Source organism: Erythrobacter sp. K21-9 (genome assembly GCF_055808355.1).
Window position 1 is genome coordinate 681,023 of sequence record NZ_CM147866.1, and the last position, 57,671, is coordinate 738,693.

43 protein-coding genes, 3 tRNA genes, 3 rRNA genes and 4 pseudogenes (2 of these 53 running past the window's edge) are annotated in these 57,671 nt (G+C 60.7%); 21 read left to right on the forward strand and 32 right to left on the reverse strand.

Going from position 1 to position 57,671, the window contains the following annotated elements:
* On the forward strand, positions 1-2,254 hold the 3' portion of the coding sequence (locus tag AC0L39_RS03445) for a M16 family metallopeptidase (RefSeq protein WP_473260769.1). The gene continues 617 nt to the left of window position 1, outside the view; only the last 2,254 of its 2,871 coding nucleotides appear in the window; the start codon falls outside the window, past its left edge; it ends in the stop codon at positions 2,252-2,254.
* A gap of 26 nt (positions 2,255-2,280) precedes the next feature.
* Here the strand turns inward: AC0L39_RS03445 and AC0L39_RS03450 are convergent, their stop codons facing one another.
* From AC0L39_RS03450 to AC0L39_RS03465, 4 genes are all read right to left on the reverse strand, one after another.
* Positions 2,281-4,116: an ABCB family ABC transporter ATP-binding protein/permease gene (locus tag AC0L39_RS03450; RefSeq protein ID WP_473260771.1), complete on the reverse strand. Its 1,836-nt coding sequence runs from the start codon at positions 4,114-4,116 to the stop codon at positions 2,281-2,283.
* Positions 4,117-4,174: 58 nt separating this feature from the next.
* Positions 4,175-5,164: an aspartyl protease family protein gene (locus tag AC0L39_RS03455; protein WP_473260773.1), complete on the reverse strand. Its 990-nt coding sequence runs from the start codon at positions 5,162-5,164 to the stop codon at positions 4,175-4,177.
* A gap of 85 nt (positions 5,165-5,249) precedes the next feature.
* Complete coding sequence (locus AC0L39_RS03460; protein ID WP_473262477.1) at positions 5,250-5,969, reverse strand: oligosaccharide flippase family protein; 720 nt, start codon at positions 5,967-5,969, stop codon at positions 5,250-5,252.
* Positions 5,903-6,868 carry an oligosaccharide flippase family protein gene (locus AC0L39_RS03465; protein ID WP_473260775.1) on the reverse strand — a complete coding sequence of 322 codons (966 nt, stop codon included), beginning with the start codon at positions 6,866-6,868 and terminating at the stop codon, positions 5,903-5,905. Before AC0L39_RS03465 ends, AC0L39_RS03460 begins: the two co-directional genes overlap by 67 nt.
* Before the next feature lie 606 nt (positions 6,869-7,474).
* Between AC0L39_RS03465 and AC0L39_RS03470 the strand changes: the two genes are divergently transcribed.
* The 6 genes from AC0L39_RS03470 to AC0L39_RS03495 all read left to right on the forward strand — a co-directional run bounded on the left by AC0L39_RS03470 (position 7,475) and on the right by AC0L39_RS03495 (position 12,880).
* A 16S ribosomal RNA gene (locus tag AC0L39_RS03470) occupies positions 7,475-8,960 on the forward strand.
* A gap of 203 nt (positions 8,961-9,163) precedes the next feature.
* Positions 9,164-9,240: transfer RNA gene (locus tag AC0L39_RS03475), tRNA-Ile, on the forward strand.
* A 30-nt stretch (positions 9,241-9,270) separates the two neighbouring features.
* Positions 9,271-9,346: transfer RNA gene (locus AC0L39_RS03480), tRNA-Ala, on the forward strand.
* 301 nt (positions 9,347-9,647) lie between these two features.
* Positions 9,648-12,438, forward strand: a 23S ribosomal RNA gene (locus tag AC0L39_RS03485).
* 134 nt (positions 12,439-12,572) lie between these two features.
* Positions 12,573-12,688 (forward strand): 5S ribosomal RNA (rrf, locus tag AC0L39_RS03490).
* Together the 16S, 23S and 5S rRNA genes with 3 tRNA genes alongside form the textbook arrangement of a ribosomal RNA operon.
* 115 nt (positions 12,689-12,803) lie before the next feature.
* Positions 12,804-12,880, forward strand: a tRNA-Met gene (locus tag AC0L39_RS03495).
* A 492-nt stretch (positions 12,881-13,372) separates the two neighbouring features.
* Here AC0L39_RS03495 and AC0L39_RS03500 read toward each other — a convergent pair.
* Positions 13,373-13,669 carry a hypothetical protein gene (locus AC0L39_RS03500; RefSeq protein WP_473260776.1) on the reverse strand — a complete coding sequence of 99 codons (297 nt, stop codon included), beginning with the start codon at positions 13,667-13,669 and terminating at the stop codon, positions 13,373-13,375.
* Positions 13,670-13,978: 309 nt separating this feature from the next.
* Positions 13,979-16,156 (reverse strand): hypothetical protein, encoded by a 2,178-nt coding sequence (locus AC0L39_RS03505; protein WP_473260777.1) that lies wholly within the window; start codon positions 16,154-16,156, stop codon positions 13,979-13,981.
* 494 nt (positions 16,157-16,650) lie between these two features.
* Here AC0L39_RS03505 and AC0L39_RS03510 point away from each other — a divergent pair, with 494 nt between their 5' ends.
* Positions 16,651-17,202, forward strand: coding sequence for a pseudouridine synthase (locus AC0L39_RS03510; protein ID WP_473260779.1), 552 nt, complete (start codon positions 16,651-16,653; stop codon positions 17,200-17,202).
* Here AC0L39_RS03510 and AC0L39_RS03515 read toward each other — a convergent pair whose 3' ends face one another.
* Both AC0L39_RS03515 and AC0L39_RS03520 read right to left on the reverse strand, forming a co-directional pair.
* Entirely contained in the window at positions 17,203-18,357 is a 1,155-nt protein-coding gene (locus AC0L39_RS03515; RefSeq protein WP_473260780.1) for a JmjC domain-containing protein, read from the reverse strand.
* Between the two features lie 11 nt (positions 18,358-18,368).
* The gene (locus AC0L39_RS03520) at positions 18,369-18,629 is read right to left on the reverse strand and encodes a hypothetical protein (protein WP_473260782.1); all 261 of its coding nucleotides are present in this window, start codon (positions 18,627-18,629) and stop codon (positions 18,369-18,371) included.
* Between the two features lie 107 nt (positions 18,630-18,736).
* Here AC0L39_RS03520 and AC0L39_RS03525 point away from each other — a divergent pair, with 107 nt between their 5' ends.
* Positions 18,737-20,608: an ABC-F family ATP-binding cassette domain-containing protein gene (locus tag AC0L39_RS03525; RefSeq protein WP_473260784.1), complete on the forward strand. Its 1,872-nt coding sequence runs from the start codon at positions 18,737-18,739 to the stop codon at positions 20,606-20,608.
* Here AC0L39_RS03525 and rtcA read toward each other — a convergent pair.
* Both rtcA and AC0L39_RS03535 read right to left on the reverse strand, forming a co-directional pair.
* Entirely contained in the window at positions 20,605-21,627 is a 1,023-nt protein-coding gene (gene rtcA, locus AC0L39_RS03530) for an RNA 3'-terminal phosphate cyclase (protein WP_473260785.1), read from the reverse strand. The genes AC0L39_RS03525 and rtcA overlap by 4 nt on opposite strands.
* Before the next feature lie 35 nt (positions 21,628-21,662).
* Positions 21,663-22,898 (reverse strand): RtcB family protein, encoded by a 1,236-nt coding sequence (locus AC0L39_RS03535; RefSeq protein WP_473260787.1) that lies wholly within the window; start codon positions 22,896-22,898, stop codon positions 21,663-21,665.
* 289 nt (positions 22,899-23,187) lie between these two features.
* Here AC0L39_RS03535 and rtcR point away from each other — a divergent pair.
* Positions 23,188-24,717, forward strand: a pseudogene (rtcR, locus tag AC0L39_RS03540) (RNA repair transcriptional activator RtcR); the annotation flags it as partial.
* 93 nt (positions 24,718-24,810) lie between these two features.
* On the opposite strand, the gene AC0L39_RS03545 reads toward rtcR, so the two are convergent.
* From AC0L39_RS03545 to AC0L39_RS03595, 11 genes and pseudogenes are all read right to left on the reverse strand, one after another.
* Complete coding sequence (locus tag AC0L39_RS03545; RefSeq protein WP_473262260.1) at positions 24,811-25,377, reverse strand: methyl-accepting chemotaxis protein; 567 nt, start codon at positions 25,375-25,377, stop codon at positions 24,811-24,813.
* 460 nt (positions 25,378-25,837) lie between these two features.
* A pseudogene (locus tag AC0L39_RS03550) lies at positions 25,838-26,671 on the reverse strand (hypothetical protein); the annotation flags it as partial.
* Positions 26,672-26,770: 99 nt separating this feature from the next.
* A complete protein-coding gene (locus AC0L39_RS03555) occupies positions 26,771-28,225 on the reverse strand; it encodes a methyl-accepting chemotaxis protein (RefSeq protein WP_473260789.1) in 1,455 nt (484 codons plus the stop codon).
* Positions 28,222-29,766: a putative bifunctional diguanylate cyclase/phosphodiesterase gene (locus tag AC0L39_RS03560; protein ID WP_473260791.1), complete on the reverse strand. Its 1,545-nt coding sequence runs from the start codon at positions 29,764-29,766 to the stop codon at positions 28,222-28,224. Before AC0L39_RS03560 ends, AC0L39_RS03555 begins: the two co-directional genes overlap by 4 nt.
* Before the next feature lie 141 nt (positions 29,767-29,907).
* Positions 29,908-30,792, reverse strand: a complete 885-nt coding sequence (locus AC0L39_RS03565; RefSeq protein ID WP_473260793.1) for a CheR family methyltransferase — start codon at positions 30,790-30,792, stop codon at positions 29,908-29,910.
* A gap of 1 nt (position 30,793) precedes the next feature.
* Positions 30,794-31,765, reverse strand: coding sequence for a chemotaxis protein CheB (locus AC0L39_RS03570; RefSeq protein WP_473260795.1), 972 nt, complete (start codon positions 31,763-31,765; stop codon positions 30,794-30,796).
* A 165-nt stretch (positions 31,766-31,930) separates the two neighbouring features.
* Entirely contained in the window at positions 31,931-32,296 is a 366-nt protein-coding gene (locus AC0L39_RS03575) for a response regulator (protein WP_473260797.1), read from the reverse strand.
* 53 nt (positions 32,297-32,349) lie between these two features.
* Complete coding sequence (locus AC0L39_RS03580) at positions 32,350-32,802, reverse strand: chemotaxis protein CheW (protein ID WP_473260799.1); 453 nt, start codon at positions 32,800-32,802, stop codon at positions 32,350-32,352.
* Positions 32,799-33,380, reverse strand: coding sequence for a hypothetical protein (locus AC0L39_RS03585; protein ID WP_473260801.1), 582 nt, complete (start codon positions 33,378-33,380; stop codon positions 32,799-32,801). Before AC0L39_RS03585 ends, AC0L39_RS03580 begins: the two co-directional genes overlap by 4 nt.
* Positions 33,377-35,233 (reverse strand): chemotaxis protein CheA, encoded by a 1,857-nt coding sequence (locus tag AC0L39_RS03590; RefSeq protein WP_473260802.1) that lies wholly within the window; start codon positions 35,231-35,233, stop codon positions 33,377-33,379. The genes AC0L39_RS03585 and AC0L39_RS03590 overlap by 4 nt, the downstream gene beginning before the upstream one ends.
* A 59-nt stretch (positions 35,234-35,292) precedes the next feature.
* Entirely contained in the window at positions 35,293-36,669 is a 1,377-nt protein-coding gene (locus tag AC0L39_RS03595) for an MATE family efflux transporter (RefSeq protein ID WP_473260804.1), read from the reverse strand.
* 113 nt (positions 36,670-36,782) lie between these two features.
* On the opposite strand from AC0L39_RS03595, the gene AC0L39_RS03600 reads away from it, so the two are divergent.
* Both AC0L39_RS03600 and AC0L39_RS03605 read left to right on the forward strand, forming a co-directional pair.
* Positions 36,783-37,547: a class II aldolase/adducin family protein gene (locus AC0L39_RS03600; RefSeq protein ID WP_473260805.1), complete on the forward strand. Its 765-nt coding sequence runs from the start codon at positions 36,783-36,785 to the stop codon at positions 37,545-37,547.
* Positions 37,548-37,595: 48 nt separating this feature from the next.
* Positions 37,596-38,153, forward strand: coding sequence for a (2Fe-2S)-binding protein (locus tag AC0L39_RS03605; protein WP_473260807.1), 558 nt, complete (start codon positions 37,596-37,598; stop codon positions 38,151-38,153).
* On the opposite strand, the gene AC0L39_RS03610 is transcribed toward AC0L39_RS03605, so the two are convergent.
* Positions 38,150-40,291 (reverse strand): TonB-dependent receptor, encoded by a 2,142-nt coding sequence (locus tag AC0L39_RS03610; RefSeq protein WP_473260809.1) that lies wholly within the window; start codon positions 40,289-40,291, stop codon positions 38,150-38,152. The two genes, AC0L39_RS03605 and AC0L39_RS03610, sit on opposite strands and share 4 nt — an antisense overlap.
* Before the next feature lie 162 nt (positions 40,292-40,453).
* Here AC0L39_RS03610 and arsC point away from each other — a divergent pair, with 162 nt between their 5' ends.
* Positions 40,454-40,798 carry an arsenate reductase (glutaredoxin) gene (arsC, locus tag AC0L39_RS03615; RefSeq protein WP_473260811.1) on the forward strand — a complete coding sequence of 115 codons (345 nt, stop codon included), beginning with the start codon at positions 40,454-40,456 and terminating at the stop codon, positions 40,796-40,798.
* On the opposite strand, the pseudogene AC0L39_RS03620 reads toward arsC, so the two are convergent.
* Positions 40,795-42,174: pseudogene (locus AC0L39_RS03620) on the reverse strand (MFS transporter). The gene arsC and the pseudogene AC0L39_RS03620 overlap by 4 nt on opposite strands.
* Positions 42,175-42,285: 111 nt before the next feature.
* Between AC0L39_RS03620 and AC0L39_RS03625 the strand changes: the two are divergent.
* Positions 42,286-42,930 (forward strand): class I SAM-dependent methyltransferase, encoded by a 645-nt coding sequence (locus AC0L39_RS03625; protein WP_473260812.1) that lies wholly within the window; start codon positions 42,286-42,288, stop codon positions 42,928-42,930.
* Positions 42,931-42,950: 20 nt separating this feature from the next.
* On the opposite strand, the gene AC0L39_RS03630 is transcribed toward AC0L39_RS03625, so the two are convergent.
* Positions 42,951-43,769 carry a hypothetical protein gene (locus tag AC0L39_RS03630; RefSeq protein WP_473260813.1) on the reverse strand — a complete coding sequence of 273 codons (819 nt, stop codon included), beginning with the start codon at positions 43,767-43,769 and terminating at the stop codon, positions 42,951-42,953.
* 79 nt (positions 43,770-43,848) lie between these two features.
* Here AC0L39_RS03630 and lipB point away from each other — a divergent pair.
* Both lipB and AC0L39_RS03640 read left to right on the forward strand, forming a co-directional pair.
* Positions 43,849-44,536, forward strand: a pseudogene (gene lipB / locus AC0L39_RS03635) (lipoyl(octanoyl) transferase LipB).
* Positions 44,533-44,853, forward strand: coding sequence for a hypothetical protein (locus AC0L39_RS03640; protein WP_473260814.1), 321 nt, complete (start codon positions 44,533-44,535; stop codon positions 44,851-44,853). Before lipB ends, AC0L39_RS03640 begins: the two are co-directional and overlap by 4 nt.
* 2 nt (positions 44,854-44,855) lie before the next feature.
* Here the strand turns inward: AC0L39_RS03640 and AC0L39_RS03645 are convergent, their stop codons facing one another.
* Positions 44,856-45,968, reverse strand: coding sequence for an alkene reductase (locus AC0L39_RS03645; protein WP_473260816.1), 1,113 nt, complete (start codon positions 45,966-45,968; stop codon positions 44,856-44,858).
* 67 nt (positions 45,969-46,035) lie between these two features.
* On the opposite strand from AC0L39_RS03645, the gene AC0L39_RS03650 reads away from it, so the two are divergent.
* Positions 46,036-46,932, forward strand: coding sequence for a DMT family transporter (locus AC0L39_RS03650; protein WP_473260817.1), 897 nt, complete (start codon positions 46,036-46,038; stop codon positions 46,930-46,932).
* Here AC0L39_RS03650 and AC0L39_RS03655 read toward each other — a convergent pair.
* The 3 genes from AC0L39_RS03655 to nadA are packed head-to-tail and all read right to left on the reverse strand — an operon-like array spanning position 46,929 to position 49,321.
* Positions 46,929-47,753, reverse strand: coding sequence for a DUF2254 domain-containing protein (locus AC0L39_RS03655; protein WP_473260818.1), 825 nt, complete (start codon positions 47,751-47,753; stop codon positions 46,929-46,931). The genes AC0L39_RS03650 and AC0L39_RS03655 overlap by 4 nt on opposite strands.
* Positions 47,677-48,252: a DUF2254 family protein gene (locus tag AC0L39_RS03660; RefSeq protein WP_473260820.1), complete on the reverse strand. Its 576-nt coding sequence runs from the start codon at positions 48,250-48,252 to the stop codon at positions 47,677-47,679. The genes AC0L39_RS03655 and AC0L39_RS03660 overlap by 77 nt, the downstream gene beginning before the upstream one ends.
* Before the next feature lie 40 nt (positions 48,253-48,292).
* Positions 48,293-49,321, reverse strand: a complete 1,029-nt coding sequence (nadA, locus tag AC0L39_RS03665) for a quinolinate synthase NadA (protein ID WP_473260821.1) — start codon at positions 49,319-49,321, stop codon at positions 48,293-48,295.
* Between the two features lie 364 nt (positions 49,322-49,685).
* Between nadA and AC0L39_RS03670 the strand changes: the two genes are divergently transcribed.
* Positions 49,686-51,044, forward strand: coding sequence for a class I adenylate-forming enzyme family protein (locus tag AC0L39_RS03670; protein ID WP_473260823.1), 1,359 nt, complete (start codon positions 49,686-49,688; stop codon positions 51,042-51,044).
* Positions 51,045-51,055: 11 nt separating this feature from the next.
* On the opposite strand, the gene AC0L39_RS03675 is transcribed toward AC0L39_RS03670, so the two are convergent.
* Both AC0L39_RS03675 and AC0L39_RS03680 read right to left on the reverse strand, forming a co-directional pair.
* The gene (locus AC0L39_RS03675) at positions 51,056-51,838 is read right to left on the reverse strand and encodes a hypothetical protein (RefSeq protein ID WP_473260825.1); all 783 of its coding nucleotides are present in this window, start codon (positions 51,836-51,838) and stop codon (positions 51,056-51,058) included.
* Positions 51,839-51,912: 74 nt separating this feature from the next.
* Positions 51,913-52,797, reverse strand: a complete 885-nt coding sequence (locus AC0L39_RS03680) for an MBL fold metallo-hydrolase (protein WP_473260827.1) — start codon at positions 52,795-52,797, stop codon at positions 51,913-51,915.
* A gap of 218 nt (positions 52,798-53,015) precedes the next feature.
* Here AC0L39_RS03680 and glpK point away from each other — a divergent pair, with 218 nt between their 5' ends.
* Entirely contained in the window at positions 53,016-54,485 is a 1,470-nt protein-coding gene (gene glpK, locus AC0L39_RS03685) for a glycerol kinase GlpK (RefSeq protein WP_473260829.1), read from the forward strand.
* Positions 54,486-54,509: 24 nt separating this feature from the next.
* On the opposite strand, the gene AC0L39_RS03690 is transcribed toward glpK, so the two are convergent.
* Both AC0L39_RS03690 and AC0L39_RS03695 read right to left on the reverse strand, forming a co-directional pair.
* Positions 54,510-54,998 carry a DUF1465 family protein gene (locus AC0L39_RS03690; RefSeq protein ID WP_473260831.1) on the reverse strand — a complete coding sequence of 163 codons (489 nt, stop codon included), beginning with the start codon at positions 54,996-54,998 and terminating at the stop codon, positions 54,510-54,512.
* Positions 54,999-55,158: 160 nt separating this feature from the next.
* Complete coding sequence (locus AC0L39_RS03695; protein ID WP_473260832.1) at positions 55,159-55,356, reverse strand: YdcH family protein; 198 nt, start codon at positions 55,354-55,356, stop codon at positions 55,159-55,161.
* 215 nt (positions 55,357-55,571) lie between these two features.
* Between AC0L39_RS03695 and AC0L39_RS03700 the strand changes: the two genes are divergently transcribed.
* The gene (locus AC0L39_RS03700) at positions 55,572-55,727 is read left to right on the forward strand and encodes a YdcH family protein (protein ID WP_473260834.1); all 156 of its coding nucleotides are present in this window, start codon (positions 55,572-55,574) and stop codon (positions 55,725-55,727) included.
* Positions 55,728-55,900: 173 nt separating this feature from the next.
* Positions 55,901-57,671: the 5' portion of a phosphoenolpyruvate--protein phosphotransferase gene (gene ptsP / locus AC0L39_RS03705; protein ID WP_473260836.1), read on the forward strand. The gene runs 500 nt beyond the window's last position; only the first 1,771 of its 2,271 coding nucleotides appear in the window; it begins with the start codon at positions 55,901-55,903; its stop codon lies beyond the right edge, outside the window.

Genomic DNA, 57,671 nt, shown 5'->3' on the forward strand with positions numbered 1-57,671 from the left:
CGCGACGCTGGATGATGCGCGCGCTTTTTACGAAGCCTATTATGGTCCCGATACGGCCACGCTGATCGTGGCGGGCAATTTCGAAATGGCGCGTCTGCGAGAGCTCGTCAGCGAATATTTCGCCGACATCCCGCCGCGCTCTAACCCCGTCGATCTGGCGATAGCAATCCGCGAACCGGAAACCGCAGGACCGCGCACCGTCAACGCGACGGCTCCCAATGTGCCGCTGCCGGTTGTGGGCGCGGTGTGGAAGGCTCCGTCCACCACCGATCCCGATGCAGCCGCGCTCGAGGTGATGGAAGCGATCTTGTCGCGCGGCGATAACAGCCGCTTCGACAACGCGCTCGTTCGCAGCGGGCAGGCGGTGCAGGTCGCGGCCAGCGTGCTGATGTTCCGGGAGGCCGGGCAGATTGCAGCCTACGCAGTGGTTGCGGGCGAGGACAAGATGGCGCCCGCCGCTGCAACGCTCGATGCCGAGCTCGCCCGCATCCGCACCGAGCCGGTGACGGCCGCTGAACTGGCCGAAGCCAAGAGCGAAATCGTCGCCAGCACGCTGCGCCGCCGTGAAACCGCGCGGGGCCGGGCGTTCGAACTTGGCGAAGCGCTCGTATCCTCCGGCGACCCGGATTTCGCCGACCGCCGCCTTGCCGAGATTACCGAGGTCACAGCCGAGGACGTGATGCGCGTCGCGGCCAGATATCTCGATCCGCAAAAGCGCGTGAGCATTACCTACACGCAAGGCGAAGACGATCCGGCGAAATACGCCAACCCCGTGCCGATGCCGGAATTCCGCACACTTCCGCCTGCCACCGGCGTGATCCGCGAGGTCAGGGCCGAGGGCGAGCGCATGGCGCCTCCGGGACCGGGTGCGACACCTGAAGTGGCCGCGCCGGAGCTGGTGGAGGGCACCCTGTCGAACGGCATCCGTGTTGTAGCGGTCCAGACCGGCGACGTGCCGATCGCGACGATCTCCATGCTTGTGCCCGGCGGCAGCAAGACCGATCCGCGCGCCAAGGCCGGCATCGCGCAGCTTGCGGCATCGCTCGCTGACAAGGGTGCAGCAGGCATGGATGCGCAGGCCATTGCCGCGCGGTTCGAACGCCTTGGCGCATCGTTTGGCGGCGGCGCTGGCAGCGATGGCACCAGCTTCAGCCTGACCGCCCCGGTTGCCAATCTGGACGAGGCAGGCGAACTTGCCGCGACCATCGTGCGCGGCGCGACCTATCCGCAAGACGAATTTGCCCGCGAACGGGACCGCGCCGCCAACGGGCTTCAGGTTGCGATGAAGGAACCGGGCAGCCTGTCGCGCTTCATTGCGCGGGTCGCCATGTACGGCGATGCGCCCTACGGCACCCAGCCCGGCGGCACGCCCGAAACGCTGGCCGCGATCACGCGCGAAGACCTGCTCGCCCACCGGCAGGCCTATTTCCATCCGGATGCGATGCAGATCGTCGTCAGCGGAGGGATCGCGCCTGATGCGGCCATTGCGCTCACGGAAGACATGTTCGGCGACTGGAGCGTTGCGACACCTGCCGGAGACGTTCCCGAGGAAGCCGCTGGCGACAGCGAACCGGTTCGCACCATCGTGGTGGATATGCCCGATGCCGGACAGGCATCGGTGATCGCAGCGGTGCGCGCGCCATCGCGAAAGGACGCCGACTTCTACCCGCTGGAGCTGGCCAACAGCGTGCTTGGCGGCGGATCGAGCGGGCGGCTGTTCGAGGAGATACGCACCAAGCGGTCGCTCAGCTACGGCGCGTATTCGGGCTTTGCCGACCGCGCGGACGATTCCATCCTGACCGCAAGCGCGCAGACGAAGAACGAAACCGCCGACGAGGTCGTGCAGATATTCCTCGACGAGTTCACCCGCCTTGGCAGCGAGCCGCTCACCGAAGACCTGCTCGCCAAACGCCGTCTCTACATGTCGGGCAGCTATGCCCGCGCGCTGGAGACGAGCGGCGGGTTCAACGGCATCGTCGCAACGCTGCTGCAACAGGGATTGGAACCGGCGGAAGCTGCGCGGTTCGCCGAGCGGCTGGATGCGGTCGCCCCCGAGGCGGCAAGCGAGGCGGCGCAAGCCTATGTCGATCCGGCCAAGGCGACCATCGTGATCGTCGGCGACGCATCGCAATTCCTCGAAGGGCTCCAGGATGTGCGCGGCAATGTCGAGGTGATCCCGGCGAGCGAGCTCGACCTTGCTTCGGCTGATTTGCGGCGGCCTCCCGAAACTGCGGAAGCAGGCGGCGCGGACTGATCGGACCGGTGGGCGAGAGCGGCGGGTTATTCCGCTGCTTCGGGTTCGGTATCCTTGCTGCGCTCGGCCGCCTGCTGCGCCCACATGTCGGTGTAGAGCCCGCCTTTCGCGAGCAGTTCCTCATGCGCGCCGCTCTCGGCCAGTTTACCGCCATCGAGCACGATGATCCGATCGGCATCGGCCACCGTCGAAAGCCGGTGCGCGATAGCGATGGTGGTGCGGCCCTGCTCGAGGCGCTTCAGCGTGCCGAGAATTTCCTGTTCGGTGCGCGTGTCGAGCGCGCTAGTCGCCTCGTCCAGCAGCAGGATCGGCGGGTTCTTGACCAGTGTGCGGGCGATCGCGACGCGCTGCTTCTCGCCGCCTGACAGTTTGAGCCCGCGTTCACCCACCATTGTCTCGAACCCGTCGGGCAGACGCCGGATCAGCGGCATCAGAGCTGCATCGCTGGCGGCCTGTGCGACCACTTCGTCGCTCGCACCTTCGGCTCCATAGGCGATGTTGTAGGCAAGCGTATCGTTGAACAGCACGCTGTCCTGCGGGACGATCCCGATGGCGGCGCGCACGCTGTCCTGGCGGATCTGCGCGATGTCCTGCCCGTCGATCAGCACGCGCCCGCCTTGCGGATCGTAGAACCGGAACAGCAGCCGCCCGATCGTGCTCTTGCCCGCGCCCGATGGCCCGACAATTGCAAGCGATGACCCGGCGGGCACTTCGAAGCTGAGGTCGTTCAGGATCGTGCGCCCGTCTTCATACCGGAAAGTGACGTTGTCGAAGGTGACGTGCGGTTCTTCCACCGCGAGTGCGGGAGCGCCGGGGGCGTCTTTCACCTCGACATCGGTGTCCATTAGGCGGAACATCTCGCCCATATCGACAAGGCCCTGGCGGATCGTGCGGTACACCCACCCGAGCAGGTCGAGCGGACGGAACAGCTGCATCAGGTAGGTGTTCACGAACACCAGATCGCCCACGGTCAGATCGCCTTTGCTCCAGCCCCACACGGTGTACGCCATCGCGCCCGCCATCAGCGAATTGGTGATGAGCGACTGCGTGACATTGAGCAGGCCGAGCGAGTTTTCCGATTTGATCGCCGCTTCGGCATAGGCCCTGGCCGCGCCCGAATAGCGTTCTTCCTCGCGCTTTTCCGCGCCGAAATACTTCACCGTCTCGAAATTCAGCAGCGAATCGACCGCGCGGTGCAGCGCCTGTCCGTCGAGATCGTTCATTTCGCGCCGCAGCTTTGTCCGCCATTCGGTGATCCAGCGGGTGATGGCGATATAGACGACCACCGTGAAGGCCGTCGCGGCCACCAGCTCCCAGCCGAAATTGAGGTAGAAGATGATGCCGACGGCGATCAGCTCGATGGCGGTTGGAGCGATGTTGAACAGCAGGAAATAGAGCATGGAATCGATGCTCTTGGTTCCGCGTTCGATGATCTTGGTAACCTCGCCCGTGCGGCGGGTGAGGTGAAATCGCAGGCTCAGCCGGTGGAGGCGTTGGAAAACATCCTGCGCAAGGCTGAGCGTGGCGACCTGTCCGACCCGCTCAAACGCGACATTGCGCAGATTGTCGAACAGCACCGATGTGAACCGGCCCAGTCCGTAAGCCGCGACCAGCGCGAGCGCCACCGTGGCGCCGTCTCCCACCGGACCCGCCATCGCATCGGCGGCTCCCTTGTAGGCGAACGGCAAAGCGAGCGTGACGCCCTTGGCCGCAAGCACGAACACCATCGCCGCAATGATCCGGCGGCGCAGCGGCCAATTGCCCTTGGGCCAGAGATACGGAAGGAACCGCTTGAGCGTCGCCCAGCCTTCGGCGTCGGGCGGGCTCGTTGGCCTGTCGGAGGTTGCTGTATCGGGCGGCATTGCGCGTTCATGTGGGCGCGCTCAGCCGGATGGGCAAGGTGCGCCCTGTATTTGGCCGCTATCGGCGCGGCGCCGAATAATTGCGTTGATTGGCGCGCCGCATGGCCCGCGCGACGTCGCGCGGCACATCGAACAGGATCCGCTGGTTCGAAAAATCGATCGCCACCCGGTCGAATATCTTCAGGTGCTGCATGCCCAGAGACAGGACCGGCTTGTCCTTGAGGCCAAGCGCCTCGAATGCCGGTGCATCGGCGAAAGTGAGCGGTACATCGACCAGCGACAGCCCCTCGATCTCGAGCGAGCGGACATAGGCAAGATCGCCGATCATGGTCACGCCGTTGACGTCCATCGTGGTGACTTCCTGCGAGCGTTTGGCCCGGAGGCGGTCGCGCAGCGCATTGTTCGCAAGGCTCGCCTGCGCGCCGGTGTCGATGATGACGGTCGCGCGCACTCCCTCGACCAGAGCATCGGTGATCAGCAACTGGCCAAGTTTCTGCCGCGCCCTCACGATGATCTCGAACCCTGCGCGCGAATGTTTCTGGCTCATGTCCTGGAGCGCGATCGTTTCGTTTCGAAAGTCGATCAGCACCCGGAAGTCCTGCAGGGAATCGAGGCCGATAATCCCGTCTGCGCCCAGATGCGCCCGGTTGAGCACCGGCGCGTTGATGTTATGGATCGTGTGCTTGCCCACGACGAGGTTGTTGACCTCGACCACATCGACCGGCCGGACGCTCGCCATGCCGACCAGTTGCGCGCGGTCGAGCAGCTCCAGGCCCAGGCTCTGATTGATCTGGTGCGTGACAGCAGTTGCCTGACTGCCGGTGTCGATCATGAAATCATACGGCCCGGCGCCTTCGATGGTGACGGGAATGGTGATCCGGCGATTGCGCTCTTCCTCAAGATCGAGAATTTCGGTCGACGGGCTACCGAAATCGGGAGCGATCGATTGCTCCTGCAAGGCCTTGATCGGCGGCTCGACCGCATTGGCCAGGGCGGCTGACGCAGTGAGCGCCAGCGGCACGGCGGCGAAGGACCAGATTTTCGGCATTGACTAATTCTCTCCCAAGTCGGGCGAGGATACCAGACGAAGCGGCAAGTCCCAAATGGTCTGGGCCGGGAATTCTACGGGCAGCTTACGAGGCGCTACCGGCGGCGGGCGCTGCAGTAGGCCGCTCGTGGTTGCGCAAGAGCTCCCACGTCTCCTGCACGAGCGGGCGAAATCCGATGAGGAATGTCGCTGCATAGACGCCCGCGCCGATCGCTGCGCTGCGGACCAGATCCAGCCACGGCGCGCCGAGAAGGGCGAATTGCTGCGCGAATGTTACCGCCATCGCCATCGCTCCGCAGGCCAGTGCAATGGGCGCTAGCTCTCGCAGCAGGGCAAGTGCAGAGACGCCGATGCGGGGCAATGTCATCGCCAGCGTGACGGTGAGAAGCAGCGGAGCCGCGACCCACCAGGCATGGACCAGTCCCATCGTCCGGTTGTCGCCATTGAAGAAACCGCCGCTAACGCCCCACAGGAATGCGCTCGGCATGATGATCGCGCCGCAAATCGCGGTGAAAAGGTAGATGCGGGGGCGGCCCATCGCATTGGTGACCGGCGCGCAAATCAGTTGCAGCGCGAATGCGGGCATGACGAGCGCGAGCCCGCCGACGATCGGAACCATGCCTGCCCATTTCTCTCCGAACAGGGTCAGGATCGCGGCCTCGCTTGTCAGCGACAGGCCAATATATACAGGCGCGCTCACCATCATCACCATGCGTGCGGTGCGCAGGAAATAGGGGCCTAGCGGTTTGCTCGCCCGGTGCAGTTCGGAATAGGCGGCGAGTGCGACTTCATTGATCGGCGGTATGAAGCGGTACCGGTTACGATCAGGGTGAGAAACAGCGCCTCCGAATAGAGGCCAAGGTCATAGGTCGGCAGCAACCGGCCTGCGATCACGATGTCGCTCTGGCTCTGGATGATCCAGAACAGCTGGCACAGCGTCAATGTGCCGCCGAACGTCACCATGTCCCATGCCCCGCGCGGATCGAACACCGGCTTCACGCGCAAGCCCGACGCCAGGGTCAGGCCGATGGCGCGCGTCGCGAACATGCCAATCGGCGCATACACCAGCGCCCACACGCCAAAGCCGGCCCACGCCAAAGCGAGCGCAAGCACCGCGCCGACAACCGCGCTGGCCATGTTGACCTGTCCCTGCCTGCGAAACTGCAATTGCCGCGCCAGCCACTCCGATGGCAGGGCGATAAAGGGAATGGTGAGGAATATGACCGCCTGCACCCTGAGCAGCTCGGCGACCATGGGCTCACCGAAATAGGCGGCAGCATGGGGCGCGGCGATGAACTGGATGACGGCGAGGCTAACGTTGGAGAGCAGCAGCATGCCGAAGATCTGGCCGATTCGGCGCTCGTCGATACGGTCGGTCTGCACGATCGAGGTTGCGAAGCTCTGACCATTGAGGAAGGCGAGGGCGGTCAGTACCACCTGGCTCATCGCGAACAGGCCGTAATCGGTCGGCTCGAGCAGGCGCACCACCATGATGGTCGAAGTCCAGGTGATGATCTGGGCGGCTACCTGCGTACCCCACCGCCATGCGACCGCCGACCGGACGCGCGCGGCAAAGCCGCTATCGCCGCTTTCGTATAAGGGCCGAGTCTGCGCGCCCGCTACCGGATGCGAATCCGATAGCGGCTGCGACTCGCTGGCCGAAAGGGCGGCGCGAGAATCGGAATCGGGCGTCTTTGCGTCCATTGAGGGTGCGCTAGGCTTAAATGGTGAAGATTTGGTCGGCGCGTTTCACCGATTCAGCGCTGAATCACCGGCCAAAGCGGGTTTTCATCGTTAATCGCCCCTTGAAACGAGGCGACAAAACCCCACTTCTGACTGGCACGTAAAGGCGGGAAACCGCGGGATTCTGCGAAAAATGCGCTGATTTGAAATAAAATTGCAAAAAGGCGTTGACCGAATCTCCGACCCCGCCTAGATGGGCTCCACCGACGCGGCGATGACGGTTTCAACCGGCTCGCAGCACTCGGTCGCCAACATATTCGGATAGCCGGTCCCCCGGTTTAAGTCGGGGAAACCATTGCTGTCCGCTTCTTTATGTTGGTTGGCTCTTTGACATTGTTAGTTTTTGATGAAGGGACATGTGGGCGACGGCGCCCGGTCTGGGGACCTCAAGGCTCCAGTAACCGGTTAAATGAAGCCGATTGCCACATCCTTGTCGGGCACCACGCTCGGCACTGATGATGCATGTTCATTCGTATCCATTACGTTTGACAGCAGGTAATCGGCTCCTTGAAGCTCATGCCTAGTTGGTCAGCGGTCCTCGGACCGTGCCAGCTTAGTATGTGACACAAACTTGAGAGTTTGATCCTGGCTCAGAACGAACGCTGGCGGCATGCCTAACACATGCAAGTCGAACGAACCCTTCGGGGTTAGTGGCGCACGGGTGCGTAACGCGTGGGAACCTGCCTTTAGGTTCGGAATAACTCAGAGAAATTTGAGCTAATACCGGATAATGTCTTCGGACCAAAGATTTATCGCCTTTAGATGGGCCCGCGTTAGATTAGATAGTTGGTGGGGTAACGGCCTACCAAGTCGACGATCTATAGCTGGTCTGAGAGGATGATCAGCCACACTGGGACTGAGACACGGCCCAGACTCCTACGGGAGGCAGCAGTGGGGAATATTGGACAATGGGGGAAACCCTGATCCAGCAATGCCGCGTGAGTGATGAAGGCCTTAGGGTTGTAAAGCTCTTTTACTAGGGATGATAATGACAGTACCTAGAGAATAAGCTCCGGCTAACTCCGTGCCAGCAGCCGCGGTAATACGGAGGGAGCTAGCGTTGTTCGGAATTACTGGGCGTAAAGCGCGCGTAGGCGGCTATTTAAGTCAGGGGTGAAATCCCGGAGCTCAACTCCGGAACTGCCTTTGAAACTGGATAGCTAGAATACTGGAGAGGTGAGTGGAATTCCGAGTGTAGAGGTGAAATTCGTAGATATTCGGAAGAACACCAGTGGCGAAGGCGACTCACTGGACAGTTATTGACGCTGAGGTGCGAAAGCGTGGGGAGCAAACAGGATTAGATACCCTGGTAGTCCACGCCGTAAACGATGATAACTAGCTGTCCGGGCTCATAGAGCTTGGGTGGCGCAGCTAACGCATTAAGTTATCCGCCTGGGGAGTACGGTCGCAAGATTAAAACTCAAAGGAATTGACGGGGGCCTGCACAAGCGGTGGAGCATGTGGTTTAATTCGAAGCAACGCGCAGAACCTTACCAGCCTTTGACATCCTAGGACGGTTTCTGGAGACAGATTCCTTCCCTTCGGGGACCTAGTGACAGGTGCTGCATGGCTGTCGTCAGCTCGTGTCGTGAGATGTTGGGTTAAGTCCCGCAACGAGCGCAACCCTCATCCTTAGTTGCCATCATTTAGTTGGGCACTTTAAGGAAACTGCCGGTGATAAGCCGGAGGAAGGTGGGGATGACGTCAAGTCCTCATGGCCCTTACAGGCTGGGCTACACACGTGCTACAATGGCATCTACAGTGGGCAGCGAACTCGCAAGGGCAAGCTAATCTCCAAAAGATGTCTCAGTTCGGATTGTTCTCTGCAACTCGAGAGCATGAAGGCGGAATCGCTAGTAATCGCGGATCAGCATGCCGCGGTGAATACGTTCCCAGGCCTTGTACACACCGCCCGTCACACCATGGGAGTTGGTTTCACCCGAAGATAGTGCGCTAACCTTTTAGGAGGCAGCTAGCCACGGTGGGATCAGCGACTGGGGTGAAGTCGTAACAAGGTAGCCGTAGGGGAACCTGCGGCTGGATCACCTCCTTTCTAAGGATTGATGCGAAAGCGTCTGGGCCAGACTTCGGTTTGCGTCCCGGAAAGTGCTTCGCAACTTTTCAAAGAACATTGCCGTCGTCCTCATGTCCTTTCATCACTGGAGATTGCCTACGGGCAGCTGTAAAGCTGTGCGTGGTGCAAATGCCTGAGCCGGCTCACGCCCCTCGCGGCCTTAACGCCGCTCGAGGCGGTGTAGGTCCGTAGCTCAGTTGGTTAGAGCGCACCCCTGATAAGGGTGAGGTCGGTGGTTCAAATCCACTCGGACCTACCAGATATTCGGCCAGTTATTGTCTGGGTCTTAGGGGCCTTAGCTCAGCTGGGAGAGCACCTGCTTTGCAAGCAGGGGGTCATCGGTTCGATCCCGATAGGCTCCACCAGACAAGCGCACCGCGGTTTACCGCAGGAGCGCCGAACATATTTCTCCAGGATGAAAAGAAAGCAGATCCCGCTTCGGCGGGTCAGGCGAATTTGTCGCCGACTTTGACATTGTGAATGGGTTTTTAAATCGATGCCGTGGCGGTATCGTCGCAAAGGTGCGGACCTTCGGGTTCGTGATCTATGGCGGCGCATACCATCACAAAATCAATCAAATTGATTATCTGGCTGAGATAATTTCTCCTCACCATCGTGAAGACGAACAGGACTTTATGCAGACCTGTCGTTGATGGTGTGGATTCTCAAGCGTGAGGTAAGAGCATTTGGTGGATGCCTTGGCATGTACAGGCGAAGAAGGACGTGGCACGCTGCGATAAGCGTCGGGGAGATGTGAGCAATCTTTGATCCGGCGATTTCCGAATGGGGAAACCCACCTTCACCATTTCTTTCACTCTGCGTTCGCGCAGGCTGAGAGAGGTGGATAAGGTATCACCTTAGTGAATATATAGCTTTGGTGAAGCAAACCCGGGGAACTGAAACATCTCAGTACCCGGAGGAAAAGACATCAACCGAGATTCCCGTAGTAGTGGCGAGCGAACCGGGACCAGGCCAGTGCCTTTTCTATTATTAGCAGAACATTCTGGAAAGTTTGGCCATAGCGGGTGACAGCCCCGTATGCGAAAAGACTAGAAAAGGACTTGAGTAGGGCGGGACACGTGAAATCCTGTCTGAACATGGGGGGACCACCCTCCAAGCCTAAATACTCGTACATGACCGATAGCGAACACAGTACCGTGAGGGAAAGGTGAAAAGCACCCCGATTAGGGGAGTGAAACAGTACCTGAAACCGGATGCTTACAAGCAGTTGGAGCCCCATAGGGGGTGACAGCGTACCTCTTGCATAATGGGTCAGTGACTTAATCTAGCATGCGAGCTTAAGCCGTTAGGTGTAGGCGAAGCGAAAGCGAGTCTGAATAGGGCGACTGAGTATGTTGGATTAGACCCGAACCCCGGCGATCTAGGCATGACCAGGTTGAAGGTGCAGTAACATGCACTGGAGGACCGAACCGTTTAATGTTGAAAAATTATCGGATGAGTTGTGTTTAGGGGTGAAAGGCCAATCAAGCCGGGAAATAGCTGGTTCTCCGCGAAATCTATTGAGGTAGAGCGTCAGATGTATGCCGATGGGGGTAGAGCACTGGATGGGCTAGGGCTGCGCGAGCGGTACCAAACCTAACCAAACTCCGAATACCATCGAGTCTTGTCTGGCAGACAGACGGCGGGTGCTAAGGTCCGTCGTCAAAAGGGAAACAGCCCTAACCTACAGCTAAGGTCCCCAAGTCATTACTAAGTGGGAAAGCATGTGGGAATCCCAAAACAACCAGGAGGTTGGCTTAGAAGCAGCCATCCTTTAAAGAAAGCGTAACAGCTCACTGGTCTAAATAAGGGTTCCTGCGGCGAAGATGTAACGGGGCTAAAGTAATGCACCGAAGCTTAGGGTTCATAGTTTACTATGAGCGGTAGCGGAGCGTTCCGTAAGTGGTTGAAGCCGAAGGGTAACCGACGGTGGACATATCGGAAGTGCGAATGCTGACATGAGTAGCGATAAAGAGGGTGAGATACCCTCTCGCCGAAAGACCAAGGGTTCCTGCTCAACGCTAATCGGAGCAGGGTAAGCCGGCCCCTAAGACGAGCCCGAAGGGGGTAGTCGATGGGAACCACGTTAATATTCGTGGGCCTGAAGATGTGTGACGGATGGCGGAAGTAGTGTGTCCTTATTGGATTGGGCATGCTGCCAAGTCGTTCCAGGAAATAGCCTCTTCATATAGACCGTACCCGAAACCGACACAGGTGGTCAGGTAGAGTATACCAAGGCGCTTGAGAGAAGTATCCTGAAGGAACTCGGCAAATTGCCTCCGTACCTTCGGAAGAAGGAGGCCCCGTTAGAAGGCAACTTTTAGCGGGGGGCACAGGCCAGGGGGTAGCGACTGTTTATCAAAAACACAGGACTCTGCTAAGTCGGCTTCAAGACGACGTATAGGGTCTGACGCCTGCCCGGTGCTGGAAGGTTAAGAGGAGGAGTGCAAGCTCCGAATTGAAGCCCCAGTAAACGGCGGCCGTAACTATAACGGTCCTAAGGTAGCGAAATTCCTTGTCGGGTAAGTTCCGACCTGCACGAATGGCGTAACGACTTCCCCACTGTCTCCAGGATATGCTCAGCGAAATTGAATTCTCCGTGAAGATGCGGAGTACCCGCGGTTAGACGGAAAGACCCCGTGCACCTTTACTGCAGCTTTAGAGTGGCATTAGGAAAGAACTGTGTAGAATAGGTGGGAGGCTTTGAAACTTGGGCGCCAGTCCGAGTGGAGCCAACCTGTGAAATACCACCCTGTTGTTTTCTGATGTCTAACCTAGGTCCGTTATCCGGACCAGGGACCCTCTATGGCGGGTAGTTTGACTGGGGCGGTCGCCTCCTAAAGAGTAACGGAGGCGCGCGATGGTAGGCTCAGGCCGGTTGGAAACCGGCTGCGAGAGTGCAATGGCATAAGCCTGCCTGACTGTGAGACTGACGAGTCGAGCAGAGACGAAAGTCGGTCATAGTGATCCGGTGGTCCCTCGTGGAAGGGCCATCGCTCAACGGATAAAAGGTACGCCGGGGATAACAGGCTGATGATTCCCAAGAGCTCATATCGACGGAATCGTTTGGCACCTCGATGTCGGCTCATCACATCCTGGGGCTGGAGCAGGTCCCAAGGGTTTGGCTGTTCGCCAATTAAAGTGGTACGTGAGCTGGGTTCAGAACGTCGCGAGACAGTTTGGTCCCTATCTGCCGTGGGCGTCGATACTTGAAAGGAGTTGCCCCTAGTACGAGAGGACCGGGGTGAACATACCTCTGGTGTACCAGTCATGCCGCCAGGCGTGCCGCTGGGTAGCTATGTATGGACGGGATAACCGCTGAAAGCATCTAAGCGGGAAGCCTCCCTTGAGATTAGGTATCTTCGAACCGTCATAGACCATGACGTTGATAGGCTGGGTGTGGAAGCGCAGTAATGCGTGAAGCTAACCAGTCCTAATAGTTCATATCGCGCTTGAGAGTTCGCACTGTCAATGACAGGCCTGAATAGGTCTTTCGTTGGAGAAATTCTCCAGCCAGATACGCCCAAGTAACACTTGCACCCTGATTGTGTGCACATCGATTTAAACCCGCATTTCCGACAAGCTTCATTGCTTGGTGGCTATAGCGTCTGTGACCCACCCGATCCCATCTCGAACTCGGTACGTGAAACCAGACAGCGCCGATGGTACTATGTCTTAAGGCATGGAAGAGTAGGTCGTCGCCAGGCATTGCAGCTTGTCGGATGCGCGGGAAAACCCATTCATAAGTCAAAGGGCTAACCTTACGGGTTGGCCCTTTTGGCGTCTCTGGAGCTCAGGCTCAGCAGGCGTCACGAACGGTGCCGCGGGATGGAGCAGTCCGGTAGCTCGTCAGGCTCATAACCTGAAGGTCGTTGGTTCAAATCCAACTCCCGCAACCACCGTCTCTTTGAAAATACAGACATTTCAGCCTCACTGTAGCCAGTGGGGCTTTTTGTCGTGGCTGCTCGAGGCGACTGGAAAGCAGTTTGCAACGGGCGAGATCGGGTTTCGGCGAAGAGCCGACAGACACGTTGAAGACCGTGCGATCGACTCCTGCTCTGCCTAGGAAGCCCAATGCGAGGACATCCCACGCTGGTGTAACGGTAGGGCAGTCTTGGCCGATAAATCGCTCACGCGGATCTGGGCCAGCAGGACACTTGCGCCGGAGTTCCGATATACCCAGGCGCACCAATGAGGCCGCATGCGCTGTCCTTTGAGCGAAGCTCTGCAAGCGTTCCGGCGACTTGCATTTGCGCGTTACATTATCGGTTGCGAGGTGCGCGCAAAGATGAGTGCTATTCGGCGATCGTCCAGCCGCTAGCCCTGTAGGCGCATCCTCACATTGGGACGCCGCCCCGCGCGTCGACGCAGCTGCCTTCATCCTCGATCCGTCAGCATTGAGGTTCGCAGCCATAGGCCACCTGCCGCCTGCGGATGACTGTCAGTGTCGTGTCGGTGAAGCCGCTGCCTGCGATCCCATGCAATTCAGGGCCGAGGCGCTGCTTCATGTAACCGGCCACGCTGCCATCTGCCTTGCTGTATTCGAATGTCTCTGAAGGCTTTGGAAGCTTTGCGCGCAAGGGGTCGACATCGCGATCATCGCGATATGCCAGAGCAACGCGTCGGGCTGTAAGCGCCGCCTCAGCCGCCCACACATCGCTGCTCGGCGGTGGCGGAGTGCTTTGCATCGAGCCCCGCATCTCGGGAATGTTCCGTGCGGACACGGCAATTTCGGCGCAAGGCGGGATAAGAGGGCGCTGCGTGGCGCGTTGATCCGCTTCACCGACGGATCCCCCTCGCGGGTGACGTCCAGCGCGGCTCAGACAGGCTGCATTGTCGATCCCGGGTTGTAGCGTGTAAGTCGCGAGAAGCCTGCGGCCGCAGGGGCTCGATCGTGCTATCGAGAAGCCAAGGCAGGCGCGGACCACCTTGGGTCTGGGGCAAAATGAGCGGGACAGGTGCCTTTCGCCCGTCCCGCCCGGATACCGCGAACCCGCTTAACGCTGCGGCTTGCCGCAATTGTGCGGCGGGAGCGCTGCGTCGCCTGCATTGTAGATGCCGCGATACCGCGCATGATCGTTGGCAAGCATGTTGAGATACTCTTCGATATTGGGGTAGCCGTCCCCGTCCGGATCATCGTTTGCGTCCCAGACATACGGGTTGGTGCTGTTGTACTGGATTTCCCAGATGTCCGGCATCCCGTCATTGTCGCTGTCAGGCCATGCACCGCCAGTGCTCGAGAGGCGCGCATATCCGCCAGTATCGGCAGCGGTCGAGGTCCATTTGTCTGCGAACAGGCGGGGTGCGCGGTCGCAAGATTGGAGGTCCTCGACGAACATGTCATCGACATTGTCTCTGCAAGATCCGTCGCGGCAAAGCTCGGCTCCTGCGAATGTCAGGACATTACGCTGAGCCTGCTTGGCATCGACGACAGCCCAATCAGGCAGCCAGTTCTGCGGCGCGTCGGGTGCGGTTACCCTTACAGAGTTCTGGATAACCCCCAGACCCGTCGTCGAGCAGTTGCGCGTGCCAGAGGAATTGATGCCGCAGATCGACGAAGGCGCGGTGCCCTTGAAGAAACCGAATCCAGCCCGAAACTGGCTGGGATCCGAGTTATATGGGCTCACATTACCGTTCGAATAGATCGAGAAGCCATGGCCGAAACTGTCGGCGTTCGAATAGAGAGCGGTCTGGTAATTCCCGTTCTTTTCATTCCAGCGTGCGCCCTCGAAATAGGAGTTCGACATGTAGTTCGCGTAGACATTGGCGTATTGGTTGGACACCAGTCCGCCTTCTTCGACGAAGTTGTAGACGAAGTTACCGACGATATCGGCCTGCGAGGTCTTGCCATAGATGAACGGCCATTGGCCCGGCGCAATGTTGATGCCGCGCTGGATGCCGTGCTGAGACAGGTTGTATGCAAGCGTCGCATTGTGACCCGGCTTAAGGAAGAAGGTCTTGCAGTGGAGCGCTGAGCTGTGGCCCGCATCGCGGCAGATATTCGGGCCGATAATCGACCATTGGACCGTGCAATTCTGGCAGCTCGCCTCGACACTTTCATCCGTGCCGTACATCGCCGACACATGGTCGAGGATCTGATAGTGGGTCGAGTTCAAGCGGATCGCATCCCCGTTATCGGACTTGCGATTGGGATGCTCACCGAGACGAGCCCGGATGTGCCTCACGATAACGTGATGGCCGCCTCTGCGGCTGTCGATCAGGGAATCCACCGGGTTGTAGTTCTTACCAAGCCGGAACTCGATCCCGCCGGGCGAGGTTTGCCCCGCAATATAGATGTGCGGGACTTCGATCGGAGCAGGTCCCTGCATCAGAATCGCGCCGGAAACCTCGAACACGCAGTAGCGTGGCCGACCGGCAGGAATCGCGTAAGGCGAGGTAATCATCCGCGCCTGAGCGCACTCACGATAGGTTATCTTGCCGTCGCCCGGATCGGCAGAATCCTCGAGACTGTTGATCTTGTAGACCACCGCATTGGGTGAGCGAACTTTGGCGAGCGCGCCGAAGCCCAGCGCGGTCGGGAATGCCTTCGGGTGCTGTGCCCGATCCGGAATATTCCCGTCGTCCGGGTTCACGAACGCCGTATCGCCGATTGGGCCGGTCGAAGACGGCGGCGGCGTGGGCGTGGGCGTGGGCGTGGGCGTGGGTGTTGGAGTGGGCGCAGGAGTAGGCGTTGGCGTGGGTGTCGGTGTCGGTGTCGGTGTCGGTGTCGGAGTGGGTGTCGGAGTAGGCGCCGGAGTTGGGGTCGGAGTGGGTGTAGGCGTTGGCGTCGGTGTCGGAGTAGGCGTCGGAGATGGAGACGGAGCGGGCGCTCCCGAAATCTTCAGATAACGCTGCGGAATCCAGCCGTCTTCGCCGCTGGCAAAGTCGACACGCCAGTAAACAAAACCGTCCTGAGCTGAAGGCCCGCCGACGATCGTCCCGCGATCACCTGGACGCCTGAGCGCGATTTTCCTGCCGCCGGGATTGGACCGCACATGGTGGTGCCTGATCATCTCGATCTCGGCTCCGATGCCAAACGAACTGGTAGACTGCACCAGCGCAGCGAGCGCCGCATTGGGCGAAACCATGCTCGTGGCGACTGCCGGTTGGGCAGCGAGAGCGACAGCAAGGGTTGCGGTGCCGCCCGAGGCGAGCACCCATAGGGGAGTTTTCATGCGACCGTTTTCTCTTTTTTGGATCGGTGATTTGTGGCGTGAATAAGGCCACCTTTCGTTACCAATCCATTAAAAAGATTTAACGGCGTGCGAGTTGTCTTCCACCGGCGTCAAATGATCTGATTCCGTGCTGAAAACAAGACAGGCCGAGTGGCTAGCTCGAAAGTAATACTCTGTTTACATCCAGCGAGTTCGTCCGAGTTTATTCATTATTAACAATGAACTAAACAAAGAAATGGGCTGTATGCGCGGATTTCGGGATGCTCGCGAGCTGCGTTCAAAGCTCATTTGACGCGGTTCGCGTTCAATTCATGTCTGGCGCACGCCTATCCTGCTGGAATTATGCAATTTCGCCGACGTCAATCGTGCATGGGGCCTGGCCGGACAGGACCATTCCGGCGCCGCGATGATTCGGCGCAGGCCGGCTGAGTTCAGCCCCCCTTCAGGGCCAAGCCTTAGCTTGACTTGGCGCGAGATGCGGCAATGGTCCGCGGATGCCGCTCCTCATACTCTTTAACAAGCCGCACGGCGCGCTGTCCCAGTTCACCGACCGGGGAAGCCCGACCAAGCGGCAGACGTTGTCCGATTTCATCGAAGTGCCGGGGGTCTATCCGGCAGGACGGCTCGACCGTGATAGCGAGGGCCTGCTGCTGCTTTGCAATGACGGCAAATTGCAGGCCCGCATCGCCGACCCGCGCTTCAAACTTGCGAAGACGTACTTTGTGCAGGTCGAAGGCGAGCCGGATGATGCTGCGCTGGAGACCTTGCGCGCCGGGGTGCGGCTCAGGGACGGGATGACGCGGCCTGCACAGGCAGAGCGTATCGCCGATCCGGACCTTTGGCCGCGCGATCCGCCGATCAGGGTTCGCAAATCGGTTTCGGATAGCTGGATCAGCCTTACCTTGCGCGAAGGCAAGAACCGGCAGGTCCGGCGGATGACCGCTGCGGTCGGCTATCCGACACTGCGCCTCATCCGCTGGTCTATCGGCGAATGGAATCTCGAAGGCGTCCCGCCGGGCACCTGGTCGGAGGCGAAGGTTTCCTGATCAGTCCTCTTCGCGCTCGAAGGCGATGGCACCTGTATTGATCAGGTCTTGGATGAGGTTTGCCACCAATTGCGACGCGGCGTCTTCAGAATCGGTCTTGATCCGGGGAGAGGCGCACAAGCGCTCCGCAAACCCGGTAACCTCTCCTCTGCATTCGGTGCACTCCCCGTCGACCATCAGCAGCACACTATCGCTGGCCTGACGAATGAATGCGAAGCGGCTGGCTGGATTGCGCAGCAGATATGGCTTGGACCGGAGCGCCTCGGAGACTGCATCCAGGCTGGCCGGATTCTCGGGCTGCCAGTCGATATGCTCATTCTTGGGCGAGGTGGCGAAGGTTGCGAACCAGCGCGCGAAGGCTTTCTCGTCACCAAGGCGGTCCAGGACCATTGCGTGCAGGCGCGACAGCGAGGCCTGCGAGATCTCGCCGGCATTGGCCTGCGCGGACAGGTCAGGATCGCTGTAGCGGTCCGCGTCGCTGGCCATTTCGGACAAGTCCTGCGCGAATGCCTCGATCAACTCGGCGCGCGATGGCGCGCGAAAACCGACCGAATAGGTCATGCAATCGTGGCCTACCGCAACTCCGCGATGAGCAATGCGGGGCGGCACATACAGAATGTCGCCGGGCTCCAGCACCCAGTCTTCGACCGGCTCGAATTCTGCGAGCAGGCGCAAATCGTCACGCGGGAGCAATTTGGTATCGTCCCCGCACAGTCCGCCAAGCTGCCAGCGCCGCCGTCCGAGACCCTGAATAAGGAAAACGTCATACTGGTCGAAATGCGCGCCCACACCCCCGCCATCGGTCGCATAGCTGACCATGACGTCGTCGATCCGCCAGTTCGGGATGAAGCGGAACGGATCGAGCAGCGCGGCAACAGCAGGTATGTGGTGATCGACCGCCTGCACCAGCAGGGTCCACACGGCTTGGCCCAATTGATCGAAGCGATCCTCGGCCAAGGGTCCATGCTCAAGCGCGTAATCGCGCTCAGCCTGAGAGATCAGCCGCGCTTCCACATGCGGTTCGCAGGCAAGACCTGCCAGTTCGTCCGGTTCGAGGGGATTGTGCCAGTCAGCCCACGGATTGCGGATCAGCAGCGGCTTTTTCTGCCAGTAATCACGCAGGAAGGCGTCCTCGTCGAAGTCTGCAAAGTGCATTTCGCCAGCCTCTATTGTGGCCCCGCCGCCGCGATCAGGTCCATGAAATTCCGCGCCGCCTCGCGGTCGGCCTCGTCCTTGAAAGCAACGTCGAGGTCAGGGGCGGCGTCCAGCATGTACAGGAGGCTCCACAGGGCGAACCGTTTTGCGGGATCTTTCTCGAGCCCGAAATCGACCAGCATCCGGTCGGTCGCGGCCGGGATCGCATCGACCTGAACCTCGGCAAGGTCGGTGGTGCCGAAATAGCGTTGCAGCAGATGTTCCATGTCCATCACACGGCGCTAGACGCTTGCAGCGATGATGCAAGTGCCGGGCTTTGACCGCAGCGAATTCAACAAGGGCATTGGGCAGCCGCGCGAGACTTGCTAGAGGCGCCGCCATGCTAACCATCGCTGATGTCACTGTCCGGCTTGGCGGCCGCCCGATACTCGAACATGCGAGCGCTGCAATCCCGCAGGGTGCGCGCGTCGGGCTGATCGGCCGCAACGGTGCGGGCAAGTCGACTCTGATGAAGGCGCTGATCGGAGAAATCGAACCCGATGAAGGCGCAATCAACCGCTCGTCGAAGCTGCGGCTCGGCTATATCGCGCAGGACGCGCCGAGCGGATCGGTCACGCCCGAAGAGGTGGTGCTGGCCGCCGATACCGAGCGAGCGGCCCTGCTGGAAGAATCCGAAAACTGCCCCGACATGGACCGGCTCGGCGATATTCATGACCGCCTGCTCGCGATCGATGCCTACAGCGCACCATCGCGCGCGGCGCGTATCCTGATCGGGCTGGGTTTCGATGAGGAGATGCAGCGCCAACCGCTCGACAGTTTCTCTGGCGGTTGGAAAATGCGGGTGGCGCTGGGCGCGCTGCTGTTTTCGCAGCCCGATGTGCTGCTGCTCGATGAGCCGTCAAACCACCTCGATCTCGAGGCGACATTGTGGCTCGAGAACTTCCTCAAGAGCTATCCAGCAACATTGTTGGTCATCAGCCACGAACGTGACCTGCTGAACAAGGTCGCCGATCATATCCTTCACCTGCAGGGCGGGAGGCTGACGCTGTATCCTGGCGGCTATGACAGCTTCGAAAAGCAGCGCGCCGAACGCGCAGCGCAGCTCGAGGCAGCCAGAGCATCGCAAGAGGCGCAGCGCGCCAAGCTGCAGGATTACGTCGCGCGCAACAGTGCCCGTGCCTCGACCGCCAAGCAGGCGCAATCGCGGGCAAAGATGCTGGCGAAGATGCAGCCGATAGCCGCGCTGATGGAAGATCCCTCCCTGAGCTTCGATTTCCCCGATCCCGCCGAACTCAAGCCGCCGATGATCACGATGGATATGGCCGCTGTGGGATATGTGCCCGAACAGCCGGTGCTCAGGCGCGTGAGCCTTCGCATCGAACCCGATGACCGGATCGCGCTGCTGGGCCGCAACGGAAACGGCAAGACCACGCTCGCGCGCCTGCTCGCCGCGCAGCTGCCGCTTATGGAGGGAGAGGTCAACGCGCCGGGCAAGATGAAAGTGGGCTATTTCACGCAGTATCAGGTCGAAGAGCTGGAAGGCGGTGAGACCCCGCTCGAACACATGACCCGCGCGATGGAGGGCAGGCCGCCCTCTGCAGTGCGTGAGCAATTGGGGAGGTTCGGTTTTTCCGGCAACCGCGCGACGCAAAAGGTCGGCAAGCTCTCAGGCGGAGAGCGTGCGCGTCTCGCGCTGGCATTGATTACCCGCGATGCGCCGCATCTGCTGATCCTCGATGAGCCGACAAATCACCTTGATGTCGATGCGCGGGAGGCTCTGGTGCAGGCGCTGAACGATTATTCCGGCGCGGTCATCCTGATCAGCCACGACCGGCATATGGTTGAACTCAGCGCCGACCGGCTTGTCCTTGTGGATGACGGCACGGCGAAAGAATTCGCCGGCAGCATGGAAGATTACATCGACCTCGTGCTGGGCCTCAACCAGCCGAGGAAAGACCGCGACGCCAAGACAAAAAAGCCGAAGAACCGCCAATCCGCCAAAGTCCGCGCAGAACTACGCAGTGTCCGTGCGGAACTCGCGCGGGTCGAAAAGGTCATGGCGAAATTGCAATCCGAGCGCAGCGCGATCGATGAGGCAACGTATGAACCCGCCAACGCCGCATCCGGACTGGCGGATAAACCCATGAGCGAGCTTCTTTCACAGCGCTCCGAGCTTTCGCAGCAGCTCGATGACGCCGAGGCCGAATGGCTCGGCCTCGGCGAGCAGCTGGAAACGCTTGAAGACGCCTAGGACCGCAATTCCACAAGATTTGCGCCGTCACGCCCTTCGCTGATGGTGAAGGCGCGGCCTGTGAACCGTTCGATCAGTTCAATCGCCGTGCGGGTGTGCTCGCTGATTTTTACAGTCGTGAACGCGCCTGCACCTGCCATGGCGATCGGTAGAAGCAGCTGGTCCTGCAGGTAAGGTCCCGCAAAAGCATCCCCCGCGAGATATCCCGCCATCCGCTTGGCTGCCGTTTTGGCGAGCTTTTCTGCTGGCAGGCCCATTTTGCCGAAGCCCGATACGACTTCGGTGACATTGGCAAACTCAGCCGAAAGCATCAGCGCGGTTCCCGGCCCTTCTTCCGCTGGGAGTTTGCGCGGTTTGAAAGCGTCTTCGGGCCAATCCGACAACACCTTGCGCGCTGCCTTAAGCTCGCGGTCAGCCACGTCGAAGGCCACGCCAGCGATGATCGCCTCTGCGCTCACGGAGTGCGTCTCCCCGCGCTCGGTCCATTCGGCCGGGGCGAGGGATGCAGGCGTGATATCGATGACAATCCGGCCGCCACCGCGCGGGAAAAATCCATGCCGCTCAAGTGTGGCGGTAACCTGCGGACCCATCCGCTCGATCAGCGGCAGGAATGTCTTTGCGAGGAAGTCAAAGGGCGGGGCTGCCATTGCATGCGTGCCGCCCTCGATGATCAGCCGCGAAGGGCCTTCTGCCAGCAAAAGCGGGACGAGGATCGTCTGGAGCACGAGCCCGGTGCTGCCCGCAGTGCCTACCGCGAACCTGTATTTGCCAGCTGCAACCGCGCCGGGATGAAAGGTGAGCTCGCCCGAGCCGACGGCAAGCCCGCTGACCTCGGCATTGCCGATGACGCTTGCCGCCTCGATCGAGGTGACGTGCTGGCGCATCATGCCGGGCTTTTGCCGCCCGTCGCGGATATTGCGGATGGTGAAGGGCTGGGAAGTGAGCAGCGACAATGCCGCCGCATAGCGCAGCACCTGCCCGCCGCCTTCGCCCTTTGCTCCGTCGATAGTGATCATCATTGCGTCCTAAAAAGGCAGGTGATGCCCGCGAAAGGTTACCCCTTCACGCACACCACCTGCTTGAGGGTGTGGACGATCTCGACGAGGTCGGCCTGGGCCGACATCACCGCCTCGATCGGCTTGTAGGCCTTGGGCGTCTCATCGATTACGCCTTCGTCCTTCCGGCATTCGACGCCTGCCGTATCAGCGATATGCTCGTCGAGCGTTACCAGCTTTTTCGCCTGTGTCCGGCTCATCACCCGGCCTGCACCATGCGAGCAGCTATCGAAGCTTTCCGCATTGCCAAGGCCGCGCACGATGAAGCTTTTCGCGCCCATCGAACCCGGAATGATACCGAGCGTACCCTTCGCCGCGCGGACCGCCCCCTTGCGGGTGACGAGCACGTTTTCGCCGAAGTGGTTTTCCCGCGTCACATAGTTGTGATGGCAGTTCACCGCCTCGCATTCCGCATCGAAGGGCTTGGCGATCTGGCTCCGCAGTGCATCGAGCGCATTCGCCATCATCACCTTCCGGTTGAGCTTGGCAAAGTCCTGCGCCCACTCGACCGCCTCGACATAATCGTCGAAATGGTCGGTCCCTTCCGGGAAATAGGCAAGGTCTTCGTCAGGCAGGTTGATGTGCCATTTGCGCATGTCCTGCTTGGCGAGTTCGATGAAGAACCGTCCGATTGCATTGCCGATGCCCCGCGAGCCCGAGTGGAGCATCACCCACACGCGCTGGTCCTGGTCAAGGCACAGCTCGATGAAGTGGTTGCCCGTCCCGAGCGCGCCGAGATGCACGACCGTGTTGGCATTCTTGAGGCGCGGATACTTGGCGACAATGTTGCCGAACCGGACCGCGAGAGCTGCCCAGGCATCGACTACGGCCTGAGGCGGCTCGCCCCATGAACCCTTGTCGCGGCTGGATCCGCGCCGACCGCGCCCGGACGTCCGCCCGTGCGGCACGGCCGCTTCGATTGCGGACCGGATGCCTGCAAGGTTGTCGGGAAGATCGCTCGCCATGAGCGAGGTCCGCGCCGCCATCATTCCGCAGCCGATATCGACGCCCACAGCCGCCGGGATCACCGCGCTCTTGGTGGGGATGACCGATCCAACGGTCGCACCGATGCCGACGTGAACGTCGGGCATGGCTGCCACGTGCTTGAAAATGAACGGCATCTTGGCCGCCTTCGCAAGCTGGTCGCGGGCCTTGTCGTCGACGGGGACGCCGCGCGTCCACGATTTGATCGGAGAACCGCCATCGACATGCGTGTATTCGTAAGTGTGTTCCATCTCGAATTCCTCTGTAGCGCGTTTCCTCAGCCTGTCGGCCCTTGGGAAGGACTTCGGGGGCGGTCGGCCCATTCCGGCCGCCCCAGTCCGCGCTGTACCGGGCGTTCGACGTGCCCGGCGGAATTATCGTTGCATCTGGTGTGCCAAACTTGATGCGGCGAGCGCATGAGGTCTTTAAGCTATTGGCAAACAATTGAAAAACTGGATTCTTGTGCGATCGGCTTCATACAGGATGATTGGAAAAAGCTATCTAGATATATCAAAGATTATATAATAAGATAACTTTGATATGAAACCTGTCACTGTCATCGGCTTTCTGGGTTCAACGCTCGATGCGGCGAAATTCGGGCCGGAGCGCTGGAGCAAGTGGCGCCCCACCGTCAGCATCTGCATGCAGGAAGACCTGCGGGTGGACCGCTTCGTGCTGCTCCACGCCAAACAGCATCAGCGCCTTGCCGACAAAGTGGTCCGTGACATCGCCGATGTCTCGCCCGAAACCGAGGTCGATGAGCGCCTCATCGAATTCGATGACGCCTGGGACTTTGAGGAAGTGTACGGCAAGTTGCTCGATTTCTCGCGCGACTTCCCGTTCGATCCTGGCTCGAACGATTACCTGATCCACATCACGACCGGCACGCATGTCGCGCAAATCTGCCTGTTCCTCCTGACAGAGGCGCGGTTCCTGCCGGGCAAGCTGCTCCAGACCCAGCCCAAACGGGGCATGTCGCAGCCTCTTGGCACATGGGCGTCGATTGATTTGGATCTGTCGCGCTACGACTCTATCGCCAGCCGCTTTGCCAGCGCGAGCGCGGAAAGCGCCAGCTTTCTGAAAAGCGGCATCGAGACCCGTAATGCCGGCTTCAACCGCATGATCGAGGAGATCGAGCAGGTTGCCGTCCGCTCGACCGCGCCCATTCTTCTCATGGGACCGACTGGCGCTGGCAAGAGCCAGCTTGCCCGCAAGACCTATGAATTGAAGAAGCTGCGCCACCAGGTCGCAGGGCCCTTCGTCGAGGTGAATTGCGCTACGCTAACGGGTGACAGCGCGATGTCCGCGCTGTTCGGTCACAAGAAGGGCGCATTCACCGGCGCCGTGCAGGACCGGCCCGGCCTGTTGCGTGCCGCAGATGGGGGAGTGCTGTTCCTCGACGAGATCGGCGAGCTGGGTCTCGACGAGCAGGCGATGATCCTTCGTGCGGTGGAGGAAGGCAAGTTTTTGCCGGTTGGTTCGGACAAGGAGGCCTCGAGCGAATTTCAGCTGATCGCCGGGACCAACCGTGACCTCGTTGCGGCAGTCGCGGGCGGCACGTTCCGCGAAGACCTGTTCGCGCGGCTCAACCTCTGGACTTTCACCTTACCCGGCCTGTCGGAGCGGCGGGAGGACATTGCACCAAACCTCGAATACGAGCTGGAGCGATATGCCGAGCGCGAGGGAAGCCGGGTAACCTTCAACAAGGAAGCGCGCGAGGCGTATCTGCGCTTCGCTGAGAGTCCGGCGGCTCTCTGGCAAGGCAATTTCCGCGATCTGGCAGCCAGCGTGACCCGCATGGCTACGCTCAGTCCCAGCGGGCGGATAGACCGCCTGTCAGTCGATAAGGAGATGAAGAGGCTGACAGCGCTCTGGTCGGGCGCTGACCGGAGCGTGAAACACTCCGGTCTGCTTCAAGAGCTGCTTGCAGCAGACACGCTGGCACGGATCGATCCGTTCGACCGGGTTCAACTGGATTACGTGATTGAAATCTGCAGGCGGAGCCGGAGCTTGTCCGAGGCTGGCCGGACGCTATTCAAGAATTCACGCAAGGCCAGAACATCGACCAATGATGCGGACAGGCTGCGCAAATATCTTGCCCGGTTCGACCTCGATTGGGCACAGGTCAAAAGCTGACTCTTGGCGGCAGCCACCGCGAGAGGCTCAGCCTTCGCGAACCTGTTTGATGAAGGCCTCCACCTGCACGCTGAGCGTGGTGGCCTGCTGGTCCAGTTCGTTCGCGCTGCCAAGCACCTGGCTTGCCGCCGCGCCGGTCGAGAGCGACAGCTCGCGGACATCGTCGACATGGGCGGCAACCTTTTCGGTTCCACGCGCGGCAAGATCGATACTGCGGGCAAGATCCTGACCGGCGACCGATTGCTGGTCAACGGCGCTGGCGATGGAGACAGCCGTCGTCTCAAGCTCTTTGACCTGCGTAGCGATCGAACGCAGCGCCGAAACGCTGGCCCCGGTCGTGTCCTGCATGGCCGTTATCTGCTCTGCTATCTGTTCTGTCGCGCGGCTGGTCTGCATGGCCAGTTCCTTGACCTCGCTGGCCACAACAGCGAACCCGCGTCCTGTCTCTCCACCGCGAGCCGCCTCGATCGACGCGTTCAGGGCGAGCAGGTTGGTGCGCTGAGCGATGGTCTGGATCAACTCGACAATCTGGCCCACCTGTTCGGCCGAGATCGGACAGTGCCGAAATTGTCGTATCGGCCTCTTCCGTCGCATCGGTCGCGAGCCGTGCGAGCTCGCTTGACGATGATGCTTGGCGGCTGATTTCGTTGATGGAGAGGGCGAACTCGTCGCTTGCCGCGGCGGCTGCGGTTGCTCCCGAATTGGCCTCCGCCATGTCCTGCGACAGGTCTCTGGTCCGCTGGCTGGCCTGTTCGGCCGTTCCAGCCATCCGGGTGGCAGTGCTTTGCAGTTCACGCGAGGCGGTGCCTACAGAGTCCACCACATCACCGACCGTTCGTTCGAATTGTCTGGCCACGTCGGCCAGCAATGCAGCCTTGCGCTTCTCCGATTCTTCCCTTTCGCGAGTGCGCTCCTGCTCGATGCGAAGTTCCTCGTCGGCGCGGTCAGCGCGCTCGCGGGCCCATTTTTCAAGCTGTTTGCTTGCTCTTTTGAACATGCTGAGCGAACGGGCCATGTCGCCGAGTTCGTCCTTGCGATCCTCACCGTCGATCCGGAAGTTGCGATCTCCCTTGGACAGACTGACCATGCCTTGTGTGACCTGTGCGATCTGCCGCGAAAATCCGAATGACAGGTAGCCCATTCCGGCAATCAGGATAAGTGCGCCAATGATCGCCAGTGCAATCACGACTGTAATCATCGTGAAGAAATACTCGACGCCGCTTCTTTCGATTTCGGCGGCTTGACCGCTCAAATCGATGGCAAATTGATCGGCTAGCTCAAACAGGGCGTCGCCCTGATCGGATAGCTGATAAGCCAGCGCAACGGAGGTTTCGCTGCGGCCTTCGCGTTCAAGGCTCACCAGCAATTGCTCGAAGGTCGCATTGTATTCGGCGAAACTGCTGCGGTTTTGCTCCAGCCTGTCGGCGAGCGCGGGAACATGCTTGGTTACGACGCTTGCCACCTCGCCAAGCTGCTCTTGTGCAGCGGCGAAGCTGGCGCGCTGGCGATCGAGAGCCTGAGCCTCTTCGCCAAAGATCATCCGCACGGTGTTGTAGCGAAGCTCGCCTGTCGATCCGCGAAGCTCGGTTGAAGCAACCACGCCGTCCTGCACTTCGGCGGAAGTCTGGTAGCGCAGGTAAACTTCACTCAGGCCGAGGGCGAGGACGAGCCCCATTGCGAACAGGACGGCAAAGAAAGTCCCGAAAATCGCGTTGATCTTGCTCTTTACGCGCAGGTCGCGGAAAGCCTGAAACCGTTCGAGGAAGCTCTCCGGCGCTTTCGTGCTTTCAGCATCTGCAATGCTTGTTGGAGGTTCAGCCCGAGGCTTGTCGGCAAAAGCCGGGATCGCGCTTTCTTCGCGCTCATCCTGCAAGGTCATCGTGTTCATGCGGGCTTGTTCCCCAGGCCGGTGTGTCGCCTGCAAGGATCTGAACGAAAATCCTTTCCATTTCCTTGCAGCGACGCCGCGCAGCCCTGAAACTTGCGCTCAATTCTCACGGATTTTGCTGAGAAAACCGTTAACCTGGCTACGCAGGGTGCCAGCCTGTTGCTCAAGCTCGGTTGCGCTTGAAAGCACCTGGCTGGCGGCGGAGCCTGTCGACAGCGAAAGCTCGTGCACTTCGTCGATATGGCCCGAAACCTGCTCTGTTCCCTTGGCCGCCATGTCGATACTGCGGGCGAGATCCTGCCCCGCGACCGATTGCTGGTCGACCGCGCTCGCGATTGAGACGGCGGTCGATTCGAGCTGCTGCACCTGCTGCGCGACCGAGCGGAGGGCGGTGACGCTTTCCCCGGTAGTGCTCTGCATCGTGCTGATCTGCTCGGCCACCTGTTCGGTGGCGCGGCTGGTCTGCATCGCCAGCTCTTTCACCTCGCTGGCGACGACCGCAAAACCGCGACCTGCTTCTCCGCCGCGCGCGGCTTCGATCGACGCATTGAGTGCGAGAAGGTTGGTGCGCTGGGCGATGGTCTGGATCAATTCGACAATCTGTCCGACCTGATCTGCGGAATCCGCCAGTGCAGAGATGGTTTTGTCGGCGTCTCTTGCCGAGCTTGTGGCTGTCCGGGCCAGCTCGGTCGAGGAAGCGGCCTGACGGCTGATTTCGTTTATGGAAAGGGCAAATTCGTCGCTCGCTGCGGCCGCTGCGGTTGCACCGGCATTGGCGTCGCTCATCGCGGTCGAGACATGCTTTGTGCTCTGGCTCGCCTCATCGGCAGATTGTGCCATCATCTGCGACGTCGTTTGCAGCTGCGAGGATGCGGAGGCGACGCTGTTCGCAACCTCGCTGACGGTTTGCTCGAATTGATTTGCCAGGTCGCGGAGAACCGTTTCGCGTTCCTGTCTCGCTTCGGAATCGCGCAATTGCAGCCGCGCTTGTTCCTCAAGCTCAGCGGTGGCGCGTTCGGCCTGTTCGGTGCTGAGCTTATTCAGCTCGATGGAGGCGAGGCGCAGTTTTTCGATCTCGACTGCCATCTCGCCATATTCGTCGATCCGGTCGCGGTGCGGCACGATGACGTCGTGCTGACCCGCGGCAACGCGCTGGATGCAATCGACGATCTGCCGGGACGTGCGGACGATATCGGTCTTGATCGCTGCAAACAGGAAAACCATGAAAACCGTACCGAGGGTCACGGATACGAGCATGGCGAAGCGCAGGGTATCGGCGCGCTGCGCCGCCTGCTCGATCGCGCCCGGCTCGGCTGAGCTCAGCTCCGCTGAAATCTCGCCCAGCCCGAGAAATGCTAGGGTAGCGGTGAGAACGATCAGGGCCAGCGGCGCTCCCACCGTCAGGAGCACTTTCTGTTCCGTCGTTCGGCGCCTGTAGAAACCGGTTATCGGTCCTGCGCTGATTTCATAGCCGTGGGCATCTTCCGAAAATGCGGGATCTGCGGGAGACGAGAATACGCTCATCTCTTCGCCGAAATTCTTCATCGAGCTCATGCTGCTTGCTCCCCGTCGCGGGTGGGTCTGGCCATCTCGATCGCTGCAGACTGAGCGCTCATCAGAGCGTCGATCTCGCCGGCTGGCATCGCCTTGTAGAACAGCCAGCCCTGGATCGTGTCGCACCCGGCGCTGCGGACAAGATCGGCCTGTTCGACCGTCTCGACGCCTTCGGCGGTCACATCCATGTTGAGCGCGCGGGCCAAGGCTATGCTCGAGAGCATCATGGCGCGGCTACCTTCGTCCTGGCCCGCCTGCACCACAAGGCTGCGGTCGAGCTTGAGCTTCTCGAAGCGGAACTGGCGCAGGAACCCGATGGATGCGTAGCCGGTGCCAAAATCATCGAGCGAGATGCGCACGCCGAAGCCGCGGATCACTTCGAGGGTCCGTTCGGCGACGACCGGGTCGAGCACCAGGCAGGTTTCGGTCACCTCGAGTTCAAGTTGCTCGGGAGGAAAGCCTGTCTCTTCGAGGATTTCGCCGAGTTTGATCGGGAATTCCGGGTTTCGCAATTGTGCAGCGGAAATGTTGACCGACAGGATGATGTTGCCCCATTTCTTTGCGTCGCAAACCGCCTGGCGCAGCACCCACAGGCCGATTGGGTTGATCACACCCGATTCCTCGGCAACCGGGATGAAGACATTGGGGCCGATGGGCGTGCCATCCTTGCGATTCCAGCGGATCAAAGCCTCGACGGCCACGATCCTGGCCTCCGCGGCATCGACGAGTGGCTGGTATGCCAAAGTGAATTCACCTTGCGCGACCGCGTTCCTCAGATCGTCTTCGAGTTCGCGAACGGCTTCGCGGCGCTGATCGAAAGTATCATTGAACCAGGTGCAGCGCATTTTTCCGCCGCGCTTGGACATGTACATCGCGACATCGCTGCGGCGCAGCATCTCCGATGACGACAGGCGGATCGCAGATGTGCTGCGCGCCAGGCCGATGCTGGCCCCGACAGTGATATCGCGCTCGCCCACCTTGATCGGGGTCGCCAATTGCTCAAGCAATGAACGGCAGATCCCTTCGAGGATTGTGCCGGCCGCGTTGCCGCTCATGATTGCAGCAAACTCGTCGCCGCCGAGGCGATAACACTTTGCCTCGCCAGCACAGACGGTGGCAAGCAGTTCCGAGCATTTCTGAATGAGCTGATCGCCAACCGCGTGACCGAAGTGATCATTCACTTGCTTGAAAGCGTCAAGGTCGATCATTGCGATCGCGACATCGTCGCCGCCCGAAGACAGATGGTCGATATCGCGGTGCAAGGCCCGCCGATTAGGGAGCTGTGTAAGATTATCTACTGTCATGAGCTCTTGCAGTTCGCGGACGTTGGACATGCCGCTGCGGCTCAGGAAGAAGATGGTTGCTGCGTAGAGAAGGGCACCGGAAATGAACAGAGCGCCAGGCGACACGAATGTCAGGCTGTCGCTCGACAAGACCACCACGGAAATAAGCAGGAAGACGATCGAAAGAATGGCCAGCGGTGCGAGTATTAGCCCCGCCGGCGTCAGGCGCAAAGGTTTGACCTTGGCTGGCAATGGCATTCCCCGAATTGTGCAAACCCTGATGGCAATGCGTTGACCGCGCTGCCGTTTCTTGTTGCAAAAATCCTTAACGGCCAATGGCTAACGAACAGTAAAGCAAACGCTTGCAATGCGCAGATTCAGGCTGTTACGCGACGCTTTTTACGAGTTTGCGGCGACCAAAGTGTTTTCCGTGGGCTTACGCGTAATCTCGTAGAGGCTGGCGCGTTTGGGCGATGGCGTGAAAGCGCGCGTTTGCCCGACCACCGTTTCGCCGGCCCCCAGCATCAGGAAACCATCGTCAGCGAGGGAGCCATGCAGCCGCTCGAAAGCTCGCTCTCGCGTGGCCTGATCGAAATAGAGCAAGACATTGCGGCACAGGACCAGATCGAATTTCTGGTGAGATGGCGGCGCATCCAGAATGTTATGGTGCTGAAAACGCGACATTCCCAGCGTGTCTTCGCGAACTTGCCAGCCTTGGCTCGTCTCTTCGAAATGGCGCAGCATCTGCACTACGCTCAGTCCGCGCTGGACCTCGAATTGGCTATACACGCCGTTTCGCGCCGCATTGATCGCACGGTGCGACACATCGGTGCCGAGAAGCTCGATCGTCCAGCCTTCCCAGCGTTCACGCATGTCGGCAAACATCATCGCGATCGAATGGACTTCCTGACCGGTCGAGCACCCGGCGCACCAGACTGACAGCCTTTTCGTAGCCGATCGCCTCTCGGCGAGCGCCGGCAGGACGTCTTCGGGCAATTGGTCGAAAGTCGGCTTGTCGCGGAAAAAATAGGTCTCGTTATTGAGCAACGCCTCGACCACCTGCTGTGACAAATCGGGTCTGCCGGGCGCGCGCACTCTCTGGTCAAGCAGGCAGACAAGCTGGTCGATGTTCGAAATGCCGTGCTCGCGAAACACGCCTGAGAGCGCGGTTGCGACTCTCCACCGGCGGCTTTCGGTCAGATGCTGACCGGTGTGCGCGCGCAGAAGGTCGGCGATGATCTGATACGACGCCTGGCTCGCTTGAATATCGTTCGACGCGCGCACCCTATTTCTGGGCCGCGGCGAAATTTGCGGCCATGATGGCTTCGGCGAGGTCTTCAGGTGGAGCCACAAGGCTGGTCAAGCCGGCCTTCGCCACCGCTCCGGGCATACCCCAGACTGCGCTGGTTTCGGCATTTTGGGCGAATATCGTCCCGCCGGCTTCAATAAGCTTGCGTGCGCCTTGCAACCCGTCGCGGCCCATGCCCGACAGGATCACTGCCAGCACGCGCCCGTCGCAGGCAGTGGCAAGGCTGTCCAACATCGGGTCGACAGACGGCATGCAGCCACTGGGAGCGGGATCGCTCGAGACAGCGCAGATCAACCGATCTGAAACGCGCTTCACGATCAAGTGACCGTGGCCGGTCGCGATGGTTACCTCACCGCGCCTGATTTCGGTTCCGGCTTCGCCAATATTGGTCTTGCGCGCGCAGGCAACTTCGATCTGCCGTGCAAATACTGGCACGAATGAGCGCGGCAGATGCTGGGTAATCAGGATGGGCAGATTGAAATCGGGAGTCAGATTGCGCAGCAGGATGTTGAGCGCATGGATGCCGCCGGTCGAAGCGCCGATCGCGATAAGTTCAGGCCGTATGACTCTCAGATTTGGCCCATTGCGCTGAGTTGACTGGCCGTCCGCGTCAAAGCGTCCGTCCGATTCCGCCACCGCGCTCCCCAACGCCCGGATCTTGTCGAGCAGCTGGCTGCGATAATCCTCGTTGAACCCGCCGGGACGCGGTTTGAGCATGGTTTCCGCAGCGCCCATAGACAGCGCCGCGAGGGTATGTTCGGCCCCGTCATCGGTCAAAGAAGATACGACCAGCACTTGGGCACCGCGGCCGGTTTCCAGAATGGCGGGAAGCGCTTCGAGACCGCCCATTCCCGGCATTTCGAGATCGAGCAGGATGACATCGACCGGCGTGTCCTTGAGTTCGGCGATGGCGCGCTCAGCGCTGCTTGCCGTGGCGGAGACGACCAAGCCTTGGTCGCTTTCGACCATACGCTTGAAAATGGTGCGAACCGTCAGCGAGATCGTCGACGATCATGACGCGCACGGCGCGGGTTTGCCTGCGCTTGGGGTGGGCAGGATCGGACGGGGTGGCGCCGCTTCTTCGCAAGCCGCCGGTAGAGGGCCCGCTTGCGCTCACGCGAAGCCGACCAACTGCAATTTGATCTGCAGGGTCTCGTGATCAAAGGGTTTCATGACATATTCGTCCGCCCCGGCAGAAATGGCCTCGCGGATATGCGCGACGTCATTCTCGGTGGTGCAGAATACGACCTTGGGCTTGTCGCCGCCGGGCCGCTGGCGCAGCTGCGTGATGAATTCGATCCCGGTCATGACCGGCATGTTCCAGTCGAGAAGCACGACGTCGGGCATGTTCGCCTCACAAGCGTCGAGCCCTGTCTGACCATTTTCAGCCTCGTCCACGGAGAAACCGAGTGTCTCGAGAATATGCCTCGAAACCTTTCGTATCACTCGTGAATCATCCACGATTAGGCACGTTTTCATTCACAACCCCTGTTTTATCGTCACACAGGTAGGCCCAAGCGGTAACTTTTGGATTAAGCTGCGGCTGAGATATTACCGTGATCGTCCTCTGGACCGGCGATTAAGGCGGTGTGGTCGACCAGCAGAGCCGGGCCCGTGTCGGTTTCGATCATTCCGACCGCAACGCGCGACCATTTATCGCCGAAGCCGCCGCTGACCTGCTCAGGCTCGGTGATGCTGGTGGCGATGTCTTCGATCTCATCCACCATGAGCGCGTAAGAGTGCCCATCGACGGAAATGACAGCCGCGCGCCGATCGGTCGACCATCCAAGTCTCGGGAACCCGAGTGCGAGGCGCAGATCGATCACGGTAAGGGCCTGACTGCGCATCGCAGTAATCCCGAAGATATATTCCGGCGTCCGCGGGACGGGCGTAATCGCGCCGATTTCGATCATCGATTGCACACCGTGCGCCGGTAGCGCGCAGCGGCGGCCTGCAATCTGGGTCATCACCATGAGATCGTTCATGAGCGGCCTCCTGCGGCTGAACGAGCATTGCGCAGGGCATCGACCAATGCGCTCCGATCGTAGCGGTAAATGCTATCTTCGCTGGCTGGAGCGTCTGGCTCGCTGCGCAAACGGATAACGGATGAGGCTGTGTCCAGGTCTGCATCAGTGGTTGATCCGGCATCGTCCTCGAACACGATAACGACTTCGCTATCGCGGCTTTCCGGATCGCTGTCTTCGCTGGCGATTTCATAGCCGGCCGATTCGACCAGCGGGCCGAGGATCGTTGCAGCCCATTCGGTTTCTGGGATGCGGCAAAGCGGCTTGGCAAGTGTTTCCGGCGCCTCGCCATGCAGGGCGAACAAGTGGTGGCTGTCGAGGAGCGAGGCGGTCTTGCCCTCCACCAGCGCCACGGCCTCGACTGCCGGGTCGTCTTTCACCGGCTTGAGCTTGCCGACGAGTTCAACCGCGTCGTCGATTTCGCGAACCGCATGCAGCAATTCGCAATTGCCGTCGCTCAGGCGCAGCAGGCGTAGCTTTTCCGCGGGCAGGGGGCCGTCTGGCAGGCCGACCAGCGGCAGGATCACGCCATCGATCACGGCGCGGGGTTTTTCCCGGTCAGGTCGATGGCGGAGGCTGGTGCTGTCTCGATACGCTTGACCAGTTCCAGCCGCACGGCGCAGCGGCGGCCCGCAAAGTCGGTGAACAACATCGCTCGGCACGTCTCGCGCTTCTTGCTGGTCGCTGTTTCTTCTGCGGCCTGTTGCACCCGGGTCCGGGCATCCGAAACCAGACCGTAGCGGCTGGCGATATTTGTCACGTCGAGCAACAGAATTGGCTGGCCATCGTCGAGCAGGGTCGAGCCTGCATAGATTTCGCTTTTCATGATCGCGGGCGCCAGCGGCTTGACCACGAGGTCGCCGTGCGAGTGGATGCCTTCAACCGCAAGCGCGAACATATCGCCGCTGGCCAGCCGCAGCAGAACCATCGTGTGATCGCCTTCCGGCGTTTCCTCATTGTCCAATCCCAGCACGTCGGAAAGCATCAGGCATGGCGCGCGGCTGCCCCGGAATGTCACGAGCGCGGTCTCGCCCACTCGTGTGAAATCGAGCGCCTTTGAGGAGGCATGAAAGATTTCTTCGATATAGCTCTGCGGAACGGCAAAGCGCTGTCCGCCAACTTCGACTGTCAGCCCGGCGATGATGCTGAGCGTGAGCGGGATCTGGAGAGTGAAGAGCGTACCGCTGCCCGGTTGGCTGGAAACCTTGATGCTGCCGCCAACCTTTTCGAGGTTGTCGCGGACCACATCCAGCCCGACGCCACGTCCCGAAACGTTGCTGACCGCCTTGGCAGTCGAGAATCCCGGTTCGAAGATCAGCTGAAGCAGCTTTTCGCGGCTCATCTCCGCGCTTTGCTTGGCGGTGATCAGCCCGGTTTCGACGGCCTTCGCCGCGATGCGTTTTTCATCCAGACCGCTCCCGTCGTCGCTGACAACGATCGAGATCGTGTTGCCGGACTGGCGCGCCGCGATCGACAGCAGGCCGATCTCGCGCTTGCCATCCCTGAGCCGGTCGGATGGAGCCTCGATCCCGTGATCGATGGCGTTGCGAATGATGTGAGTCAGCGGATCGCGGATCATCTCGACCATTTCGCGGTCAAGCTCGACATCGCCGCCTTCCAGATCGACCATCACCTGCTTGCCCAGTTCCGCAGACAGGTCGCGCACCAGCCGGGGAAGGGCCGCAAAGAGCGTCTCGATCCGCTGCATCCGCATGCGTGTTATCGCATCGCGGACATCGGAGAGGATCGTGGTGAGGCGCTCGAACGGTCCGTCGATCTTGGGCTGGTTGCCTGCCTGGCGAAGCCGGTGACCAAGATCGTTGCGAGCGAGCACCATGTCGGACACGCCGCTCATTACCCGGTCGAGAAGTTCGACCGGGAGCCGGATGCTGCGCTGGACGGACGCATTGTGCTGGGGCTTTTTCGTGGGAGCGGTGTCGTCTTCAGAACTTGTTGCGGCGTCTTCGTCGGGGGATGCGTTCTCCGCTTCGGTCAGACCTTCGAAAGTGAGGTCATCTGCCTCGCCATCATCGTTCAGCGCCGCGATCAGCGCTTCATCGCCTCCTTCGGGAAAGTCCTCGCCTGCCTCGATTGCGTTGACCATCGCCGAGATCCGGTCGACGATAGCCAGCACCGCCGTCACCAGAGCGCTATCGGGCTTACGCCGTCCTGCGCGGCAATCGGCCAAAGCGTCCTCTGCCGCATGGCTCAGATCCGCTAACCGAGGAAAATCGAAGAAGCCGCAATTGCCCTTCACTGTGTGGACAAAGCGAAAGATCGTATCGAGACGAGCGCCATCTGCCGGGTCTGCTTCCCAGGCGACGATTTCGCCTTCGCTGGCTTCCAGCATTTCCCGTGTCTCGGCGACAAAATCCGTCAGCAGGTCATCCATGCCCTACGCGTCCCTGTGTTATTCAGACGCTGCTATGGAGGACGATGGTTAACGAAGGGCTACTTCTGGCGCCCCGATGCGCGGACCTTCAATACGTAGTAAATCAGACCCGCACCGCTGACCGCGCCAAATAGGTTGGCGGCGAGTTCGGCGGTGTAAATCGCCTCGCTGCCCCAGTCGTCCTGAAGCAGCAGAGCCACCGGCAACATTACGAGAAATACGCGCGCAACCGATTGCAACAAGGCGTATTTCGCCTGGTCGATTGCATTGAGGATGCCGTTGGCCACGATCAGCAGTCCAAATCCCGCATATCCCCATGCCGCAATCTCGAGGTAGAGCGCGAACTCCCTGATCACAGCTTCGTCATCGGTGAATATCTGCGCGAACCATTCGCCCGCAGCAAAGAGGATTACCGCAGTGGAGAGGCCCCAGACGACGCAGAACCCTGCTGCGTAGAGAGCGGCTTGCCGCGCCCGCTCGTATTCGCGCGCGCCCCAATTCTGACCGACAATCGATCCAATCGCTCCGGACAGCGCGAGCAGCGGCACGGTGGCAAAACTCTGCAATCGCCCCGCCGCGCCAAATCCCGCCACTGCGTCTTGACCGGCGCTCGCGATGAGAGCGGTCAGGATCGACAATCCGATCGGGTTGATCGCGTTGGAGAATGCCGCTGGGCCTGCAACCTTTACGATGGCCTTCGCCGGGTCAATCAGGCTGCATTTCCTGAGCAACGACAAATCGAGCGGGATGGGAGCGCTGCGCATCAGAAACATAGCCATGACCGCGCCGCGCGCCCAACCGATGATCGTTGCATAGGCCGCGCCGATAATCCCGAACCCTCCGAAACCGAATGCGCCCGTGATCAGCAGCGGATCGAGAATCCAGTTGGCTGCGGCATAAGTGATGGAAACGTAACTGGTCTTGCGCGCCTCGCCTTGTCCGCGCAGCACTCCGTTGAACCCCATGATCGCCAGGATCAGCGGGAAGCCGAGCGAGAACGGCTGCATGTAGGTGCGGATCAGCGGAAGCAGGTTCTCCGGTGCATTCATCAGCCTGAACAGCGGATCGAGCAGAGCGAACAGGGCGAGCCCCATGACGAGCCCGCACCCTACTGCAAACACCACCCCGAAATTGGCGCGCCGCGCCGCCTTCTCGTCATCGCCTTCGCCAAGTGCACGCGAGACGACCGAATTGATCCCGACCATAACCCCGACGCCGAGCGATGTCAGCGCAACGGAGATCGGGAAGATGAAGGAGATCGCAGCCAGCGCATCGCTGCCCAGCTTGCCGATGAAGTAGGCATCGACAAGGCCGATCGACATTATCGCTGCCACGCCGATGATCGCGGGCAGCGTCTGACCGACCAGATGTCCGGGTATGCCGCCGCGCACCAGTTTGGCCGATGAATTTGCAGGTGCAGTGGCGGCGTCGCTCATTGCCGATCCGCCTAGACGCGATGCAGCGCCATCGTAAAGCGAGATCCTTGTGCGCTGCCCCATGCCCGTGCGATAATGCCGCAAACGCGACATGAGGAAAGGAAGCCCGCACCATGGCAACACAGCTCAAACCGAACATCGAATGCAGCAAGGAAGAATGGCAAGCGCGGCTCGACCTGGCGGCGTGCTACCGGATTTTCGACCATCTCGGCTGGTCGGAATCGATCTACAACCACATTTCGCTGAAAGTGCCGGGGGAGAAGGACACGTTCCTCATTAACCCGTTCGGCCTGCTTTATGACGAAGTAACCGCCTCGAACCTCGTCAAAATCGATGTCGAGGGCAACAATGTCGGCGGATCACCTTACATGGTGAACAAGGCGGGCTTCACGCAGCGCGCGTATTTCCACAAGCATCTGGGAGAGCGCGCGGATGCGATCTGCCATGTGCACACCACCGCGACCATGGCGGTATGCAGCCACGAAGACGGCCTGCTGCCGACCAATTTCTACGCCTGTAATTTCCAGAACCAGATCGGCTATCACGATTTCGAAGGCGTCACCGTTCGCGCTGAAGAGGGCGAGCGGCTGGTCGAGAATCTTGGCGACAATTCGATCCTGATGCTGCGCAATCATGGCCCCGTGGTGATGGACAAGAGCATCCAGGGGATGTTCGTAAAGATGTGGGCGCTGCAACGCGCGTGCGAAATTCAGGTCGCGACGGTCGGCATGGGCAAGCCCAATGTCGTCCCACAGGAAGTCGTGAATGTGCACCAGCGCGATATCTCGGTGATGAGCAGCCAAGGCGGCGCAGGCGTGTTCGACTTCGAGGCATGGAAACGCCGGGTCGACAAGATCGACGATAGCTGGCGCAGCTGAGGCCTTTCGATAATCCGACTGACACCATAGCCTGATTGGGATGCTCCGATGCCGCGCATGACGGTCAATGACCGGCCGGTCGAATTCGACCTCGATCCCGACATGCCGCTGCTTTACGCGCTGCGCGAGGCGGCTAATTTGACGGGCACGAAAAGCTGCGGCGGCGGCGATTGCGTTGGTGCCTGTATGGTTCTGGTCGATGGCACGGCGCTGCGGTCGTGCCGGATCACGATAGCCGAGGCCGAGGGACGCTTCATCACCACGATCGAAGGGCTGTCACGCGATCGCTCGCACCCGGTGCAGCAGGCGATGGTGGCCGAACAGGGAATCCAGTGCGGCTATTGTACGCCCGGTATCGTCATTGCGGCAGCGGCGCTGCTGGATCGCAATGCCTCGCCCAGCAAGGCCGAGATCGAAGCGGCTATCACCAATATGTGCCGCTGCGGGGTTTATCCGCGACTGGTGGAAGCCATCCAGCGCGCCGGGCGCGTGACCCGGCGCGGAGAAAGCATCAGTGCGGTGCCAGCACCCGGCATCAGCGCCGCCGATGCCGCTGCGACCGTCCCCGCACTGAGATCGGCGCCCGATCTTGAGGACGGCTCCTAGAACCTGCCCGTCAGTGCAAAGCGCGCATTGAGCGGCGCGCCCACCGTTGCCTGGTGCGTCGCGTGCGAATTGGGGAAGTACAGCGTGTCGGTCACGTTCTCGACATTCACTTGCAAGCGCAAGTTGTCGCTGACATCAAAGAATGCCGCCGCATCGATCCGGGTGTAGGCGGGCAGCACAGCGGTGTTGCTGTTGTTGATGAAGCTTTCGTCCTGATGCGTTAGCCCGAGGCCGATTCCGATCCGGTCGGTCAGCTCGACATTGTTCCAGATCGAGAACATGTTTTCCGGCAGCTCGCGCGGGCGCAGGCCGGTCGGGCCAAGCCGGTCCACCTGTTCGCCATCGAGAAAGCTGTAGCCTGCCGAAACCGACCAGCCGGGCATCACCTCGCCCTGCAATTGCAATTCGAATCCCTGGATTTCGGAATCGATCACATCGAGCGTCTCGGGATCGTTGTCATTGGGCTGCGGTGAGCTTTGCTCGATCTCGAAAATCGCCGCGGTCAGACTGAGCCCTTCCATGAAGTCCCACTTCAGACCCGCTTCGAGATTGGTGAATGTGTCGGGCGCAAGCGCATCGTTGTTGCCGTTGATGTTGGCAAACTGCTCGCCCGAGCGCGGAAGGAAGCTTTCCGAATAGCTGGCATAGATGGAGATGTTCTCCATCGGCTTGATTATGAGGCCGCCGCGAGGGGAAAACTCTTCATCCTTGCGGCTGCGCAGCTCGTTAGCGGGTACGTTGAAGACTTCAATATCGAAGCTGTCGAACCGCCCACCGACAACGATATTGAGCCAGTCGGTCAGCTCGATCTCATCCTGGATGTAGAGCGAGATCACATCGATTTCGACCTGCGTGAAATCGTTGAGGTCGGTGGTGAAGCTGTTGGTCGTCGGTTGGCCAAGCGCGTTTACGCCGACACCGCCGCGCAGGTTCAGCGGGCGCTGGATCGTGAAATCCTCGTTGTCGTCGAGCGTCGTGCTCCAGAACGAGTTGAACCGGTCCTGATCGGACGAAGTGCTGATATACTCGCCGCCGAACAACAGCGAGTGGCTGACGCTGCCGGTCTCGAACGCTCCGATGAGGTTGCCGGACAGGATAAGGTTTTCGCGCTGGGTGGTGTCGATATAACCATCGAGCGTCACGACATCGGGCGAGTTTGCCTGGTCGTAGCCCGATGCGTAATGGTTCGCGTAGACCTTGTCGTAATCGCCGTAGAACGCGCTGAAGACGCCCTTGAGGTTCTCGGAAAACTCGTGCTGGAGGTTCGCGCGCAGCAGGTGCGCTTCAAGCGTGGTGTAGTTCTGCTCGGGATCGCCGAACACGATATCCTCGAATGCCTCGACCGGGCGGCCATCGCTGCCGGTGACGATACCGCGATCGATAAAGCGTTCGTGATCGGCATACTCGTAAGACAGGTCGAGCAGCGTGTCTGCGCCAAGCTCGAAGCGGACGGTCGGGTTGAAGCCGATCCGCTCGCCGTCGTAGAAATCGCGGTGATTGCCCAGGCTTTCATAGGCCGCATTCACCCGGACCGCGACTGCATCTGCCGCTTCAAGGTTGATATCGCCCTGAATGCTGAATTCACCGAACGTATCGAGCGCGAGTTGCGCGCCGCCGAAGGTGTCGCCGATCACGCCTTTCTTCGTCACGCGGTTGACGATCCCGCCCGTACCGCCGCGCCCGAACAGCAGCGCATTGGGGCCGCGCAGAATTTCAACCTGCTCGAGGTTGTAGAGGCCGCGGTAATATTGGACGTCGTCGCGCATGCCATCGATAAAGAAATCGGCGGTCGAACGCGCGCCGCGAAACACTATGGAATCGCGGTGGCCTTCGCCTTGTGAATTGTTCACGCCGGGAGTGTAATCAATGATCTGGCCGATGCTGGTGAAGCCGCGCTCGAGGATTTCCTCCTGCGTGGTGATCGTCACCGATTGCGGCACGTCGAGGATCGGGGTGGGGGTCTTCACCGCATTGATCAGATCGGAATAGAGCACGTCGCCGCGCACTTCTATATTGCGATCCCCGTAATCGACCGCCTCGGCACTTTCAGCCGTGTCGACAGGATTTGTCGCCGCCGCCGGAATAGCTAGGCTCGCGCAGCCGATCAGAAGTGCTGCCCGTGAAATTCGGAGAATCATTACGTCCCTTTCCGTCTCTGGAAAACTCGCTATTGCAACTTACTCGCAACTGCAAGTTCGAATTTGAGAAAAGTTCGCAATAAGGGATTGGGCGGCTGGACTGTGGCAATCGCGCCGCATGCGGGTTAGGCGATAGACGTAAATTTCGGCGGAGAATCGGTCATGAAAGCAACAATCTGGCACAACCCCAAATGCGGCACCTCGCGCAAGACGCTGGCGATCCTTGAAGAGGAGCCGGGCGTGGATGTGACCGTGGTCGAATATCTGAAGAACCCGCCGACCCGCGAAAAGCTGGCGCAGCTCTATGCCGATGCCGGGATCACCCCGCAGGAAGGCCTGCGCATCCGGGGGACCGATGCAAAAGACCGCGGGCTTCCCGAAGCGGACGCTGACACCGTGCTCGATGCGATGGCGGCGGAGCCTATCCTGATTGAACGTCCCCTCGTCGAGACCGAGAAAGGCGCAGCGCTGTGCCGGCCTCAGGACAAGGTGCGCGGCCTGCTCTAGGCCTTGTCGCGCGTCAGCACGCTGTCCGCTTGCAAGGTCGCCCAGCCGACCAGAGCCACGGCAAGGCACAGCGCGATGATCAGTCCAAAGCCCAGCCAGTCGCTCATATTGTAAAGCCATACGCCAAGCGCAGGAGCGTAAATGAAGCTTGCGCCGGCGACCGAGGCCACGATTCCCGAGGCCTGGCCTTGCTCTGCGCGTGTGACGGCCAGAGATGTCCCGTACCGTCGTTCCCGGGCGGAACAATCCAAAGCCCAGTGAGGCAATCGCATAGCCCAGCGCGATCGTATGCAGGTCGCCTGCCGCACCGAGCAGCGCGACGCCAAACGCCGCCACAAGGATTCCCGACAGGGTCGCCGCGCGCGGCCCCAGATCGAAACGCGGTATGAGCCCCCATTGGGCGAGCAAGGTTGCGATTGCTCCGCTCATCAGGACAAGACCGACCGGCCCTGCACCCTCTGCCGGAGTGTCGCGCAGCCCCAACCGGTCGAGCACGAGAAAGCCCGAAATTCCCAGCACCATCGCCTGTGCGTGCCCTCCGATCAGCCCAGCCATTACCCACGGTCGCAATCTCGGCTCGAACCAGCGCAGGCGTTTCACCGGCACGCCGGGAAGCGCTGCCCCATCGCCGACACCATCTTCGTCGTCCTCGTCATCGTGGTGATGATCATGCGGCGCTCCGCCGGAACCGTTCGCATACGGAGCGTCATAAGCCCTGCCGCGCGCTGCAAATTGTGGCTCGTCATTCGGTAGCCGCAGGCGCAAGAGCACGAGGGCTGCAAGGCCGAAGAGCGCAAAGCAGATGAACGGTCCGGTCAGCCCGAGGCCCATGAATGGCAACACCATCAGCGGCGCCAGGGCGGGCCCGATCACGGTGCCGAGGCCAAAGCTGGATGCGATCAGCGAAAGCGCCTGGGTGCGCTCGGCGCGGGGAGTGCGCGCGGCGACATAGGCCTGCACTGCGGGAGGGCGGCGCTGCCGAACCCGCCGTAAAGGCTGCGCGCCGCAGCGAATGCGATCAGCGCCCAGAATGCCGTGATCCAGCCCGACAGGCCCGCCCACAGCACCAGCCCGCACAGCGCCATCGACACGATGAAGCCTATGAGGCCTAGCGCCATCATCGCCTTGCGTCCGCGCTGGTCCGAGCGGTCAGCCCATATCGGCGCGCATACAACCCACAGCAGCGCAGACCAGCTATAGGCGAGGCTGATCCAGACATCGTCGACTTCTAGCGCCGTTCCGATCGAGGGCATCACCGACTGCATCGCCGTGTTACCGGCAGCCGTGACCAGCATTACCGTAAACAGCAGCGCCATGCGTCCGCGCGAAATCGGGCGCGAGGCCGTGACAGGTGCGGTTGGATCGATATCGGCCATGGAGAGGCTTGGCTAAGGCAGCCGCAGGGCACTTGCAAACAGATATGCAACCTGCGAACCGGAGAGCGCAATGCCAATTGATGACCCGGCTCTGACGGGCAATAGAGGATTATGACCGGAAACAACGTAGCTATCGCGAAACGCGGCGGATTGCGGGCGCGCTGGCGCGATTACGCAGCTCAGTGCTCGGTATTCTTTCGCGGTTTTCTCGAGCATCCGCGCATGGTCGGATCGATCATACCTTCGTCGCGATTCACGGTGAAGCGGATGCTGGAGCCGGTCGATTGGGGAAAATGCGAAGTCTTCGTGGAATACGGTCCCGGAATCGGCACGTTCTGCCGCCCGGTTCTCGAGAAGCTGCGCGGCGATGCTGCGCTTGTGGTGATCGACACCAACCCGATCTACATCGACTATCTGACCCGCTCGATCCGCGACAAGCGATTTCATGCCGTGCACGGCTCTGCTGAAAATGTAGAGCAGATCCTTGCCGAACTTGGCCTCGAAAACGCTGACTACGTACTGTCTGGACTACCATTTTCGACCCTGCCGGTCGGCGCCGCCCCTGCCATTGCAAAGGCAACGCATAGCGTCCTGAAGCCCGGAGGCGGCTTTCTCGCCTATCAGTTCACTTCTGCGGTCCGGGACGAGTCCGAGCCGCTGTTTGAACGCATCGATGCCGGGTTCGAATGGCTCAATATCCTGCCGTGCAAACTCTATTGGGCGTGGAAGGCGCGCAGCCCCAATTCTGACGCTTAGAGCTGGCCCCCGAAGCTGATCTAATCGAAAGTCGAGGCAATATCGCTGTCGCTCGGGCCTGCAAGCTGGCCATGCATCGCAACCGCCAGGCCCGATACGACCATGCCGACTATCATCCCGAGCACGCCATTGGTCAGGCCCAGGATCAGCATGGCAACCACGCTGTTACCCGCCAGTGCCGCGATCAATCCGAAGATCGAGGTCAGCAACAGGGCGACGACCATGTAAGCGCCAAACAGGACGCCCCAGAACAGGATGATCGACCACTGCTTTGGACCCGTCAGACGGAAGCTGCGGGACACGGCCTTGAGCGGATTGAGCGTCTTTTCCAGCACGAGCACCGGCATGCTCATCGACATCCGAGCGAGGAGATAGATGACGATGGCAAAAACCAGGAATATTGCGATTACCACGAGCGCGGACAGGCCCGACAGATTGGCGATGATGCCGATGGGAACGGTAATGATCAACGCCGCCAGCAGGTAGCCTACGACGAAAATGGCAAATACGCCGAATGTGCTCGGCACGATCTTGAGGCCTGCTGCGATCGCTTCGCCAACAGTCGGGCGGGCGCTGCCCATCAACGCGATCATCGCGCCATATCCGGCAAACTGGAAAATCATCGAGACGAGCCCAATTCCGATAAGCGGGCCGAGCATGTCCTGTATCTTCGCCGCCATAACTTCCGGATCGGCGCCCGGATCCATCAGCAATTGCAGGTCGGGAATCAGCAGATAGGCGGCCACCGTCGGCAGCAGCAGGAAAATACCCGCAATCACTGCAAGCAGCTGGAAATTGTCACGCACGAGTTCCATCGCGCGAGTCCAGGTGGTGCTCATGTCAAAATTCATCGATCCCCCGCGCGCATGTGGCGTCTTGTCCCTTGATCTGAGCCATCAATGCCCCCACCAACGGGGGATGGCAAGCACCGCCCGACAAACCAGCCCTTCCGCGCCGATTGAATGGCGGCGTGAAACCGCGCCGGTTCCCTACCGCGCAGCGCTCGACCTCATGGAGGAGCGCAACGCCGATGTATCTGCTGGCGAAGCCGAGGAGCTTGTCTGGCTACTCGAGCATCCTCCGGTCTACACGTACCGGGACCAGTGCCGATGCGAGTGAGCTTGTCGATCCGCGCTTCGAAGTGATCGATGCCGGGCGCGGAGGGCGCTACACCTATCATGGGCCGGGCCAGCGGGTAGGCTACCTCGTGCTCGATCTGAACAAGCGCGGAAAGGACGTGCGCTGCTTCGTCCATTCGATCGAGGGCTGGGTGATCGATACTCTCAGCGATTTCGGCGTCGAAAGCTGGCGGGCAGATGGCCGAGTGGGCATCTGGACGCAGGATATCGACGGGCGAGAGGCCAAGATCGGTGCAATCGGCGTGCGCGTTCGGCGCTGGGTCACGATGCACGGTTTCTCAGTCAATCTCGACCCGGACCTCTCGCATTTCAGCGGTATCGTCCCCTGCGGGATCGAGGAGTTCGGCGTCACAAGCCTTGCACGTCTGGGCAGGCGGGTTTCACCAGAAGATTGGGATGCGGCGCTGATGGCCCGGTCGCAGGAGTTTCTTGACGCGCTCAATAGACCTGCGCGAAAGGCGCCATGATGACCAGATCGACAATTGCCCTTGCGGCATTCGCCCTCCTTGCCGCCTGCGGCTCAGATGATCCCTCCGGTGAGCAGGCCGGAAGCGGTGAGGGCGGAGAAGTGACTGGCGATGTGCTGGGCGGTTCGATCAGCGACGACATGATCGCGCTTGACCAGCTGACCTCGACTTCGCCGCCTGCCGAACCGACCGGTGGCCCGGACGGCGAGGCGAGTACTGAGGTCACACGAACGACAAGCGTTTCAACCTCCGGCGAAGAAGGTCCGCCTCCTCCCGCACAGCCGGAGCCACCGACGGTGCCAGACGAGGCGGAATAGAATCAGGCGGCGCTCGCAGCCCGCTCCTCTTCGAGAGTCGGATAGTCGATGTATCCTTGCGGGATGGGGAAGTACCAGCTTTTCGGCACGTCCTTGTTCGGATTGAAATGCGCGCCGACGGCGATCCGCTGCTCGAGGTCAGGGTTGGAGATGTAGGGCCGGCCAAAGGCGACCGCATCGCACTTCCCGCTGCTTACATCGTCATCGGCTTCCTGTGCGCCATAGTCGGAATTCAGGATCAGCGGGCCGGAAAAGATCTCGCGGATCATCGGGCTTTGCTTTGGCACATCGGTCTGTCCGAAGGTGCCATCGGGGCCGGGTTCGCGCAATTCCAGAAAGGCGAGGCCCAGCTCCTCGATAACCTTGGCCGCAGCGCCGAATGTCGCCGCCGGATCGCTGTCGTCGACGCCTTGTGTTTCGCCATTGGGGGAGAGCCGAATGCCAACGCGGTCCGCGCCCCAGACATCGATCAGCGCCTCGAGAACTTCGCGCATGAAGCGGGTGCGGTTTTCAGGCGAACCGCCATATTCGTCGGTGCGCAGGTTCGAGCTATCGCGCAGAAACTGGTCGACAAGGTAGCCATTGGCCCCGTGCAATTGCACGCCGTCGAAACCGGCTTTCTTGGCATTCTCGGCAGCATGGCGGTAATCGCCTACAACGCGCTTGATTTCATCTGGCGAGAGCTCGCGCGCCTGCGCATATTCCTGCTTGCCCTCGGGTGTGTGCGCCTCGCCGGGTGCCTTGGTCGCGCTGGCCGATACCGGCGGATTGCCATCGAGGAAGTAGGGGTGAACCAGCCGGCCCATGTGCCATAACTGCATGACGATCAGTCCGCCTTCTTCGTGCACGGCCTCGGTGATCGGCTTCCAGCCTTTGACCTGCTCATCGCTCCAGATGCCCGGCGCGGAGGGCCAGCCGAGACCTTCGCGGCTGATCCCGGTCGCTTCGGTAAGGATCATTCCTGCGCCCGCGCGCTGACTGTAATAGGTTTTCATCATGTCGTTCGGCGTGAACATCGGATCGGCGGCGCGCCCGCGAGTGAGCGGGGCCATGAAGATCCGGTTCTTGGCCTCAAGTGCGCCCATTTTGAGCGGCTGGAACAGAACGTCGTGCATAGCGATAAAGTCCTTCTGCTGATTTGCTTGGCTATCCACTTGGAGATGAGCGCGCTAGGGCGCAACCATGGAAAAAGAGGGGAGCGGCGAAACAAAACTTTTCGATCCGCTCGGCGCATTCCTGCTCGCGGCGCTGCTGGCGGGCAATGTTGCGCTCGCGCTCGGGCCGTGGCTGGTGCGGCTGTCGGATACCGGCCCCGTCTCGGCGGCTTTCTGGCGCTTGTTTCTCGCGCTGCCGTTTCTGGTGGTTTTCGCAAGACTGGCTGCCCAGCCGCTGACAGGGATGCCGCGAAAGACGCTGGTGCTGGTCGCGATCGGGGCGACCGCGTTCGCGATGGACCTGGCGAGCTGGCATATCGGCATCGGCCTGACACGGCTCGGCAATGCGACGCTGTTCGGCAATGCAGGATCCATCATCCTGCTGTTCTGGGGTTTTGTGATCGCGCGGATGCTGCCGCGCGGACTGGAATGGCTCGCGATCCTGTTCGCTCTTGCCGGGGCGGGAATCCTGCTGGGTCGCAGCCTCGAGATTTCTACCGAAACATTCGTCGGAGACCTGTTCTGTCTAACGGCGGGTGTCCTTTACGCGGTCTACCTGCTCACCTTGCAAGGAGAGCGGGTGCGCTTCGGGTCGTGGAGCCTGCTGGTCTGGGTAAGCATCTTTGCCTGCCCGGTGCTGCTCACGCTCGCGCTGGTTCTGGGCGAACCCGTCTGGCCGACCGACTGGACGCCGATCCTCGTCCTGTTCGTCACCAGCCAACTGATCGGGCAAGGGCTGCTGGTCTATTCGCTTGGCCATTTCCCACCGCTGGTGATCGGCCTCGCGCTGCTGACCCAGCCTGCAGTCGCGGCGGTCATCGGCTATAGCGTATTCGGAGAGGTGCTGACCCCGATCGACACTGGCGGAATGGTGCTGCTGGGCAGCGCGCTGGTCGTGGCGCGGGCAAGCGCGGCGAGGTATTAGCGCGAAAAATGTGCGTCGAACTGCTCGTAGCGCTCGCCCACGCGCGCCAGATCGGGGCCTGACAACGCTGTGCCAGCCTGCTCCATCAGCAGCTTGCCCTGGTCGCGCAGTTTCGCGCGCCTGTCATCATCCGAAATCGGTATTGCCGCGTTCTCAATGACGTCGAACATTACCAGCGCCGCATTGGGGCTTGAGGCCACTCCGCTCCTTATCGAGCCGAAGCCGCGCCGAACGTAGTGCTCGAAATCGTCCGGGCACGGGATGACCCGGCAATCATCGGCATCGCTGCCGCAGACATCCTTGCGCAGATCGCGCCGACCGATCTCGGAGATCGAAGCGCCGAGCCAGTGCAGCGCTGTGATCGCGGTGAACGGATCGTTGATGCCCGGCGACAGGGCGCGAAGCCCGATCTCGACCAGTTCGTCGATCAGGAATTGCGGGTCCTGCTCAGGCGCGCGGACCGGACCCAAGGTGAAATCCTCGCGCACGCTTTCCTCGATAGTTTCAGGCTCGCACCCCTTGATCTCCATCAGCGGAAGATCGCGGTGCACGAAATCGCCGGTTCGCACCTTGAGCGAGAACGTGCATCCGCATTCTTCCGCTTTTTTCTCAAGATCCTCGAAATCGATCATCTGGACGTAGCCGGTGTCGCACGCCGTAATTGGCTTGCCGCCTTCTGATTTGCGCGCATCTCTCAGGTTGTCCTCGACCGGGTAGGTCTTGCGGACGACGGCCAGTAGGCGTTCACCGATCGTCTGCAGCACCTTGTTGATCCGGATCGACGAGGGAACGTGATTGAGGAAAAACACGAGCACAGCCACACACAGGGCGAGCAGAAGATAGGCGACGAGCAGCGAGAGTTGCGGCGCGAAACCGGGCAATGCGGTCGCGGCTGCGTCCGCTGCGTCCGCCGCGGGCGATCTCGTCTTCAGCTCGCACTGATCGAAGAACGATCAACGCGTAGACAAAACTGCCGATAAATGTCGCCAGGCTGACCTGGTTTCCCTTGTCTTCGAGGAAGTTGGTCAGAAGGCGCGGACCGTAAGTGCCACTGGCATAGCTGACGGCGACGATAGTGATCGAAAAGACGGTGGAGGCAACGCCGATCATCGCGCCTGCCATCACGGTAAGGATATCGGCTGCACCTTTGGGCCGGACCGGGACCAGCCAATCCACATCGTTCAGGAATTCGGCAAAACCATTGCGGTCAAGCCAGACCATCAGGAAGCCGAGCAGCATCCCGAGAACGGCGAACACTGCAGGATAAAACCAGTAATTGGCGTTCAGGCGCGCCCAGAAAAAACGGATTTCGGCAGTCATGCGTGATCAAACGCATGAAATGGACAATTGGGTGCGCAGATCAGTCTCCGCTCGGCACCTCGTTTTCGGGCACGTCCTCGATGGCGACCTTGCCGATATCGCCCTTGCCAACACTGTCGCTGGCCATTTCCAGCATCCGGTCGAGGCTTTCCTTGGCCTTTATCCGCAGGCCTTCCTCGATCTCGATGCGAGGTTCGAGATCGCGCAGCGCGACGTAGAGCTTTTCCATCGTGTTGAGCGCCATGTACGGGCAGATGTTGCAATTGCAGTTTCCGTCCGCGCCGGGCGCGCCGATGAAGGTCTTGTTTGGCAGCGCCTTTTCCATCTGGTGCATGATGTGCGGTTCGGTCGCGACGATCAGGGTGTCGCCTTCGAAATTTTTTGCAAACGACAGGATAGAGCTTGTCGAGCCGACGTGATCGGCATGGTCGATGATAGCGGGCGGGCACTCGGGGTGAGCGGCGACGGGGGCGTCCGGATACTGCTCCTTCAATTTGAGCAACTCGGTCTCGCTGAAGGCTTCGTGGACGATGCACACGCCCGGCCACAGCAGCATTTCGCGGTCGAACTTGCGGCTGAGGTAACCGCCAAGGTGACGGTCGGGACCGAAGATGATTTTCTGGTCCTCAGGAATCTGCTGGAGGATCGTCTCGGCGCTGGAGCTCGTGACGATCACGTCCGAGAGCGCTTTCACCTCGGTCGAGCAATTGATGTATGTAAGCGCGATGTGATCGGGGTGAGCCTCGCGGAACGCCTTGAATTTCTCGGGCGGGCAGCTGTCTTCGAGGGAGCACCCTGCGTCCATGTCCGGCAGGACCACGATCTTCTCTGGCGAGAGGATCTTTGCCGTGTCCGCCATGAATTTGACGCCGCAAAACGCTATGACATCCGCGTCGGTCTCTGCTGCCATCTGGCTCAGTTGGAGCGAATCCCCGACATAGTCGGCAATATCCTGAATATCGGGAGTCTGGTAATAATGCGCGAGGATCACTGCATTGCGCTCTTTGCGCAGGCGATCAATCTCGGCCAGCAAGTCTTGGCCTGTGGGGACTTTGGTCTCAACGCTCATTCATTCCACCCGGTCATCTGTAGGATTTCGCTTTCCATATAAGCGGAATCTGGCATTTTACGAGGGCTTTAGGTCGCACCGAATCAACGATCCCGATTGGAGATGGATGCGATGTACGAGCTAAATCTGACCGAGTCGCATTTCCCGGCCCAGGCGGATACGCCTTTTGAAACCCGCACCATTGCGGGGCTTTTGCGCGAGCACACCAGATCTCGCGGCAAGCAAACGGCCTTGCGCGAAATCCTGCCCGATGGCGAGCGCGGTCGCGAATGGAATTACGCAGAATTGCTCGCCGATTGCGAGAAAGTCGTACCGGGCGCTCGCCTCGCGGCACTCACCGGGCGCGCGGGTCGCGATCTACGCAATGAACTGCCCCGAATGGGTGTTGATGCAATTCGGCTGCGCGCTGGCAGGCCTGACCGTGGTCACCGTCAACCCGGCCTTTATCGCGCGCGAACTGAATTACGTTCTCGAACAATCCGGGGCGGAAGCGGTCTATCATGGGCCCCACGCGCGGGGAACGCCCCTTGCGCCCGTGGTGTCGGAAGCATGTGCGGACCTGCAACGGGTGAAGACGCGGATCGACCTGACCGATCTGGATGCCGTAATTTCAGGTCATGCAAAAGGCACGCTTGCAGAGCTCGAGCCCGACGGGATCATGCAGATCCAGTATACGTCCGGCACAACCGGCTTTCCCAAAGGAGTTTTGCTCCGGCAATCCGCAATCATCCAGAACAATACCGACCTGATGCTGCGTTGGGGGTGCATGCCGGGTGCGTCGAACCTCACTCCGACGCCGCTGTTTCACGCAGGATCTTCGTGCTTCATGTTCGGATGCCTCGCCTTGGGCATGACATTCATACCCCTGCCGCATTTCGATCCGGCAATGATGATCGAAGTCATCGAAAGAGAGCGCCCGGAATTTACCGGCGGCGTCCCCACCATGCTCACCATGATGGTCGATGAAGCGCGCCGGTCCGGCAATGACGTGAGTTCCGTCCGCGCGCTCATGTCCGGGGCAGCGATGGTTGCACCTGAACTTGCCCGCAATGCCGAAGAGGTTTTCGGAGCGCCCACTCAGGTGGTTTACGGGCAGACCGAGGCTTGCCCGGTGATCACTTTCGGCTGGGCGGATGACAGTCTGGAGGATCGCACGGAGACCATCGGACAGCCGATCTCGCATCTCGAAGTGTCGATCCGCGATGTGGATGACAATTCGATCTGCCCGGTCGGCGCGCAAGGAGAGATTTGCGCGCGCGGTTACAATGTAATGGCGGGCTACAACGACAATCCGGAGGCCACCGCTGAAACAATCGATGCCGGTGGGTGGCTGCATACCGGCGATCTGGGGACAATGGATTCCCGCGGCTACGTCAAGATTACCGGGCGCGTGAAGGAAATGATCATTCGCGGCGGGGAAAACCTGTTCCCGGCCGAGATCGAGAATGCGCTGCTGGAACACCCGGATATCATCGAAGTCGCGGTGGCCGGCGTCCCGGACGAAAAATGGGGCGAGGTCGTCGCCTGCTTCATGCGGTTGGCGCAGGGCGCGCAGCGGCCCGCGACCGCCGAACTCAAGGTCTTCATGCGCGAGCGGCTGTCACCCCAGAAGACACCGCAGCACTGGGTCTGGGTCGAGGAATATCCGATGACCGGATCGGGCAAAATCCAGAAATTCGCGATGGCAGAGGGGTTTGCGCGCGGCGAGTATGCCGAGGCCTAGCCAGCCTCTGCCTACATGATGAACCCGGGCGGCAGGAACGGTTCAATCGGGCGCGCGGCTCCGAGTGTGCCTTCGACCACCCATTCGGTCACGGCGATGCCGAATTCCGAATAACCGAGCGCCATGCTCACAGCGAAGGTCGCAGCATAAGCGCCGAGCCCCCACCAATAAGCCGGGTGCACGCTGCCCCGGCTGCGCCAATCGGCGATGATGCCAATGAATGGAAACGTGAAGGTGGCAATCGTCGTGATCAGCCACGAATTGGGGATCATCAGCGGCAGCGGAAGCAACCGGCCAAGCCCCGGCCCGGTCAGGATCGCCATCGCGCACAGCATCAGCCGCCTGTGCCACCCGGTGTACCGCCTTCGCATCATGGCCCACAATGCCAATCCGCCGAAGCACCATAGGACCATGATGTTGCTCCACAGGAATTCGCTCTTGTGAAAAAAGAATGGGCCGCCATTGCGCTGCGCGACCACAATCATGATCAGCGCGCCTGTCGCAACCATGGTCGGAACGAAGAGGTACGCCGCCTTGCCGAGACTGGCGCGCAGTGAGCGGTTGCCACTCCCGATCGTCACATGTTGAGCGAGATAGAGGCCGATCCACCCCATGAAGATCACTCCGTGCAGGTGATAGGGCCACGGCACATCAAAGCTTGATCGGCCCATGCCCAGTTGAACCGAGAATCCGGCAAGGATGATGAACGACATGACGAACGCCATGATCGTGAAGAAACGCGTCTTCTCGATTCCATTTGCCTCGCCCGGTACTGCCGCCGCTGCAGTTGCCATCGGCTTGTTCTCCCCCTTCAGATACAAGCGACCCCGATTGGAACTGAAAGATTAAGCGCAGCGGCCCGAACTCGTCAATTAACGCGCCAGATTTCGACGCCGGCTTCATGGGCGCGGCTTGCAAGTCCGCGCTTTTCCAGGTCGATCAGGTGAGCCGTGACGCTCATCTCGGCAGCTGGGATCAGGCGCTCGTCCAGCCCCTTGTACATGTGCGGGATGAATTCGGAGACGGCGCGCGGCTGCTCGCCCATCAGGCGCAAAATCTGGTTTTCGCGCTGGCGGCGGTGGCCGATCATGCCGCGCACCAATTGCCGAGGCTTGGTAATCGCCGCTCCATGAGCCGAATGGTAGACAATATCCTCGCGCGCCTGGAGTTTCTCGAGGCTCGCCATGTAATCGCCCATGTCTCCATCGGGAGGGATGACGACGCTGGTCGACCAGCCCATGACGTGGTCGCCAGTGAACAGCGCGCCGCTCTCCTCCAGCGCAAAACACAAATGGTTCGAGGTGTGACCCGGCGTTGCTACTGCCGTCAGCGTCCAGCCGGTTCCGCGCATCTGCTCCCCATCCTCGAGCACGCGATCGGGGGAGTAAGTGGTGTCGAACGCCTCATCCGCGCGCGGCAAATCGGTCTTGAGCACCAGCGGCGCGCAGCCGACGACCGGTGCGCCCGTCTTCTGAGCAAGCGGAGCGGCGGCGGGTGAGTGGTCGCGGTGGGTGTGCGCGCACATGATGGCGCGCACCTCGGCATCGCCTACGGCCGCCAATATTGCGTCGATATGCGCGCTATCATTGGGGCCGGGGTCGATGACCGCGACATTTTCGCCCGCACCGACAACATAGGTCTGGGTGCCGGTATAGGTGTAAGGCGAGGGATTGGGAGCAAGCACGCGCCTCACCAGCGGTTCGACCAGCTCAGCTTCTCCGGTGGGCCACGGTTTGGGAGGAATGCCTGCCATGCTTTGCCATATGGGCGTCTTTTGTTATCGCCTCAAGCGCCGGTGCACACATCACCGCGCGCGGGTATGCTCGTTCACGCGGCCTGAAGGTCGCGTCACTGCAGGCGGGCGGTCGCCCTTGCGGTCGCTGCGCGACCGTTTTAGCGCTGTGGTTCATTTGAGAGACGCGGGCGATGATTTCTCCTGCGCTCAAGCAGCGAAGCGGTGGCGCAAACACTATGTCCGACTACATTCTCGTTCTCGACGAAGGCACCACTTCCACACGCGCGATGCTCTTCGCGAGCGACGGTGTGCTCATCGCATCCGCGCAGCAGGAGCTGACGCAGCATTATCCGCACAGCGGCTGGGTCGAGCACGATGCGTCCGAGATATGGAACAAGACCCTCCAATGCGCGCTCGACATCATTCCGAAGGCGGGCGGAGCGGCGGCGATTGCCGCTATCGGCATCACCAACCAGCGGGAAACGGTGGTCGCCTGGGACAAGGATACGGGCGAGCCGCTCACTCACGCGGTCGTGTGGCAGGATCGCCGGACCGAGCCGTTGTGCATGGAATTGCGCGACGCCGGGCACGAGGAGGCGGTGCAGGCGCGCACCGGTCTGCTGCTCGATCCGTATTTCTCGGGCACGAAAATGCGCTGGATGCTCGACAACGTGCCCGAAGTGCGCGCGGCGGCGGACAAGGGCACGCTCGCGTTTGGCACTGTCGAAAGCTGGTTGACCTTCAAGCTGACCGGCGGCGAGCATGTATCCGACGCGAGCAATGCCAGCCGCACGCTGCTGCTCGAATTGGCGGGCACGCAATTCAACGAGGGGTTGTGCGACCTGTTGGGCGTGCCGCGCGCCGCGCTTCCCGAAGTGATCGACATGTCCGGCGCGCTTGGCGAAACCGATCCATCGCTGTTTGGAAGGGCGATCCCGATCACCGGCATGGCAGGCGACCAACAATCGGCGACCATCGGTCAGGCCTGCCTTGCACCGGGTGAGACCAAGGCAACCTATGGCACGGGCGCATTCGTGCTCACCAATCAAGGCAAAGATATTCCGCGATCCGCCAACCGCCTGCTCGGCACGGTGTTGTCGCAAATCGGCGGCGAGCGGACCTACGCTATCGAAGGATCGGTGTTCGTCGCGGGCAGCCTCGTCCAGTGGCTGCGCGATTCGCTGGGCATTGTCGAAGTGGCCAGCCAGACCGAAGAACTGGCGCGCTCGATCCCGGACTCAGGGGGCGTGACGATCGTGCCCGCGCTTGCAGGTCTGGGCGCGCCGCATTGGCGGGCCGAGGCGAGAGGTGTCATTTCGGGTCTGAGTTTTGCGAGCGGAAAACCGCAACTGGCGCGCGCCGCGCTGGAAGCGATGGCACATCAGACGCACGATCTCGCTCGCGCATTCGCTGCCGATGGCACGGCATGGGAGACGCTGCGGATCGATGGCGGGATGGCCGCGAATACGTGGATGGCGCAGGACCTCGCCGACATCCTAAATATTCCGGTGGAGCGGCCCGATTTCGTCGAAACGACGGCCTTGGGCGCAGCGATGCTGGCGGCTGCGGGGGCTGGCCTTTATCCGGACCTCGAAAGCGCTGCAGAGACAATGCGCGGCAAGCTAACACGGTTCGAGCCCGACATGACCGAGGATGTGCGTTCGGCCCGGCTTGAACAATGGGCGAAAGCTTTGGCTGCCGCCTGACCGAATGGTTGCAGCCCGCGGTTTTCAGCGCTGGGCAGGTCCGGATTGCCGCATTTCCAATCGGGAGAATTCCCGCCCGATCCGGTGCTGAAATGCGCGCGCCGGGGAGCCCATGTCGAACCCCTGCCGCCATGCCTGATCGAGCCGGGAAATCCTTTGATGGAGCGCTTCGGTCTCCTCGATCAGGACGCAGGTTTCCGGTTCCAGCAGATCGAGCTGCACAGGATCGGCTGGACGGTCCGGCGGCAGTGCGCCGTGATTGCGCACCTGGTTCTCGGTCATCTCGCCCGAGAAAAACGCGCGCTGGTTCAGCAGCCATGCCAGCAGGTGCATCATGCGCGTCGTCGTCTTGAGTCCCTCGGTCGAAAGCGCGAGGCGCACTGTCGCATCGTCATCGATGCCCGGCTCCCTTGTCCCGAGTGCGAACACGGCGCGAACTTCGTCTGCAAGGACAAGAGCTTCGCTGTAGAGCGCCTCGATAATCGGGCGCGAAAGATTGCTGGTGCGGGTCATGCGTGAGATTTTCGCTACGCCCGGAAAGCGCGTGTAGCCATAGCATTATGGTTATTATCCGCTTGCAATTTCATTCCGTCCCTTCGCGGGACAGATTTGCTATATCCTTCATGAGACAACGCGAGGCAGGGGTGCGCCGGATTTCGTGAAGCGGATGAAATCAGGCGATAATATCGGGAAGTAGCGAATCCTCGATCATCGAAATCTGATCCTTCAGCCTGAGCTTGCGTTTCTTCAAACGGGCTATCTGGAGCTGGTCGGATGCACCGGCCTCGGTCAGCGCGGCAATAGCGGCATCAAGGTCGCCGTGCTCGGATTTGAGCAGTTCCAGCGTCTTGACCAGCTCTTGCTCATTCATTCATCATTGTCCTCAACTTGCGCTCGCATAGGCACCGCTCCGATAGCTTGGCCAGCCAACGATTCACCCCGCGATTCTGCGCACACATCGTTTCACCCAAATGAAGCGCTTTGCAAGTTAACCCATCTGTGGTTTCATTGGAATCAGCGGCCCTAGCCGCCTTTGTGCCGAGTCGTTCCCCCGGGGGCAGTCCCCCGATCTAAAGGAGAACATGCATGGCATCGTCACACATCAACGCACTCCAATCCAAACATGCCGGCCTCGAAGCCAAGCTTCGCGAAGAAATGGCCCGCCCCGTGCCCGATGCAGCGACGATCCAGCAGATCAAGAAACACAAGTTGCGATTGAAGGAAGAAATACGCAGCTCCTGACACTGCGGCGCTTCCGTCTCTCCTGACCACGGCGATTTCCGGAGCGATATCGGGCACCACTTGCGCGCCCGGATTCCGGAATGCGCGGGCAGTCCAGCCGCAACTTGCGGGGCCTGCGGGCCGCACCGCTTGGCTTTGCTTTTGCGTGCCGGACTGCCTAAGCCGGGACCATCATGACCGCAGCTGCCTCTGCCCGCCAGATTCTCACCAACCTTCACGAGGTTATGGCCTCGCGCATGCACGCGCAGGGCAAGCTTGACCGGGTGGTCGAGATCGTCGGCGAAAGCCTCACCAGCGAAGTGTGTTCGATCTATCTCCTGCGCGAAGGGATGCTCGAACTGTTCGCGACACGCGGTCTCAACCAGAGCGCTGTGCACGTGACACGCATGGCCGTGGGTGAGGGACTGACCGGGGTCATTGCCGATAATGTCGAGACTTTGAATCTCGCCGAGGCGAAGGCGCATCCCGACTTTCAGTATCGCCCTGAAACCGGCGAGGACAAGTTCCACTCATTCGCCGGCGCGCCGATCGTCTACCGCGAACGCGCTGTGGGCGCGCTGTGCGTCCAGCATGTCGAGCCGCGCCGCTATGAAGAGGTCGAGATCGAGGCGCTTCAGACCACCGCCATGGTCCTGTCAGAGCTGATCGCCAACGCCGAACTCGTCGATGAAGAGGAAGCGCGCGGGCTGACCGAAGGCAAGACCGGCCAGCAGACCGTCTCCGGCCTGACGCTTGTAACCGGGCTCGCTGCGGGTCAGGCGGTCTATCACCAACCGCGCGTTCAGATAACGCAGGTGGTTGCCGAAGACACCGAGGCCGAGCGGCAGCGGGTCTACCGCGCCTTCGACAAGATGCGCGAGCAGATCGACAATCTGACAGGACAGGCCGAATTCGGAATTGGCGGAGAGCATGAGGAGGTCCTCGAGACCTACAAGATGTTCGCCTATGACGAGGGGTGGTCGCGGCGCATCAACGAAGCGATCGACAGCGGGCTCACCGCAGAGGCAGCGATCGAGCGTGTGCAACAGCACACAAGGATGCGAATGCGCGAGATCGACGATCCGCTGCTCGCGGACCGGATGCACGATCTGGAGGATCTTGCGAACCGGTTGCTGCGCATTGTGTCTGGTCAGCTTGGTACGGCGGCGTCGCAGGGCCTGCGGCGCGACACGATCCTGATTGCGCGCAATCTCGGACCGGCTGAGCTCCTCGAATACGACCGGCGGCGGCTGAAGGGCGTGATCCTGGAGGAGGGATCGCTCACCGCGCATGTGGTGATCGTTGCCCGCGCAATGGGAGTGCCTGTGCTAGGCCGCGCGAGCGGCATTCGAGGCATAATCCGCGATGGCGATGAAGTGCTCCTTGATGCGGCGGCGGCCAGCGCAACCATTCGCCCATCAGGCTCGGTCGCGGAAGCATTCGAGACGCGCTTCGCCAAGTCGCGCGAAAAACAGGCTGCCTATGCCGAGTTGCGCGACGTGGAACCATTCACGCGCTGCGGAACGCGCATTCAGGTGATGATGAATGCCGGCCTGCGCGACGATATCAGCGCGCTCGCCATGACGGGCGCCGACGGGGTGGGACTGTTTCGCACCGAATTCCAGTTCCTCGTTTCCGCCACGCTGCCGCAGCGCGAGCGCCAACTTCGCCTCTACCGCGACGTTTTGGACGCAGCGGGAGAGAAACCCGTCATCTTTCGCACGGTGGATATCGGCGGCGACAAGGCCGTGCCATACCTGACGTCCGACATCGCAGACGCCGATGAGAACCCCGCAATGGGCTGGCGCGCACTGCGGCTGGCGCTCACCCGCGAAGGGTTGATGAAGGCGCAGGCGCGCGCCCTGCTGGAGGCAAGCGCCGGGCGCTCACTCTATGTGATGTTCCCGATGGTGTCCGAGCCGTGGGAATTCGACGCCGCCAAAAAGGTCTTCGATGAACAGCTGG

Coding starts and splice junctions, on each gene's coding strand:
- AC0L39_RS03505 (WP_473260777.1), bottom strand. CDS start 16,156: ATGAAAACTCCCCTATGGGTGCTCGCCTCGGGCGGCACCGCAACCCTT.
- AC0L39_RS03690 (WP_473260831.1), bottom strand. CDS start 54,998: ATGACCCGCACCAGCAATCTTTCGCGCCCGATTATCGAGGCGCTCTAC.
- AC0L39_RS03625 (WP_473260812.1), top strand. CDS start 42,286: ATGACCGGAAACAACGTAGCTATCGCGAAACGCGGCGGATTGCGGGCG.
- AC0L39_RS03575 (WP_473260797.1), bottom strand. CDS start 32,296: ATGAAAACGTGCCTAATCGTGGATGATTCACGAGTGATACGAAAGGTT.
- AC0L39_RS03535 (WP_473260787.1), bottom strand. CDS start 22,898: ATGGAACACACTTACGAATACACGCATGTCGATGGCGGTTCTCCGATC.
- AC0L39_RS03500 (WP_473260776.1), bottom strand. CDS start 13,669: ATGCAAAGCACTCCGCCACCGCCGAGCAGCGATGTGTGGGCGGCTGAG.
- AC0L39_RS03645 (WP_473260816.1), bottom strand. CDS start 45,968: ATGCACGACGTTCTGTTCCAGCCGCTCAAAATGGGCGCACTTGAGGCC.
- AC0L39_RS03580 (WP_473260799.1), bottom strand. CDS start 32,802: ATGAACGATCTCATGGTGATGACCCAGATTGCAGGCCGCCGCTGCGCG.
- AC0L39_RS03660 (WP_473260820.1), bottom strand. CDS start 48,252: ATGACTGCCGAAATCCGTTTTTTCTGGGCGCGCCTGAACGCCAATTAC.
- AC0L39_RS03700 (WP_473260834.1), top strand. CDS start 55,572: ATGGCATCGTCACACATCAACGCACTCCAATCCAAACATGCCGGCCTC.
- AC0L39_RS03455 (WP_473260773.1), bottom strand. CDS start 5,164: ATGCCGAAAATCTGGTCCTTCGCCGCCGTGCCGCTGGCGCTCACTGCG.
- AC0L39_RS03450 (WP_473260771.1), bottom strand. CDS start 4,116: ATGCCGCCCGATACAGCAACCTCCGACAGGCCAACGAGCCCGCCCGAC.
- AC0L39_RS03560 (WP_473260791.1), bottom strand. CDS start 29,766: ATGCCATTGCCAGCCAAGGTCAAACCTTTGCGCCTGACGCCGGCGGGG.
- AC0L39_RS03520 (WP_473260782.1), bottom strand. CDS start 18,629: ATGGACATGGAACATCTGCTGCAACGCTATTTCGGCACCACCGACCTT.
- AC0L39_RS03595 (WP_473260804.1), bottom strand. CDS start 36,669: ATGAGCGACGCCGCCACTGCACCTGCAAATTCATCGGCCAAACTGGTG.
- AC0L39_RS03695 (WP_473260832.1), bottom strand. CDS start 55,356: ATGAATGAGCAAGAGCTGGTCAAGACGCTGGAACTGCTCAAATCCGAG.
- nadA (WP_473260821.1), bottom strand. CDS start 49,321: ATGAGCGTTGAGACCAAAGTCCCCACAGGCCAAGACTTGCTGGCCGAG.
- AC0L39_RS03600 (WP_473260805.1), top strand. CDS start 36,783: ATGGCAACACAGCTCAAACCGAACATCGAATGCAGCAAGGAAGAATGG.
- AC0L39_RS03510 (WP_473260779.1), top strand. CDS start 16,651: ATGCCGCTCCTCATACTCTTTAACAAGCCGCACGGCGCGCTGTCCCAG.
- AC0L39_RS03590 (WP_473260802.1), bottom strand. CDS start 35,233: ATGGATGACCTGCTGACGGATTTTGTCGCCGAGACACGGGAAATGCTG.
- AC0L39_RS03630 (WP_473260813.1), bottom strand. CDS start 43,769: ATGAGCACCACCTGGACTCGCGCGATGGAACTCGTGCGTGACAATTTC.
- AC0L39_RS03605 (WP_473260807.1), top strand. CDS start 37,596: ATGCCGCGCATGACGGTCAATGACCGGCCGGTCGAATTCGACCTCGAT.
- AC0L39_RS03670 (WP_473260823.1), top strand. CDS start 49,686: ATGAACTGCCCCGAATGGGTGTTGATGCAATTCGGCTGCGCGCTGGCA.
- arsC (WP_473260811.1), top strand. CDS start 40,454: ATGAAAGCAACAATCTGGCACAACCCCAAATGCGGCACCTCGCGCAAG.
- AC0L39_RS03545 (WP_473262260.1), bottom strand. CDS start 25,377: ATGCGACGGAAGAGGCCGATACGACAATTTCGGCACTGTCCGATCTCG.
- AC0L39_RS03640 (WP_473260814.1), top strand. CDS start 44,533: ATGATGACCAGATCGACAATTGCCCTTGCGGCATTCGCCCTCCTTGCC.
- AC0L39_RS03555 (WP_473260789.1), bottom strand. CDS start 28,225: ATGAGCTCGATGAAGAATTTCGGCGAAGAGATGAGCGTATTCTCGTCT.
- AC0L39_RS03465 (WP_473260775.1), bottom strand. CDS start 6,868: ATGGACGCAAAGACGCCCGATTCCGATTCTCGCGCCGCCCTTTCGGCC.
- AC0L39_RS03650 (WP_473260817.1), top strand. CDS start 46,036: ATGGAAAAAGAGGGGAGCGGCGAAACAAAACTTTTCGATCCGCTCGGC.
- AC0L39_RS03675 (WP_473260825.1), bottom strand. CDS start 51,838: ATGGCAACTGCAGCGGCGGCAGTACCGGGCGAGGCAAATGGAATCGAG.
- AC0L39_RS03525 (WP_473260784.1), top strand. CDS start 18,737: ATGCTAACCATCGCTGATGTCACTGTCCGGCTTGGCGGCCGCCCGATA.
- AC0L39_RS03680 (WP_473260827.1), bottom strand. CDS start 52,797: ATGGCAGGCATTCCTCCCAAACCGTGGCCCACCGGAGAAGCTGAGCTG.
- AC0L39_RS03610 (WP_473260809.1), bottom strand. CDS start 40,291: ATGATTCTCCGAATTTCACGGGCAGCACTTCTGATCGGCTGCGCGAGC.
- glpK (WP_473260829.1), top strand. CDS start 53,016: ATGTCCGACTACATTCTCGTTCTCGACGAAGGCACCACTTCCACACGC.
- rtcA (WP_473260785.1), bottom strand. CDS start 21,627: ATGATGATCACTATCGACGGAGCAAAGGGCGAAGGCGGCGGGCAGGTG.
- AC0L39_RS03515 (WP_473260780.1), bottom strand. CDS start 18,357: ATGCACTTTGCAGACTTCGACGAGGACGCCTTCCTGCGTGATTACTGG.